We start from the raw sequence: 54,666 nt of genomic DNA, 5'->3' as shown, positions 1-54,666 counted from the left end.
TCGCCGTCGTGTTGCGGAAGAGATTCGGCTGCCACTGGCTCGTGTCGCCGCCGATGAAGCCGTAGAAGTAGTCAAAACCCATACCTGTAGGCCATTGATTGAACGGTCCCACCTGGCTGGCCTGATAGGTTGGCGTATTGTGGTCTTTACCGAACCAAGCAGTACGATAGCCGTTTTCCTCCAGAATGCGACCGATCGTGGCGGTCTCCCGTGGAATGAGACTGTTGTAGCCCGGATAACCCGTTGATTGCTCCGAGATCACCCCAAAACCCACCGAGTGATGATTTCGCCCTGTAATGAGGGCCGCTCGCGTCGGTGAGCACAGGGCCGTCGAGTGGAAATCCGTATAGCGCAGCCCTTCCGCCGCGATGTGGTCCATTGCCGGCGTGGGAATGACGCCGCCAAACGTGCTGGGCGCGCCAAAGCCAACATCGTCGGTCATGATGAGTAAAATGTTTGGAGCCCCCTTGGGGGGAACGACCCGCGCCGGCCAATAGGGAATCGATTGCGCGGCGTTGAGATTTATTTCGCCTTTGAAAGGCTGCGTCGGAGGCGGCAAATACCGCCCGTCTATAGTCGTTGTCGCCTGTGGAGAGCCGGGGGTTCCAGAAATTTGCTGTGCGGCAGCCCCATCAGCCAAAAAGGCAGTCATGACGGCTATGGAAGCATTTGCGAGCCAATAACTTGTCTTCATTGAGACGCCCTCTGACGTACAATGAACAAGAACAAATAGCTTTAGCCCCCGAAATCGCCGAGGAACGTTAACACCATCGAAGTTCCGCTACAATCGCACCCGCTTCCAGCAATATGTGTCCAGCGATGACGGGCGAGGTTATAGCGCCGCAAGAGCTTGGCGCAATATCTATAAACCCCTAGCCGGACCTGAATGATTGCGAAGCCGTCGAGAACTGCGCCTGTCGCGCCGGATTTTTTCGGCCAACGGCACGATGGCTTGACGTAAAGCAGCCCTTCCCGCTTCCGCGCCGGGCCGCATCGCGAAGATCCTCGTCAAACAGAACGCTGCCGCCGCCAGTTGCCCGATCTGACCGCTTCTGGCGCTTACGAATCCCTCGCAAAATCGATGAGAAGGCCAAGGTTTGGCGACGCCATTGTCGCGAGATGGCCCGCGCCGACAAGAAGGCGTGAGCAGACGATTAGAACAAACGGCTCAAGGCCGAAGGGAATTCCAGCGGCTCAAGCAAATCAAAATACAAGCCTACACGATCACAGGCCATTGAAAATAAACAGATTTTTTAGCTGGCAGGAGAGGAGGGGCTAACCTACCCGTGACTATTCAATAACTTAGACAGCAACAGCCCGTCTTTTCCTACCAAACCTTTTCAATGACTTGGGAACAGGTGTGTCCAATACTTCGACGCGATGACGCCTTTCGTCGGGCCGATGCCTTGATTTCACGCGGACACGCTTCCTGTGGACGATACGGCTGCTCAATGGACGGCTTGAGCGGGGCTTGTATAGTCTCAGCCTTGTTGTTCTACCCTCCCCTGCTCTATTGAGGGAAAGACCATGGCGAAGTCGGCTACAAAAAAGGCCGCGCGCAAGGCGCACCGAACTGTTTCCCGTAAGAAGACCGTAAAGAAAAAGTCACTGGTAAAGTCGTCGAAAAAGACGACGAAAAAGCTAGTTCGTAAGCTTGCCACTAAGAAGAAGACGGCCAAAAAAGTCGCTAAGAGGGCTGTCGCAAGACCTCGCAAATCGCGAGGAACCGGAGGCACGGGACCGCGTAAAATGAGTCCGTAGATGAAGCTGCCGGAATACAGGCAAACATTTTATGATTATTCAGGCAAAGTCAGTGACTTGAGCCGTCAGCTTGCCTTTGCGGGTATTGCGGTCATTTGGATTTTCAAAAAGGACGGCGCAACCGACAAGCTAACCATTCCCGGCGCACTGACTCTGCCATTGTTGCTCCTCGTTGCAAGCCTCGCTTGCGATGTCCTGCAATACTTCGCAGGGACGGTCGTTTGGTGGTTGTTTTATCGCATAAAGGAGATACGCGGCTTCACCGATGAACAAGAGCTTGGCGACCATTCTCCTTGGCTTGAGGCGCCGATCTGGATCTTCTTTTTGTTCAAATTCATTTTTCTTATAGTCGCTTATGCGTGCATCGCGAGGTATCTTTTCGCAAATCTCACGGGTCGCTGATGCGGTGAGCGGTCATGTGCGGCAGATTTACCCAACACTATAGCTGGCAAGAAATTCACGAATTTCTGAGCGTCGTTGGCGCTCCGCACAACTTGCAGCCGCGTTACAACATCGCGCCGACGACTCTAATCGACATGGTCCGCCATGACGCAGAGGGCCGCCGTGAGCTTGTTCGCGGCGTCCGGTGGGGATTGATACCAAACTGGTGGAAGAAGCCGCTGAAAGACCTCCCTGCGGCCTTTAACGCGCGCGTGGAGACGGTATCAGAGAAGCCAATGTTTCGCGGCGCCTATCGCAGCCGGCGTTGCATCGTGCCGGCGTCAGGCTTCTTTGAGTGGACGGGAAAGAAAGGCGAGAAACAGCCGCATATGTTCGTCGCGGCGGATGGCTCCCCTATCCTCGCCCTGGCCGGTCTCTGGGAGCGTTGGCGCAATCCTGAGACTGGCGAAGATATCCTCTCCTGCACTGTCATCGTGACGGAGCCAACGACGTGGATGCTGCCCTATCACGACCGCATGCCGGTCCTTTTGCAGCAAGCCGAGATAGACCGCTGGCTATCTGGGAAGATGCAGGCGAACGAACTGCATCCGATATCCGAGACCGGCTTGCGAGAATGGCCGATAGACCGGCGCATAAATCGCAGTGGAGAAGGTGACGATGACCCTATGGTGTTGGAGCCGCTAGAGTCAGATTTGCTTTAAGCGAGGGGAAGCGCGTCATGCCGAAGCCTTATAGCGTTCAACCCGTCCAAAGTGTCAGCTATGGCCCTTCGTCACGGGAACAGGGATATGGATTCAACATCGTCAACGCTAGCCATCGGCTGATAACCTCCTTTTCATTTGCGACAAAGGACGAAGCCGACAACGCGGCAGAACTAGTCTCCGCTGCGATAGAAAGCGCGGAACAGATTCGGTCGCAGGGCGAGGGTGTGGTTTGATGCTCGCGTCCATCTTTGGTTTTCTGTCCGCCGGCTTTTGGTTGTGGTCTTCCTTCGCGAATGTCCAAGCGTCTACTTGGGCTGATTTGGGGAAGCTAGACGGTCGGCTGAGGAAAGCCGCCCGGATTAATGCGGTCGCGGCTGGCTTCGCGGCGCTAACAGTCCTTGCATCGGCCTTGCACAAATAAGTAAGTCCTGGTCTTCGCCCCTCTCCTTCCCAGTCACATTGCGCGATGGAGGCGGGATGGAGGGATGATGAGCACCATTCTCATAACCGTTGCGTTTCTCTCTACATGGTTCGCCGTGATAATGCTGTATTGGATAATCGCTACCAAACCGCCGCGCCATGCAATCAGAAACGCCGTTCTGTTCTTAGCATTCGCTATTCTAGAAATGGTCGTCTTTATGCTGGCCACCCACTGGCTGAGAGGCGGACCAACGACTGTAGCATCGTTACTAATTGTCTTTGGAGCAGCCACCTACTTCGTGGCCTCAGCCCTCAATCAGATTTGAGCCCAACATTCATTTCGGCCACGGCTCTTCGTACGCGTTATCTCGCGAAGGAACGCGCTATGAGAGCGTCATTTATTCTTTTGATACAATTCGCCAACAAGTAGACGCGCAAGACTGCTGGGTACGAGCTTGCCTATGGCAGCTTTGTTGGTACCAAATTCGGACGATACGTAAACCCATCCGTCCTCTACGTAGAATCTCGCGATGTACGTGCGCTCATCGAAGGTACATTCCACGGACTCATAGTGACGCGGCTCTTTCCGTTTTGGTTTTCTACCTCTCAAGGGCGCCCATCTTTCGGCCAAGGCTCTTCGCCCTTCTCTATCGTGTCCCAGCGCCGCCAGTGTTCGCGCTCCTCATCGTGCGCGATGTGGCTGATATTGCCCCGCGTAAAATAGCTGCGCTCGCCGGTCAGCCATTCGGCAAGGTCGTCAATCTTCACAGCTATGGCGTCGAGAGCGCGATATATCGGACCTTGAATTGTCACCTGCTCTTTGACCTCCGCCAGCTTGTCGCGCATGGCTCAGAGCAGCCGTAGGATGGCGGCGGGTCGCGTGGTAGATCATGACGGCGAGATCCACAGGGGCGAGACATGGTTGTCTAATCGAATGGATTTAACCGCTGCGCCAAGTCCGCCATGTCAACACCAAGTTGGCCAAGGCCCTTTGCCTCCTCCAAACGTTGATCCCGAATGAGCGATGCCCAGTTGGCGAAGATAATGCCAAAGGCACTCGCCCCGCCTCCGGCGATGCTAAGCTGAGCCGCGCAGAGGTTGGCTCCTCGTGCGGCTTCAATACCTCCCCCTATCGCCAACGCTGCTGCAGTCAGCGGAAGCGCCCATGACAAAAGGTCGATAAGCCGGACTGACAGCCATGGCTTCTTTGGTGGAAATAATAGAGGGCTAAGGTCGGACATGCGGTCGGGCCTCCCTGTCACGCCCGGAGAACGTATCGCGAACATGTCCAGCCAGTCAACCCCGCGCGCTGCGGGGAAAACGCGGAAATTAGACTTGTCTGGGGAAGGTAGTTTTGGGGGGATTGGTCTTCGGGGGCGAATCAATCTTGGAAGGATGTTGCTATGCCGTCACGAAAGAGAATCATTCGCGCAAGCAATGGCGTCGTGTTGACCGAAGTGACACTACCCGGTCCCGGTGGGCCGTATGCGAGAGCCTATGCAATATCTAGCAAACGAACTCCAGAAGTCTGGACTAGCGGCAATTTGCCAGACGCTGAGAGGCTTTTCATGGAGGAACTAGCCCGCTGCCAGCAGTTGGTTCCCGGACCGCTGCAATGAAGCCGGCCTGAAACATTGCTCCGCCCATGGTCTGCGTAAGGCGGCAGCGACTCTGGCGGCAGAACGCGGCGCGACTGACCGTCAGCTTATGGCAATCTTTGGTTGGACGGACTCAAAGCAGGCAACCGGCCTACACTCGCGCGGCGGACCAAAACCGACTCGCCGGCGGCGCCATGGAAATGCTCGATAGGAACGACGTGGGAACGTCGAGTTCCAACTTCTTGGACAGGCTGTGTTCAACGCGAAGTAACTTATTGATATTGCTAATTATCCGGTGGCAGGAGAGGAGGGGCTCGAACCCCCAACCCCCGGTTTTGGAGACCGGTGCTCTACCAATTGAGCTACACTCCTAGCGCCCCCGTATTAGCCGCAGGCGGCCCGTTAAAGCAAGCGGCCGATGCGCGTGGGCGCCACCGTCTTCCCAAAGCGGACTGCCGGCCTATAATTGCATTCAGCTCGATCGACCGGAGGCTCTGATGGCAGAAAAGACCGTGGCGTTCGCCCTGACGTCTTTGCTGGGCGCCGTCGCGATTCTGGCTGCGCTGGGCGGCGCCATGGCGCAAAGCGCCGGCGCGGCGTCCGACGCTCAAACCTTGCAGGCGCGTAACGACGACATGGTCGATACGGTGCAAGACCCGCGCATCGCCAAGGCACGAAAGTCCGGCACCGGCATTTGGAAATGGGTCGTGCCGCCGGTGAAAATGAAGGGCGGTTTCGACGATCACGATCCGATCGGCCTCGTGGCCGGCAAGCTGATTCCGGCCGATTGTTCGATCAACTGGACCGACCCGGACACGCACAAGCTCTATTGCTTCACCAGCGCCACGTCGCTCGTCTATTTCTTGAACGCGCCGCATAGCTATTTGTCGCGGGCAGAAAAGAGCTGGCAAGCGCTGAAAGGGACGAGCTAGACCGGCTCGACCCAGACGGCTGTGCCGTAAGCCAAGACCTCGGTGATGCCATCGGTGATCTCATTGGCGTCATAGCGCATGCCGACGACGGCATTGGCGCCGCCCTGGCTCGCATGTTCGCACATATGGTCGAAGGCCTCCTGCCGCGCCGTCTCGGCAAGATGGACGAACGCGCTGATCTGGCCACCGAAGAGCGATTGCAAGCCGCCGACGAAATTGCCGACGACGCTGCGCGAACGCACGGTAATGCCGCGCACGAGACCGAGATGGCGGACAATCCGATAGCCTGCAATATCGTTGGTCGTCGCGACGATCATGCCCCCGCTCCTACGCTTGGAAAATCTGGAAGGATCAAATCTGGAAGGGTCAAAGGAGAGGACGCGCCGAGCGCGCCCTCCCGGATCGCAAATTGCAGCTCGCTCTGGCTTACCAGCAGCGCCGATGAACCCAGCAGCGTCCGTGTTCGCACCAACGATGGACGCGGCACCAATGCGCCTTGCTGATCGGCGCGCTGAAGTTGGATGCGCCGCTGATCGCCGCGCCGGCGGCCGGCGCCGCCAACACGTCAGAAGTTCCTGCCAAGCCGAGTACAATCGCAGCGGCCGCTGCCAGCAATGTGATTTTCATGGATCTCCCCAGACGAATGGAGCAAGCGAAACCGAACCGTCAGTGGACGGTTCTCGCCCTCGCAGCGATCTCAGATAACCGGGAAATTTGGTTCCGAACTGTCTGAAGATCCGCCTTTCTCCGGATAGCACTTTGCCAGGAAAATGTAACCACGCGGCCCGGTCTTCGATCACCCGGCGTGCGCGACCGCACCCGCACCGCTGGTTGTCCGCATGCCGCAAGACGCAATGACAAAGGCGCGACGGCGATGACTGCACGATCGCTGTTGAGACACGATCCGCGAAAGGCGCGCCTCCCGATTTGCTTGGCGAATCTTGGCAAAGCTCAGACGGTGCATTATTTCATCGTGCCTCACGCGCGTTCGATTGATGAAATCGTTTCCGCAAACTTATAAGACATCGCTCGAACCAGCCGACCGTCACCCATTCGCCAACGGCTTCACCAAGGCTTCGCAAATGTTCAAAGCGCACGGTTCCGCTCCCGCGTCGGCTCTCGCGATCGCCGGTTTCAGGTCCGGTTTGGCCGCGCTTTGTCTTTTCGCGTCTCTGCCCGCCTCTGCCGATGCGTTGCAGGACGGCGCCGCCGCCTATAGCCGTGGCGATTATGCCGAGGCGCTCAAATTTCTGAAGCCGCTGGCGGAGCGCGGCGATGCCTATGCCGAGATGACCTTGGGTCTCCTCTATGCCAAAGGCCAGGGCGTGCCGCAGGACGATGCGCAAGCCGCGGCCTGGTATCGCAAGGCGGCGGACAAGGGCAATTCCTTCGCGCAAGTCAATCTCGGACTTTTCTATGCCGAAGGCCGCGGCATGGGCCGGGATTATGCCGAAGCGGCCGAGTGGTATCGCAAGGCCGCCGACCAGGGCGTTGCCTTCGCCGCCGGCAGCCTCGGCCTGCTCTATGCCAAGGGCCAGGGCGTCAAGCAGGATTATGCCGAAGCAGCGAAATGGTACCGCGCGGCGGCCGAGAAAGGCGATGTCGCGGCGGCAGTCAATCTCGCCTCGCTCTATCTGAGCGGGACGGGCGTGGCAAAGAGCGATCAAGAGGCCGCCGTCTGGCTGCGCAAGGCGGCCGACAAGGGCAATGTTTATGCGCAATCGATGCTCGCCTCTCTGTTGAGCCAGGGCCGCGGCGTCAAACAGGATTATGCGGCAGCCGCGGCGCTCTTCCGCAAAGCGGCGGCACAAGGCGACGTGACGGCCGAAACCCGCCTCGCCGATCTGCTCGCGGCCGGCACCGGTGTTACGAAAGATGAAGCTGGCGCGCTGGCGCTCTATCGGAAGGCCGCGGCGCAAGGCAGTCTTTACGCGCAAAGTCTGCTCGGCGACATCTACGCCGAGGGCCGCGGCGTCGCGCCGGATGAAGCCGAAGCTGCCAATTGGTATCGCAAGGCTGCCGCGGGCGGCGATGCCGCCGCGCAAGTGCGTCTCGGGCTCCTCACACTTCAGGGCCGCGGCGTCGCGAAAGACGATGCGCAGGCGGCAGGCTGGTTCGAGAAGGCGGCGGCGCAAGGCGAGCGTGCCGCCGAGAGCCATCTCGCGCAGCTTTATGCCGAAGGCCGCGGCGTGCCGAGAGATCTTGCCAAGGCGGCCGATCTCGCTCGCAAGGCCGCCGATAAGGGCGACCTCGCCGCGCAAGTCAATCTCGCCATTCTGCTCGCACAAGGCGGCCCTGGACTGACCCAGGATTATGCGCAGGCGGCCGGGCTCTTCCGCAAGGCGGCAGAGCGCGGCGATACCGTCGCCGAAAGCAATCTCGGCCATCTTTATGCCGCCGGCCTCGGCGTGCCGAAGGATTTGGCGCAGGCGGCAGGCTGGTATCGCAAAGCCGCCGATCAGGGCGATCTTTTCGCGATGCTTGCCCTCGCGCGTGCTTATGAGACGGGGGCCGGCGTTGCCGAGGATTTGGCGCAGGCCGCGGCCTGGTATCGTAAGGCCGCCGACAAGGGCAATGCCGGCGCGCAAAGCAAGCTCGGCGCGCTTTATGCGCAAGGCCGCGGGGTGCCGCGGGATTTCACGCAGGCGGTCGCCTGGTATCGCAAGGCCGCTGAGCAGGGCGATGTGGTGGCAGAGGCCAACCTCGGCCTGCTGCTGGCGAAGGGCGAGGGCGTCAAACAGGATTATGCCGCGGCTGCGGATTGGTATCGCAAAGCCGCGGCGCAAGGCGACACCTTCGCCGCCTCGAGCCTCGGCCTGCTTTATCAGCGCGGCCTGGGCGTGACGCGGGACGATGCGCAAGCCGCCGAATGGTATCGCAAAGCGGCCGACAAGGGCGATGCAGCGGCCGCGCTCAACCTCGCCCTGCTCTACGCTAAGGGCCAAGGCGTCAAACAGGATTTCGTTGCCGCCGCCGCCTATTATCGCGAGGCCGCCGATCGCGGCCTCGTCACGGCGCAGGTGGCGCTCGGCCAGCTTTATGAGAAGGGCCGCGGCGTCAAGCAGGACTATGCGCAAGCGGCAGACTGGTATCGCAAAGCCGCGGCGCACGGGAACGTCTTCGCCCAGAGCCTGCTAGGCCTGTTCTATGCCAAGGGCCAAGGTGTGAAACAGGATTATGCCGCGGCTGCCGATTGGTATCGCAAGGCTGCGGATCAAGGCGATCTCTTTGCCGAGACCGGCCTTGCGCTGCTCTATGCCAAAGGCGAGGGCGTCAAACAGGATTTCAGCGAAGCGGCGAAATGGTACGCCAAGGCGGCGGCGCGCGGCGACGCCTTCGCGCAAAGCAACCTCGGCTTGCTTTACGCCAACGGCCTGGGCGTCAAGCAGGACTCCGTCGAGGCCTATAAATGGTTCGACCTTGCCGCCAACCATGGCCCGGCCGACAACCGCGCGACCGCTCGAAGCAATCGCGACATCATGGCGGATAAATTGACCGCAGCGCAGATCAAACAGGCGCGCGACCGCGCCGCCGCATGGAAACCGGCGCCTTAGCGGACCGGTTTCTACACGCGCGAGAGCGGCGGCTCAGGCGCTTCGCCGGACAAGCCGCCAAAGCGCGATCAGGATACAGGCGCCGATAAATCCTGCGATGAGATAGCCGAGCCAGCCCCCCAGCGCGACACCGAACAGTCCGAGCAACCAACTGGCCACCGCAGCGCCGACGATGCCGAGAATGATATTGGTGATGATGCCGGTGCCGGACCCCATAAACATTTCGGCGAACCAGCCCGCGAAACCCCCGATGATAATGGCGCCGATCCAGCCGATTTGTGCGTTATGCATCGAATGCTCCTGTCGTTAGACACGTCGAGAGGCTAATTCTACGAACGCAAGATGAGCGGTGAATGACTGAACTCGATTTGGTGCGTGCGCGTCACCGCTGACATAGACGCCGGCGGCTCCGGGGCGCGACTGGGATCGCTGAGCGTCACTTGCCCTTTGCCGAGCGAGGCTCATCTCAGCCCAATCACGAGCCCGCTCAAGTCGAGATTGGCCATCAGGCCGACTTGCAAACCTTCGAGCTGCAAAACGGCGCCCTTATCATTGGCGAGCTGAATGATCCGCGCCCCGACGCCAACCGTGGCGCCGGCACCCGCCGCCCCGTAGACGCCGGCGATATCGGAGGGGCGATAGATGTGCAGGACCCGCCCCTGCAGCGTCGTATGAGACAGACCGAAGACGAGGCCCGCATCGACGCCGCCGACCGAAAGCGGGTACCGCCGCCCATGAAAGAAAAGAGTGCCGCCGCCACCGTTGGCACCGATAAACCAGCCGCCCTTGACGATTGACAGGCGCACCCATCCGCTATCGGCGCGAGCTTGCACGGCGCTGCCGGCAGCAATCATGAAAATCAGCGTCGCCAGGGCTGCGCGAAGCTTGCGGGACAATGTCATTCAGAATCTCCGGTGAAGCGCGTCAATGGGCAATGCCCACGCCAATAACCGAAACGTGAGGTCAAAAATATCGTTTTTTTGGTGAAATGAGCTGGAGCGGGTGAAGGGAATCGAACCCTCGTATTCAGCTTGGAAGGCTGCTGCTCTACCATTGAGCTACACCCGCGCGCGGCGGACTATATGCTATGGCAGCAAAGCCATTGCAACCGCGCCGGAAAACCCCACGGCGGCTCAGGAGGACCATGCGCCACAGACCTTTTGCTTTTGGCCATTTGTGCATCGCACTTCTTGGCGCCGCGCTGGCCGGGACGCCGGCCGCGGCCCAGTCCGCGGACGCAAAGGATACGACGATCCGGACGACCATCCTCATCCGGCCGAAGGCCAGCGATTGCCCGCCGGGGTTCACGGTTTTTCAGATGGAATCCAACAAAAAACTTCCCCGCGCTGCGAAAATCTGCTTCGTCCGCGCACCGAAACCGGCAAAGCAATAGGTCCGTCCGGATAAAACCCGCCCGTCACGCAAGCTTCACGGTCGCAACCTAAGCAGGGTCAGCGGAGGTGCCTCATGTCCGATGTCGTTGCCGAACTCGATCAACTCCAGACCGCTTACAAAGCCGCCGTCGAAGCCTGGATCGCGGCCATCAGGGAAGAAGAAGCGCTCGTCTCGATTGCTCCGCAGTCGATCGAAGACCTAGACAAATGGGAAGGCGCGCATTTCAAGGAAGATGACGCCCGCAACAAGGTCATCGAGATCAAGCAGGACTACGAAGACGCCCTGCGCGAAAAATTCTTTAAGTTCTAAGTAGCTCCGGCCGCGATCGACACGGCGGCGTAAAGATCAGGCGTTGCGCATGCGTCTCGCGCGCGCCAAGGCGCTGAAAGCCAAAACCGCCAAAGACAGAGCGATTCCAACGCTGACAATCCCAGCCGGCGTGGTTCGCGCCGTCGCCTGGAGCGAGAAGACGCGGCCGATCCGCAATTCGACCGTGCTCTTCATCTCCTCGGGATGTGGCGCCAATTCCGATCGCGAAATCTCTTCCGAAAGAGTCTTGTTCATCGATCGCACCCATCGATCACACGGCGGAAACAAGCCGCAACAATAAGCCGAAATGCAACACCCTTTCGATAAAAACACGGAAGGCTTTTGATTGTTCTTTTGTGTGCATGCCTGCCGCCGTAACGTCGCCGGGCGGTTGGCTTTTGGGGAAGCTTGGTCGCTAACGGCGGCTCCTTTGCATGCGCAGCGAAGGAGCCGTTTTATGTGTAGGTCCCCACGGCCCATGACACAGGGCGGCGTCCGCGAACGCCCGTTCGACCCGCGCAGAGCGCCGAGCCCTCGGTCTCGCCTGCAGCGGTGGCGCCCACGCCGGCTCTATGGCTCAAGACCGCGATGGCGGCCCAAACGAATCGTGTACCTTCCCGGGATCGTCTCGGCAGCGTTTTCGCAGCGTCAGGCGTGAGGCTGCCGGCGCTCCAGAGACGCTTGCCGCGCTTCGGCGGAAGGAGGGGAGATGAGCAAGCTTTCGGTCGCCATGGTGCTGTTGGCGCGCGTATTCGGCCCCTGCCAGGATCCTTGCGTGGTCGAATATAACCGCGGCGGCCATGTCGCCTGGTTCGAACAGGCGGCGCATGCGGCCCGCGCCGCGCAAGTGCAGATCGTCATCAATGGCTTCTGCGGCTCCTCCTGCATGACGCTGGCGAGCGAGGTGCGGCCCTATGTCTGCATCACGCCGCGGGCCGAGTTCGCCTATCACCGGACGAATTACGGCGATCCCATCCCACTGGGACGCGACCTCGACCGATGGATCAGAGCGCGCGGCGGCTATCCGTCGTTCTATGGCGTGCCGGGCAAGATGAGCTATACCGCCGCGCTCGCCTTTTGGCCGGCCTGCGGCCCGCGCGCCGCGGAGGGATTGAACGAGCAATAAGCCGCCCAAACGGCTGAATCGGCTTGCGAGGCCTCTTTATTGCCTTCGCGTGGCTCAGATGCCGGAGCCCTCGGCCTCGGGCGGGTCAGGCAGCCGCGCGGCTAGTCCCGGTGTCTTGTATGGCGGGCTCCAGGAGGGCAGCGGCATCCAGTTCGCGACCTCCCAATCGTCGTACATGATGACGCAGTCCTGATCCGAATCCGTCGCCACCCAGCAGAATTCGCCGAACGACTTCGGCTTTGCCCAGCGCACCACGTCGACATCGGAGGCGCCCTGCTCTGTCGCGCGCGTGACGACGATGATCCGCCGTCCGTCCTTCGGCGCCGTCGCCATCGGTTGCCATTCTCCGGATTCAACAGAAGACATGAAAGGCTCCGCAAATGAGGCTCGGACGATAACGCTCATAACAGCCGTGCGGGTCGGACGGCAGCCAAAATTTCGCAGCGCCCCGCTCCGCGGACGCCGGATGGGCTTTTTGTCGGAAGCCAGAGGCAACGCCGCTGACAACGCGCCGCTGCGCCCGTGCCGAAATCACAAATACGAAGAAAATCAAAGTGGTGGGGGAGGTAGGACTCGAACCTACGAAGGCATAGCCAGCGGATTTACAGTCCGCCCCCTTTGCCGCTCGGGACACTCCCCCGCTTTCAAGCCGCGGACAAGCAATGGCTTGCGCGAGCGGTTGATCGCGCGCTTATGGAAAGTCGGCGGCGCTTCGTCAACCCCTCACCACCGCGCCCACCGGGACAAATCCTTGCACAAAAAGCCTCCTCCGCACGCCGGCCAGTATCGCGGCACCGAAAAGCGCCACGCCCATCCGCATACCCCGAAACCGCAGGGCGGCAGGGAGACCGTGCGGCCGGCGCCGCCGTTCCGGCGCGCCTCGGCGCAGGTGGCGGTGCTCTACGGCTTTCATGCCGTGCGCGAAGCCTTGACGGCGAAACGGCGCCGGCCGTTGAGCCTCTATGCGACGCCGGCGGCGGCGGCGCGCCTCGAAGCCGACTGTGCCGCGGCCGGGATCGTCGCGAAGATCGTCGAGCCGCACGATCTCGATCGCCGTCTTGGCGCCGAATCGGTCCATCAAGGCGTGCTGCTCGAGGCGGAGCCTCTCCCTGCCCTCAACCTCGATACGATCGAATCAAAAAGCGGCCTCGTCCTCGTGCTCGACCAGATCACCGACCCGCACAATGTCGGCGCGATCATCCGCACCGCCGCCGCCTTTGCCGTCGATGCGCTGGTGACGACCGAACGGCATGCGCCGGAATTGACCGGGACCTTGGCGAAGGCGGCCTCCGGCGGGCTGGAGCATGTCGGCATCGTCCCTGTCGTCAATCTCGCCCGGGCGCTCGAAGAATTGGGCGAACTCGGCTATTGGCGCGTCGGGCTCGATTCGGCGGCTCCGGCCGCACTCGAAACGGCCCCTTTGACGTCGCCCCTCGCGCTCGTGCTCGGCGCCGAAGATAAGGGCCTGCGGCGCCTCACCCGCGAAAAATGCGACCTGCTGGCCCGGCTCGACATGCCGGGCGCGATCAAAAGCCTCAATGTCTCAAATGCTTGCGCCGTTTCTCTCAGCCTGGTTCGCAGCCGCCTGCATTCCGGCGAACCCTGATGCGTTACTGGAATAAAGTCATTCAACTAGCGGAATTATAAATCTATTCCGGACAGTCGGCGGGGCTGGTCCCATAGATGACGCGCGGCAGGCGTCCGGCCGGCTTTTCCGCCGTGACATGAATCAGTAAAGGCCGGACGCACGGGCGCCGCGGCGGGGCATAATAAGCAGGGTAAAAATAGCCCGGCGGCGGATAGGGCGGCGGCAATGGCGGCGCATCCGATTCGTCGGGACCGGTCTGGAAAGCGCCGGTCTGCAGCGTGTCCAGAGCAACGGCGCCGTTCAAGAAATGCCGGCGGCCGCGGCCGAAAACCGGGGCACGCGGTGCATGCGCCATTCGCGCGCCGACGAAGCCGTGCGGCGCTGGCATGGCGACGAATCCGGAACCCGCCTGCGCCTGAACGCTCAGGCAAAATCCAGCAAGACCGGCGAGCAAAATCCCGACGCGCATGGCACGCTCCCTCGCAGCCGGCCATGGTTAAAAAACCATGAACAGCACAAGGACGTTAACGTGCCAAAATGCCCAGGTCCAGCGGCTGTGCCGCACCCGTGGATCGGAGCGGACAGTTCAGAGGATTATTGGCAGACGCGGACGCGCCGGACGATATATTCATAGCCGTCCCAAACCTGCTGCGGCTCATACCAGCAGCGCGGCGGCGGCGGATAATAAGCCGGCGCATAATAACCCGGCGGGGGCGGCGGAGGCGGCGGGGCAGCCGCGGAAGCGGCGGCGCTGCCGGCGATAAGGCCAAGAGCGGTGCCGCCAATAAGGCCGGCCGCAAAAGCGCCGCCATCGGCCTGTGCCGGGAGCGTCGCCGCAGCCACAAGGCCCGCAGCCAGCGCAAGCGCGACGCCCGACTTCAATGCAGACTTCACCTGACCCGACATGTGTCCCCTCCGTATGCGCGCCGCATCGACGACATCGATCCCAAACCTATCCCCGGTTGATCCAGAGACGGATTCCGTCGCGATACGCGAGACCCCTCCTGGCAGCCTATCCAACCGGCAGCTTCGGGCTCGCTTTAGGCCGCCATTACGGCAAGGATGCGGCCAAGCCCGCAAGGCAGCGGCAGTATTGCTACACCCCTGCAATTTTTCGCAAATAGGTAAAACCTTGCTTAAGGCTTTCGGCTGCCGCCACCATTGCCAGCGCGGCCGCACGCTGCTAGCTCCTGACGTGTGCATCGCGACGCAAGGCCGGTTTAGCTCAGTTGGTAGAGCAACTGATTTGTAATCAGTAGGTCGCGGGTTCGACTCCTGCAACCGGCACCAGCGATTTCAGCAGGTTAGCGAATCGAAGCGCTTCGCTTTAAGCCGATCAGCAACGACATAACAATGACGCCGCGATTCAATCGCGTCGCCTTGCGAGCATGACAAACCGCGGCATGCCGCGCGTCTTCCAAAGCGTGGGAATGATCAGGATTAAGGAGCCGGCTGCGACGAGAATGATGATGGCGTTGCCGACTTCGATGCGCGCCGATAGCACGCCACCCGCGAGCGGGAAACACGCTCCGAAAGCTCGGCCTACGTGATAAGTGAAATCGACACGGCGCGTTCTAGCCGCAAGCAATTGATTGAGAGTGCCGATAAGAGCCGGGTAGCAAGCTGCCGCGAAACAGCCAAGAGGCAATCCGAGCGCTTCACGCAACTGATCCCCCAGCGGCATTTTTATATATATGACCACCGTGACAGACGCCATCAGCGCGGATACTGCGAGCGTCCGCCATCGCCCGAATTGAATGCTGAACCATCCGCCGAACACATAACCGCATAAGCACCCGCCTGTTAGAGCAAGCAGGTAGGGTATCGAGCAGAGCACGGATATGTGCCTTTCGGTTCGAAGAAATTGCGGCAGCCACGTCATCAGCGCATAGAAACTGCCTTGAGCCGCGGCTGTCAGCAGGAAAGCCGCGACGGTCGCAGATGAATCCTGCAGGAAAACCTTTCGTCCCGAGCTAACCGTCGCGCTGCGCCGCGGCGAGACCGCTACTGCGAGCTCGGCGATATTTTGGCGGATAAAAAAGATTATCAATGCCGGCGTGACGCCCACCGCAAACATCAAGCGCCAAGCAATGTGTGGACGAAACAAGGAATAGGCCAGTGCCTGGACCGCCAAGGCGAGAATCCAGCCCGCGGCGTGGAATCCCTGATAAAATTCAGCCGCCCGTTCGCGATCTTTGCTGCCCAGTGCGTCACGCAGAGCGGCGGCGGCGACCACCGCATCGATTCCAAATCCGAACCCGAGAAGTGCTCGAAAAGCCAGCAATTGTATCGCATTTTGCGCGCATGCCGCGAGCAGGCTTCCCGCGGACAGAAGCAACAGCGCCAACTGCATGGTGCGGCGGCCGCCGAAACGCTCCGACGCATATCCAGCGAGCAAGCTACCCACGCTGCTGCACAGCAAGGTTGCACTTGTGATGCCCCCTGTTGTCGATGGCCGAAGCCTCCAAAGCGACACAAGCGTGCTCGCGACAAGAGGGAACAGCAGAAAATCCATGGCCTCAAGGGCGGCGCCCACCATGTATCCACAAAATATGAGTCGTACTTTGCTTCCAGAGGTTCCGCGGGAAGCAGGAAATCGAGTCATGAAGTATTCTTGTTTCCAGCGACGCCGATGAGAACGGGCCGCGCTGGCGCCGTGACTTCCGAAACGACGACCGATGTCGGCGATCAGGGCGTGAGCCAAATGGAGCCGGCCCTGGGTCCGCCCGTGATATCCAACGCTTCCTTCCAGGTTACGAAATTGGGGAAATTCAAAAAGAAGGCTATTGGTATCGGCATGCGATCTCGACGCTGCCCGATCCCATACTTTCGTGTGGTTCATCGCCATGGCATTGAGATGGGCTTTCTCAAAGTGCTTTCGCCACCCTGCCTTGAGAGTGTCGAAGCGAAGGAATTTTGACCCGAAACAAGGCGAGGCTCTGCGCCTTTGCCCGGATTTTGCGGGCGGGACCTTGCAGTCGGCGTCAGCCTTGCAATAACTGTGCGCCAACGAGCGGTTTTGACGGCTCGGCACCAAGCGCTAGCGGGGCCGTAATTTGGAAATGCACCAAATTCGATATTTCTTGGCTGTCAGCGAAACGCTGAATTTGACCAAGGCAGCGGAGCGGTGCAACGTCGCGCAACCGTCATTGACGCGCGCCATCAAAGCACTTGAAAACGAGCTCGGCGGCGAATTGCTTCGGCGCGAGCGCGCTCTATCGCATCTCACTGAGCTTGGCCGCCGAATGCTCCCGATGCTGCGTCAATGCTACGAGACAGCCCTCACGGCGAAGATGGTGGCTGCGTCGATAAAACGAGGCGAAGCCGCGCCGCTTACAATAGGATTTTCGCAAACCGTCGCGCTGGCGCTTTTCACGCCAAAGCTGCACGAGCTTTCGCAGGCCTTTCCTGGTTTGCAACTAAAGCTATGGCGAGGCTCTGCGAGCGAAATAACCGAACGCCTGAAATTGGGGACAACCGATATTGCCATCGCCGGCTCGCTTGATGAGGCCTGGTCGCGTCTCGATGTGTTCCCCTTATTCGAAGAACCGTTTGACCTCGTGGTCAGCCGCGATCATGGCCTTACGAACCGCGACAAAGTCACGTTCGAGGACCTTTCCTCGGAAACCTTTCTGATCAACAACGGATGCGAAATGGCTGCCGCAATTCGAGCTTGTCTCCGAGATAGGGGCATGGACGATCCGGTCTCTCATCAAGTAGCAACGCTAGAGGACATGCTGGTGCTCCTCAAGGCCAATTTGGGCGTTGCGATCATTCCCATCCGCGCGCTGGGAGATGACGAGCTTTGCCGCATTCGATTGCCGGGACTGGATCTCGTGCGAAGGGTTTCCGTATACGCGGTCGCCGGCAGGCAACGCACGATGGTTTGTACGACGCTCCTCAATCTGCTCCGGGCCAACGACTGGGAGGTTGACTTGCTGACTGAGGCATCGGGGAGAGCACATTAATGACGAAACCGGCATTGAGCGCCATTCTCGAAGAGGCGTTCGTTCGCTGTCGGGACCTCGAGGCCCCGCTCGCGGACCGTCTCCAAGCCTTTGCCGACGAGGTACGCCGCCTCGGCCCGCAATTTGCCGATTCTATTGACGTCCAAATCGGCCGGCTCCTGGAAGCCGGTGCGGGAGCCGGTGCGCCGCAGGTCGGTGAGGCAATGCCGCGATTTCTGCTTCCGAACGAAGCGGGCCGCCTGATGCGACTAGAGGAGCTCCTTAGCAAGGGCCCGACTGCGATCGCCTTTCACCGCGGCCAATGGTGTCCCTATTGCCGCATCAACATCGGCGCGCTGGCGCAGGTCAGCAAGCAGGTCGCGCGAGAAGATCGCTATATCACCGCTATCGTTCCCGATCGCCAAAGATTCGCTGTGTGGCTTAAGGCCGACGCTAAGGCGCCATTTCCAGTTCTCACCGATATCGACAATGGCTATGCGATGTCGCTCGGCCTTTCGTTTTATGTGGGCGACGAAGTGAAGCGGATAATGGTCAGCTCCGGGTGGGACCCGTCCATTACTCAGGGAACGGACAATTGGATACTTCCAATTCCTGCAACCTTTATTGTCGGCACCGACGGTATCGTGCGCGCACGCTTCGTCGACCCCGACTATCGCGTCCGTATGCCGCTCGATGATATGGTCAGCGCGCTACGCTCCGCTGACTAATCTTTCGGTCGTTCATTATGGCTTGATATAGCTGATCTCGAGAGCGAGAAAGTGAACGCCGCCCCATACCCTGTGCTCTCCTCCAGCCATATGCGTCCTCCGTGCGCAGCGATAATCTTACGGGAGATAGAAAGGCCAAGGCCGAGGCCCTCGCTCTTTGTCGTATAGAGCGCATCGAATAAATGCGGCACGTTCGCCGGATCCACGCCACTGCCGGTGTCGGCGACCGTTACGAAAACGCTGTCGTCGGCGACCTTCGTCGAGACTGTCAGGACGCGAGCGCTTCCATCCGCGCCGTCCATGGCATCGAGGGCATTGCGGATTAGATTCAGAACGACTTGTTGGAGCTGTATCCGATCCCCCATGATTTGCGGTGACGCCGGATCAAACTCAGTCTTGAGGACAACTCGGCCGCGCTCAAACTCCCTTTGTGAAAGATGAAGTATCTCCTCAACCATCTCATTAATCGGAACGAGCCCGCATTTCAGCGGCGCAGCACGCACCAAGACTCTGAGGCCCGCAACGACGTGGCTCACGCGGCGGCTGAGCTCGACGGCTCGCATCGCGGAGTTTTTCGCCTTTCCATTATCCGCAGGATGCTGTTCGAGCCAACGCACGCAGGCTTCCGCGCTCATAACGACGCCGGTGAGCGGCTGGTTGACCTCGTGAATGATCGATCCGGCAAGTTCTCCAAGCGACGCCAGTTGCGCAGTTCTTGCGAGTTCGGTCCGCGCATCGGTGAGAGCCCGCTCGGCGGCATTTTGCTCGGTCACGTCCGTGATAATTCCTTCCAACTCGACATCGCCCGACGGGCTAAGATCGAATTGTCCGACTGCCGCGACGTGCAGCGTCGTGCCATCTCTGTGAACAACCCTATATTCGTGATGGAATGGTGACTTGGTCCTGACGGCTTCGCTGACTGCCCGCTCAAAGGCGGGGAGATCGTCGGCGTGTATACGCGCCCGAAACACATCGAATGGAACCGGATTTATCTCAAGATCGATGTCGAAAATTCTATAACATTCCCGGGAAGCTCGCGAAAAGAATGTTCGCGTGTTCCATCGATAGCTGCCCATGCGGCCAATCTCCTGGCCTTTGATCATCCACCGATTGGTTTCACGAAGCGCCTCGAAAAGTTGCGCTGTCTCTACGGAAGCGGCGGTCTGTGAGGCTAGCATCTCCATCATCACGATGCACTCTTGCGTGAATGCGTTCTGGTCACGTCGGGATTCAAGATAGAGAACACCGATGGTCTGACTCTGATGAACCAACGGCAAGCAGAGAACGGATATATCGCCCTGCCCTGCATGGTCCGCCAAGCCAATTAAGGCGCTTGTTTTGCCGTCACCATGTCGAACGACCGGCTCTTGTCGGCTGAGAACCGCATCGCTCAGATCGCCTGGAAGAAGCAATTCGCCGGCAGGAGGGTGCGCAACGAGTACTTTCTCTTTCTCACGCGGAAAGCTCGCGTCAGCCTTGGCGAGAAGAGGGCCTTCCTCGCTGAGCAGCACGGCGCCGCGCGGAGCTTCCGAATATTCAAGCGCCACTGCAAGAAGGGCTCTTGCCAATCCCACATAGCTGACTTCTTTGGAAATCGCCCGGAACGCTCTGGCGATCAGCTCCAAGTCGCTTTTTTTTCCCTCGTGTGTCATCGTAAGACGCCTCTTGCCGACAACATGGCAGGAGGATCCCTTCTGCGGTCCGATCAGCCACGGGCGGCACCTGCCTTGACGCGCCGCCACGCTATGGCGCCCTCGGCGTCAGCAAAAATATTGATTGGCTAGCGATTCGATAGCTTGCCGCTATGGCGCCATCTGCTCCCGCCTGCGCCCTGACGCTCGCTGGAGCTGGAGCGCATGGGCCAATCGGATTGTCAGCCCGGCCGAAAGCTCATGATCAAACGGTCCGCAACATCACTCAACGTTTCACCGATAAACCGCGGTTGGGGTCCGACACCGAGAACGTCGTTGCCAGGACGCTTTACCAGAGCCGCCTCCCAGCCCGCGGCAACCGCGCCGAGAACGTCCCACGTATGGCACGCGATGAGTAAAAAACGCGAGGGCTCGAGACCAAGTTCTCTCTCGACATAAGCGTAAGCCTCTGGCGAGGGTTTATGATGTTTGACGCCGTCCGCACTAAACCGCCGCTCAAAGAAGCTGATCAGTCCGCCTGCTTCGAGCTGGCGCGTCTGCACCTCCAGCAGATTGTCGGTGAGAGTGAAGAGTCGAAAGCCCGCCGCGCGAAGCTTCGCCAGAGCATGCGGAACCTCCGGATAAGGAGGCATGGTCGAGAATTTCTCTTTGAGCTCGCGCGTGTCGGCCTCTGTGACTTCGATGCCTTGTGTATTGGCGAGCATTTTCATGACCGAAGCACCGATATCGGTGAATGGCACATATTGCTTCGCCACTGTCAGAGCAGCGGAATACAGAATTAGGTTGGAGAACCAAAGCCGCATTGCATCCGTTCGCCGAAATATTCGCTCGAAGATCGGCTCCATCGCGCTCAAATCCAGGAGCGTTTCGTTAACGTCGAAGACAATCAGGGGCAGCTTAGACATTGCGAGCGGCTCTCAGGATGTTCGTTTGAACGGCAGCGGATCGCTCGCGGCGTCGAGCGAGAGTCGACATCGACTCCTCCGCTCGCTAAGCTGATAGCTTGCCCAAGAAACCGCGGATTGCTCGCGCAATTTCCTCACAATGCGTCGCGATCGCAAAGTGACCGCTATCGACAAAACGCACGTCCGCGTCCGGGATATCCCGCTTGAATGCTCCAGCTCCCGCAGGAAGAAAGAACGGATCGTTCTTGCCCCAAATTGCGAGGAAGGCAGGCTTATGCTTTCGAAAATATTCTTGAAAGACCGGGTAAAGGGCAACGTTGGTTTTATAGTCTCCGAGCAAGTCTAGCTGCACTTCCGCGGCGTCAGGACGACTCAAATAGAAATTGTCCAGCGCGTAGCCGTCGGGAGAAATGATCGAGATGTCGCGAACGCCTTGCGTATATTGCCAGATCGTCGTCTCGGGCGACAAGAACGGGCGCAGCGCATCTCGATTGGCTTGCGACGGGTCCTGCCAATAATTGCGCATAGGCTTCCAACCGTCGCTCAAGCCTTCCTCGTAGGCGTTTCCGTTCTGGGAAATAATTGCAACCACTCGGTCGGGATGGGCAACCGCCAAGCGGAATCCGGTCGGCGCGCCGTAATCGAATACGTAGATCGAGAAGCGACGAAGGCCGATGGCATCGACAAACCGTCCGATGACCGAAGCGACATTCTCGAAGGTGTAGGAGAATTTGCCTCGGGGCGGCATATCGGTCTGCCCGAATCCCGGCAAATCCGGCGCGATGAGCCGGAAGCGATCCGAAAGCGCTGGAATCAGTTCGCGGAACATGTGGCTGGAGGTCGGAAACCCGTGCAAGAGGAGCAACGTTTGCCCGTCAACAGGACCGGCCTCTCGGTAGAACACCTTGAGACCGTCAATGTCGACCTTCCGATATTTAACCTCGGTCATTCCGCCTCCCTCCGCCGGCGGCACAGATAAACCGCGTGATCACCACATCGAACGTTAGTCGCGAACGGCCGCGTGCTTTCGCGTCCGTAGTGTTTATTCGCTCGTATGACGCCTTTGGTTACAGGCGGACATAAAAAAATCGACGGGGGCGTCCGCGCCGAACCCTATACAAACGTATGGGCGCACCACGGCTATTTGAGAGATTGCCGGGTGATGTCGCCGACGGCACTATTTCTCCGACCTTGCGCCGTCGCCGGCGCCGCGCTTTCCAAATGTTTCGGGGTGATGAGGGCATGGCTTTCGCAGCGCGGTCGGTACGCGAACCGGCTCTAAGCCGTGCGCGGGACTTTCATCCGAGACTTCGCGAAGGCGCTCTGCTTGGCACTTGCTCCAGAATTGATCCGCATTTCACGGAGCGATACCGAATGGACAGGCATCTAATCGCAGTAATCGACGACGATGATGACTTATGCAGTTCGATCGGAGATTTTCTGCGCGCGAATGAATATCGGGTTGAGCTCTTTCTTTCCGCCGAACCGTTTCTCGCTTGCCTCAATCGTTTCCATTTCGATTGCGTAATCGCCGACATACATATGCCTGGGACAAGCGGCCTGACGCTTGTCCAAGAGCTCCGTGCAAATGGGAGCACGATTCCGGTTATTTTAATTACGGGACTCTTAGAAAGTCATCTGGACGATGTCGCGATGTCGATCGGAGCGCAATGCCTTCTTCGAAAGCCGCTGGAGACAGCGACTCTCTTAAATCAGCTAGCCATGAGCTTACCCCATGAGCGGCGTTGAAGATCGTGCCTCGGTGGCCTTCATTGGCGCTTCTCAAAGAGAACGCCAAGAGAATTTCACTCCGCGCGCGACTCAATCGCAGCTCAAGAAGCCGCCATGGGATTATCGTTGCGAGCGTTGGGGCTTGTTGATGGCGGCGGCTCAAAACGGTGCCGCCGACGCTTACGACAGTCTTCTGCGTGAGTTGGATTCGTGGCTTCGTCGCTACTACGCGCGGCGGCTTCCACATTCCGCTGCCGAAGATGCCAGACAGGAGGCGCTTCTCGCTATTCACCTCGGCTTATACAGCTACAAGCCATCGAAGCCATTTGGTCCATGGGTCGTGACAATCGCACGCAATAAGTGGATTGATTACCTCAGAGCGGCATCCCGGCATGAAGAGGTGCCACTCGACGAAAGGATTTCGATCGAGGACCGCCAGGAGCTATTGGCAGCGGCCGGGTGCGTCGATAAACTTATCAGGCGCCTCAAGCCCGCCCAGGCAGACGTGATTCGTCTCGTCAAGCTTCAAGGTATCAGCATCCAAGATGCATCCGCATTGACCGGCCAAACGTCCGCGGTCGTTAAAGTCAACATTCATCGCGGTCTGAAGACACTTTCGGCTCTCGCCAACGGTAACGCGTCGACTATGGCGACGTGCGATGGAGGCACAGGCGGCTCCCGCGCCGCACGTCAACGCGTTCCACGATTTGCGAGTATCTATAAGGTCAGTTAGACCAATCGTCGCGAGCCGATACTTTTGTCTTGTGATGGGTATTTTATTTTTCGGCGGCCGCCGCGACTTTGACGTTACAAGATGAAACGCCATCGCCTTCCCCGCGGCGCATTTCTGCCAGGTTCTCGCGCGCCAAAGGCCGATAATCGAGACCTCGTCTCCACGGCGGCTGCACCGATTTATCAGGGTGGCCCCTCTTAGGATGTCACCTCGGCTGCTAACCGGATCAGCCGTGCTGAGGCGCGCTCGACGTCGCCTTGTTGGGATCCGTAGCCAGACCGGCAACGGCCTCAACAATGATTCCGGCCACCACGTTCGGCGCGGTGATCAGCGCCGCATGATCCACCTTTTCGGACCGAATCCGCGCGCCCATCCGATTTGCCAGAAATCGCTGTGTCGCTGGGTTAATCATCCTGTCGTCTTCGGCAACAAGGTACCATGAAGGCATTGCTCGCCAAGTCGGCTTCGGTGCCTTTTCTTGAATGCAGGCGACGGCAATCGGACGCTGCGCCGCGGCAAGAAGCGCTGCCTCTTCGGCCGAGGCGTTTTGACACCAAGCCGCGCCAAACGCTTCATTCGGCATCCAAAGAAGGCCGTATCGGTCCGGCGTGAGATTCGGTGCATGAGAGTCCGGCTTATCCCGGTAGAATACCTTCGCAACCGTTTCGCCCTCATCAGGTGCGAGAGCATTAGAGAAGACCAGAGACTGCACTCTTTCGTTGCGGCATGCTCCTATGACGGCGCCCGCATAGGCATGCGCAACAAGCACCACGGGTCCGGTGGTCCGTTCCAGTGCATGGTCCAGCGCGGCGATGTCGTCCGACAGTGACGTCAGCGGAATCGGGGCTGCCATCGTCTTCAGCCCTTCGGTCCGCAGCAAGGACATGACGCGGTCCCAGCCAGATCCGTCTGCCCATGCACCGTGGACGAGGACGACGCTGATCTCCGCCCGCCCCGGCAGCGCTGCTAGACGTTTGACGGCATTTCTTCCGCCACGAGGTTTCGCATCCGCGAAATCCGGAATGCCAAGCTGTACAGCGGCGATCGCAACCGCCGCCGTCGTAAAAATATGACGGCGGCCGCGATCGATTTCGTCAGATGGAGAATTCACGGCATCGCTCCTTAATGTCTTCCTGTGTCGCTCAGTCGCGTCGACATAGCCTTATTTCCATTCGGATCGGTGCCCAGACCGAGGCCGCTTCGAAGCGATTCTGCGCACAAATTCTCGAGCGACGATCGCAGCATGGCGCTGCCGCCGCTCATTATGTGGTCTTCCCGACTCGGCTTGTGTAACAAGGTGGCGCCTCGAGTGCGACCATCATGCGATCAGCAACTCACGGCATGCAATCTCTCAAATGTGCTAGCCGACCTAACACCTTTGTATGGGCTCTTTCACCTGCGGAAAGGTCTCGGAGCGGGCCGGCGCGACCGGCTTCCTCAAACCCGCGATGATTGGACAAGCAGATATAGGAGTATCAGGTGTCCACAGACTTGCGACTCGGTCCGGGTCGTCACGGCGTCGCTGTCCGGAAAACACAAAAGCGCTTCACAGCGTGTCCGCTGTGAAGCTGATTTGGTCGTATCAAGTCCCAGACAGGAACCCGAATGTCATGCGGCGGCGTAATGCCTATTAAGGCATAACCTTCAGAATCTGCTGATGCAGATAGTCCGGCAAATCATCGACAGGCACCATGATATACATTTTGCCGTTCATCTTGACGACATCAGCATGCATCGTACCGCCGTCCTTCATCACCAAATCGGCGTGCGTAATCATCTCGACCGTTTCTTGAATATTCACGGCATAGGACCTGCCGGCGATGGCCAACAGGCCTGCTGCCAGTATTGCTATACACAACCGTTTCATTTGCACTCCCTCCTCGTGTTTCAATCATATTGATCGCGGCGACCGGCCACGCTGCGACACGCCAATCTCATTCATGCAAGATTCGCGTGCGAGATCCTGCTTAAACAGGTGGATCGAAACGGCGCGCAGCGCGACGTCTTTCATTAGAAAGGAGACGTTGCCCGTCATTTTAGGGAAGCCGCCGGCCGACGGATTCCAGGACGAAGCAATGAGTCTTGGCCCTCCCGCACCTTGGGGTGCCAGGGGTGTTGGCGCAATCTCTCGGATGGGACTGGTAGATCCATACCTTCGTATAGGTCTCCAGATGAGGCGAAGTCGGTCGCAAAAGGGGCGCGGGCCTGATCGGCTTGGAGAGTGGCGCGTTCAACGCGACCAGCTCTGTTCGAGTCCCAGGGCCCTACAACGATTTCGCGCAATCACCCCTTGCAGCACTGACCAGCGCCGATCGAAACGTCCGGTCAAGGGATAATCGACCCGGTCCCCAAGCCATGACGCCCAGCGCCATGGCGAGCCATGTCATCTCGATTGGCCAGTCGCCCGGTGCCGAGAGCTCCGCAAGATACGCAATGAGAAGAAGGCCGGCCGCGGCAAAACGCGTCCCGAGGCCAAGGACGAGTAAGAGCGGGAATATGATTTCGATGCAGCGAAACAGAAGCACCATCGTCGCCGAGGCAGAAAAATTATAAGGTCCTCCCGGCAAATAGAACTTGATCTCGTCGGCAAACGCGTAGAGCGGCGTGCTATGCAATCGGAAAGCGTGGCCCCATTTCTCGGTAGCCGAGTCCCAGAACGGCACTGCCAGCGCTAGACGAAGAAGCAGCTGCGCCAACGACGGGCGCGCGACCCAGCGGATCCCTGCCACAGCGGAATCCATCGCCTTTATCAAGACGTGAACAGGGGCGCCTCTATCGCTCTTCACGTAGGTCAGCATGATCTCTCTGGAAACAAATCGCGGCGAGGACGTCGGCTTCATTCGCGCCGGCGATGTTTGCCGGCAGATAGAATGAAGGCGATCGAGATGGAGGTTCGCGGCGTCGCGCCCACGCCTCTATTTGGTAACCGGCGACATCGTCGCGGCTGCCGCCTCGACATCGTACCTCAGCAGAAGAATCGAGACGGCGAGCATCACCACGTCCTTCATCAAGAACGCAACCGGCAAATACATCGCCGGAAAACCGCCCGCCTCCCGCGCCCAGGCGTTCGGCAGGAATGGGATGATCGTTACTGTTCCAAGGAATGTGATGATCGATCCGATGGCACCGAGAACGCCAAGCTTGTGATTCCAGAATCCGAGAAGAATTAGCGTGCCGAAAATCATCTCGGTCGTGCCCAGAAAAAAGCCGGCACCTCGCACGCCAAACGCCGGAATCAACCAAAACACGAGTGGGCTGTGCGCAATAAACGGTGTGATCTGATGCGCTTCGAAACTATACCATTTTTGATAGCAGAAAATGTAGAACGTAAATACCATCGACGCTCGGAGTAAATGAAAGGCTAGATCGCCCTTCAGGAGCACACTCTCCGACAACTTGCTAATGAGAGAATTCAATTCTTTCCCCTACCGTCCCTATTCGGCGCAAGACCTGCTAATCATCGCGACGTCTAAGCATTCAGAATGGGCGACATGCGTGACGGCAAGCCTCTGGGCGTCTTTCCGTCTGTGGTCCGCGATCATCGCTGCGTCATCACTCTACCGCGGCGACCTTTTGGGTTACAATCTCGTAGAGAGAAGAGGATTCGCTATACCTTCGTATGGGTGATCAGATTGATTGAACACTCTGCGGCGACTCAGCTTCAGAGGCTCGAAAAAACGCCGCTCGGAGTGCTCTAACAACGCGGAACACGCGTGCCGATTTACGCGGAGAGCACGATCATGGCCCAGAGCCCGATTATTGAGCGACAGCGGGCTAAACCTACGCTCAAGCCACCAAGCTTAAATTATTGCACGGACGCAGGCGAGCATCGGCTTGCCGGCGACGCGAAGTCGGACGGTTGACCATAAATACTGTCCCAAGCCGCTTTCATAACTTGTCATGTACGCGTTTGATAATTAGTGTGCCACGGCCTGGATCTAGCATAGTTTCAGGTTCTTGCGGAGACGTGGATGACCGGCCGAGGGCAGAACGCAGGAAACAACGATCAACTCGGCCTTCCCGGGACGCCAATTCGTTCCCGCGACGGCGAGCAAACGCACATATCTTGTTCGCCCTGCGTCAATGTCGTCGATGACGACCTCTTCGTTCGCGAGGCTCTCGGAAATTTGCTCCAATCGATGGGTTACCGGGTCGCCCTCTATAAGTCAGCTTCGGATTTCCTCAACGCCGAGCTGCCCAATGTTCCGACATGTCTGGTATTGGATGTCCGGATGCCGGGAACGAGCGGGTTGGAGCTTCAAGAATATCTCAATCAACTTAACGTCGGCCTGCCAGTTATTTTGATGACTGCCTATGGCGACATTCCGATGACCGTAAAGGGCATGAAGGCCGGCGCCATTGACTTCCTTTCAAAGCCACCGAGAGACCAAGACCTCCTGGATGCTGTCGCGACGGCTGTTCGAATCGATCAAGGCCGTCGCGAAGAAGCTGCGCAGGCAGCTCAATTGCGGAAGCGGTGCGCATCGCTGACACCTCGCGAACGTCAAGTGGCGGCACTCGTAGCGGCGGGGCGCATGAACAAGCACATTGCGACCGAACTATCGATAAGCGAAGTGACGGTAAAAATGCACCGCGGCAACGCTATGCGAAAGCTTGGCCTCAAATCGGTAGCAAGTCTCGCTCGGATAGCACATATTTTAGACGGTCAGAGGTGAGGTCCGGACGTATCCTTTGCTCCTCTGCCCGTATGGGCCGGCACAATGCCTCGGCCACGTAAGCCCAACCAATTATATTAGAACGTTTGTTAGATCGGCGTAACGAACCTCGACGTCTGCCAGCAAGCATGTTTGCGCCTGTCTGCTCGCGGTGCCCAAAATCTCAAAATAGACTTCCATGATCAGGTCGACGCTTTCGACTTTATGCTTTGGGTCATGGAACAACCCTGCCCTCAACGTTCTTTGGCTGAATTGAGGGGTCCCCGGCGGCGAGCCTTTAATGACGAATCCGCTGAATTTTGCTTCGCGCATCGGGTCAAGCGTCCTCGAAGGCAGTTGCTCATCGTAAGGGATCGCAAAGCTGATGTGATCCGGGGAGACAACCCGAAGCGCCAACACCTCGATAGGCCTTCGATTTTGATTGATAATATCGATCTCGAATTCATGTTGCTGCTCAGGACGCGCGCGTCGCAATATAAAATCCGGAGCGAGATCGCCGATTGCTATCGACGTCTGATTGCGTATTTGCCAGAGCTGCAGCGAGAGCAGAAATGCCGCTACGCCAGCCGCGATGATGCTTCCCGCTCCCACGATAAGCGTTTGGTAGCGGTATAGCCAATAATCAGCGCAAGCCATCGAACCAATATGCTGCGCCGCGTCAACTATAGCGGGGGCGCTACAAAAGCCGGGAAGATCCACCATTTTCACCGCAGAAAAATAATGTCATGGGCGGCCGATTATCCATCGACCGCCCTGAGCTTCCCGTGCAATCGGATCGGTCAATGACCGTTCGACATGGAACCACTCGATTGCCCGTTCGACATCGAGTCGGAAGAATGGCTGCCCGTCATAGAATCGCTCGAGTGATCGCTCGACATCGAATCGGAAGAATGGCTGCCCGTCATCGACCCGCCGGACATCGAACCCGACGAATGGCTACCCGACATCGAATCCGTGCTTGAGGCCTGCGCGAATGCGGCGCCGGACAGACACGCGCTGAGGATTACAAAAGACGTGATTGCTTTGATGGAACGCAACATGTGGATTCTCCTTCAGAGCCCTGTGGCCCGGCTCAGGGGCATTTCCCTCAACGGGAATTCGAATCGGCCTTAGACTTCTGCCACGCTGGTGCCGGCATCGCGTTTAGATACCGGCGTACCACTCGTAGCCGCGGTCTTCCCAATAACCGCCGAAGCCTCCGGCGATATGCTTGAAGCTTTCGACAATCTCGATGCGCCGGATGTATTTGGCCTGCTTGTATCCAAGCTGGCGCTCGACGCGCAGACGAAGCGGTGCGCCATGCGGGACGCCGAGAGGCTTGCCGTTCAAATCGTAGGCGATCAGCGTCTGCGGATGGAACGCATCGACAAGGTCGACGCTCTCATAATATTGACCTGGACTTTGTTCGCCGCCCTTCGCTGGCTCGCCAGTCAGATTGTCGGCACAATGGAAAACGGCGTATCGCGCGTTCGCGGCGAGGCCGGCCGCCTTCAGGAGCATACCGAGTTGAACGCCCGTCCACTTGCCGATCGCCGTCCAGCCTTCGACGCAATCGTGTTTCGTGATCTGCGTCCTGGCCGGAAGCTTGCGCAAGTCCGCGAGCGACAGCGACAGCGGATGACCGACAAGGCCGTCAATCTGCAGCCGCCAATTGACGAAATTCTGCGCGACATGCGCATTGTATTCGGCGCCGCCGGGATCATAAGTCCCATTCGGTTTGAATGTTGGCGAGATATCGGCCTCGGTATATTCGGGCGCCAAACCACCCGTATGCTGCAATGCCCGCTGACTGATGCGCGTCCAGTCCTCGACCGTTTGATAGACACGCGTGAAACTCGGATTCAGCGTGATGTTGTTGACATTCCAAATCAACGCACCGGCGCCGCCGAAGCCGGCCAGAATGGCCGCGCGGCGCGTTAGAGTCCCCGCGCTCATTTCTCATGGTCCTTCGGTACGACATAAATGCCCGTGAGCATTGAGCGGACCTCGTTAATCGGCCCGGCCAAGACGACCTCAACGAGATGAATCGTAACGAACAGCACGATCGAGAATGCGCTGAGGAAGTGAATGCTGCGAGCCGACTGGCGGCCGCCGAAAAGCTCAAGCAACCACGGACATACGGCGTTGAAGCCCGGAGACATCGTCAGTCCGGTCAGCACCATCAGCGAAATGAGCAGAATGACGCCGAGGTAGGCGAGCCGCTGGAGCGGGTTATAGCGCTTGGCCGCCTCGCCGGTCGGATGCTTGAACTTGGCGTGCTCGATCACCGAATGGGGGATCGCTTTGATGTCCGAAACTGTCGGCAAGATATCTTTCTGAAAATGGCGCGAGAACAGACTCCAGCCGAGATAAGCGAGCCCATTGAACGCCAGCACCCACGCAAACAAAAAATGCCAGTGGCGCGCGTCGGCAAGATCCTGAAAGCTCGGGATCGTCAGCCAAGCCGGCCAGCCGCGGGCGACATAATGACCGTGCCATTTTGACCAGCCGAGAACGCCCGTCGTGTCGAAATGCCAAGGACCGAGCTGAGTTACCCCGTATGTGCCGCCGTTGCGGTCGACCGTGGCTATTGAGAAAACTGGCTTATCGGCATCGGCACCGTATTGACCCCAATAAAGCCGGGGATGCGCGTTAAAGATGTTGAGGCCACTTGCCAAGAGGACGAGAATGCAAAGGGCATTAGTCCAGTGCGTAATCCGTATCGGAAGTCTGTGCCGGTAAAACGCTTCGCCTTGGCCGGCCTTATCAAATTTTTTGCGTAGCGCGGCGAATATGCCGCGCCGCCCGATCGCACGATCGGACGGTACGGCAATGTCGCCAGCGACGGCGGCGTTTTTAAGCAGCGACATATCGCGGTTCCGTTGAGCCGGTCATCGCTGATTCTTTCGAGCGGGCGCGGCATTTGTTACACCGCGCTCTCTTCACAAAACCGTTATCGCGTCCGCTTTATCGGCCCAACTCGAACATCGCAGGCTCGCAACGGCTCGCGCGCAGCACAATTTGCGCCGGAGAGTCTGTCCAGCGGCGCAGCGTTCATTAGAAGCGTTTCTTCACAAGACCGTCAGCAATCGTGACGTTCGAAATCAGCGCGTTTTGCCAACAGCCTCCTCGCCGCCGCGGCTCGCTCACGCGCGCGGTCGGAGCAACACAACCGCGAAGAGGCTTATGACTGCCGCACAGCTTAGGTAGACACTGACAGCGGCGAGGCCGCCGCGCGCCAGAAGAAGCTGCGCGATATAGGGTGCGAGTGAAGCACCGAGAATGCCGCCCAGGTTATAGGTAGCGGAGGCGCCGGTATAGCGCACCGCTGCCGGAAACAGGCTTGGCAGATATGCACCCATAGGTGCGAAAAGAAAGCCCATCAACCCGAGTTCTATGCACAAAAAGGCCAAGGCGCCGGCCGTGCCGCCACCTCCGAGCAAGGGTTGCATGGAAAAGGCCGAAAGCGCAGCGAATGCCGAGCCGAGCATCAAAATCGGACGGCAGCCAAAACGATCCGACAAAAAGGCGGAGAGCGGCGTTACGATGGCCATCAAGGTGATCGCGACGCACAGAAGACCGAGAAACTTCTCTTGAGGAATATGGCCGATGCGCGTGCCGTAGCTGAGCGCAAAGACTGTCGAAACATAGAAAATGGCATAGCATACGACCATCGCGAGCGAACCCAGCACCAAATGGACTGAATGGTCGCGCAATAAGATGCCGAGCGGCACACGCACCCGCGCATTGCGCGCGGCGAGTTGCGCAAAGGCCGGCGTCTCCGACAGCTGAACCCGCACATAAAGCCCGAGTGCGACTAGAATCGCGCTCAGCAGAAACGGGATGCGCCAGCCCCATGCGGCAAACTGCCCGTCCGTTAGAAACCGGAACAGCAGAAGAAAGAGCCCATTCGCCATGAGAAAGCCAAGCGGCGGACCAAGCTGGGGGAACATGCCAAACCATGCCTGACGATCGTTTGGCGCATTTTCCACCGCAAGCAGCGCGGCGCCGCCCCATTCGCCGCCAAGACCGACGCCTTGGGTTAGGCGCAGAAGACAGAGCGCGACGGGTGCCCATAGACCTGCAGCGGAATAGTCCGGAAGCGCGCCAATCAGCGTGGTCGAGATGCCCATTAAGAGCAGAGAACCGACCAGCGTAGACTTTCGCCCGCGACGATCACCGAAATGGCCGAATAGAGCCGAGCCGATGGGACGCGCCAGGAAGGCAATGCCGAAGGTCGCAAATGCAGCCAGCGTTTGAGCATTCGGTGAGTGCGAGGGAAAGAAAATCTGTCCGAACGCGAGTGCCGCAGCCGTACCGAAGATGTAAAAATCGTAAAACTCGATCGCCGTGCCGATAAGGCTGGCCGTTATGATGCGAGCCACGCTCGGCGATATCCCTTGAGAGCGCACATGAATATCGGTCGTCATACTTGGAGAACGCTTTCTGAATTTTGAGGGGTCTTAGAACATTTGTTCGAGCCTAAGCGTCCCGCCAGCGGCAAAGCCGATGGCTCCGGATGATGAGATGGCTAGATTTCTCTAGATGATCACAATGCCATTTCATTGGGTGTTCCGCCCGGGACTCTGCAAGAAGATAATTTCGACTCTTCATTCAACTCGTTGCTTCATTTCGGGCGATCCGGAAGAGCAACGCAAATCGCACCCACACCAAAGTATGGCAACGCTAAGCCATTTGAGAGATTGCGAGTGGAGACCCGTTCGAGCACGCTCCCCGCATAGTGAGTATGTCGGGATGCCGCGGAATATGGCGGTGCTGCGCCAAGCCCTTAAACGACGTCCACGCACTGGTGGAAGGAGCGTCTCCGTGACGAGTGAAACAGTCAACCGCCGAGGGTTTTTGATCGGCGGAGCCATCGTCGGCGCAGCTGGCGCCGCCTCTGCGGCCCCGCAGCTCCATGACGGAGAGCTGGGAGCGCCGCCGGCAACATATCGCGGCGCCGTCCCTTGGCAAGAAGGTGCGGCGGATTCTCCGCCGGAGGTGGTCGGGACGGATTTCAAGTTCTTCACGGCGAAGGAGAAGGCCTTCATTGAGGCGGCGACCAATCGCCTGATACCAGCGGATTCAACCGGCCCAAGTGCGGTCGAGGCTAATGTTCCCTTCTTCATCGATCGCCAGCTTGCCGGCCCGTTTGGCCGCGGCGACCATTACTACCTTGGCGGCCCTTGGCCCAAGGGCGTGCCAACGCAAGGCTATCAAAGCCGCTTCAGCCCGGCGCAGCTCTATCGCGGCGCTATAGCAGCGATCGAACGCTACACTGGCGGACGCCATAATGGGGCGGCTTTCTCCGAGCTCGCGGCGACCGATCAGGATGTCGTGTTGAAGGGACTGGAGGACGGATCCATTGAACTCGACGGCGGCGTTGATGCCAAGAGTTTCTTCGCCATGCTGCTGCAAAACACCAAGGAAGGCTATTTTTCCGACCCCATCTATGGTGGCAACAAAGACATGGCCGCGTGGAAGATGATCGGTTTCCCCGGCGCGCATTACGACTATTCCGAGTGGGTTGGCCGGCACAATGAGCGGGTTCCCTATCCGCCGGTGAGTTTCAAAGGCCGGCCCGGCTGGACGGAGGGCTGAGCCGATGACCACGAGGCTTAAGCCTGTCGATGTCGTGCTCGTCGGATTCGGCTGGACCGGCGCGATCATGGCGCAGCAATTGGCGGATGAAGGTCTGGACGTGCTCGCGCTCGAACGCGGTCCGTGGCGCGATACGCCGACGGATTTTGCCACGGGCTTCGCCCAAGACGAGCTGCGCTACATGTGGCGCCATCATCTCTTCCAGAATGTGGCGGACGACACGCTCACCATCCGCAACAATACGCGCCAGCAAGCTCTGCCGATGCGCCATTTGGGTTCGTTTCTGCTTGGCACCGGCGTCGGCTCGGGTGGCGTTCATTGGAACGCTCAGATCTGGCGTTTCCTGCCCTCGGATCTGAAAGCCTACAGTCACAATCTCCAGCGCTACGGCAAGGCCGCGGTTACGGCCTACGACATGACCATCCAGGACTATCCGCACAGCTGGGAAGAGCTCGAACCCCATTACGATCAATTCGAAAAGCTGTGCGGTTGCTCCGGCAAAGCCGGCAATCTGAACGGCAAGATCCAGGACGGTGGCAACCCGTTCGAAGGCCCCCGGTCAAGCGAATATCCCAATCCACCGCTTGCCTGGCCGGCAAGCCCGGCCATGTTCGCAGAGGCAGCGAAGTCGCTTGGCTATAAACCGTTCCCCCACCCGACCGGCAACGTCTCACAAGCTTATGTAAATCCGCTGGGGGCGCAGCTCGGCAAGTGCACCTTTTGCGGCTTCTGCGAGAAATTCGGCTGCGGCAATTATTCCAAGGCGAGCCCGCAGACCACCATCCTGCCCTACCTTATGGCGAAGCCGAACTTTACGTTGAAGACGGAGTCGGAAGTTCTCAAGATCGAGACGACGGCCGACGGCAAGACCGCCACAGGCGTTACCTATGTCAACAGCGCCGGCGAGGAATTCTTCCAACCGGCAAGCATTGTGATCCTGTCCGCGTACGTTTTGCACGTTGTGCGGATTCTGCTGTTGTCGAAGATCGGCAAGCCCTACGACCCCAACACCGGCGAAGGAGTGGTCGGCAAGAACTACGCCTATCAATCCATGGGCTCCGTAAACGTCTTCTACAAAGACAAGATCATGAATCCCTTTATCGGGGCTGGCGCTCTGGCCTCGGTGATCGACGAGTATAACGGCGACAACTTCGACCACACAGGTCTCGGCTTCATCGGCGGCGGCTATATCGCCTCAATGACCACGGGGGGACGGCCGATCGAGATGATCTATACGCCCGAGGGAACGCCGGATTGGGGACTCGCGTGGAAGAAAGCCGCGGCGCAATATTACCTGCGCAGCTCCTACATCAGTTGCCACGGTTCCTGCATGAGCCATCGCGGCAACTATCTCGACCTCGACCCAAATTATCGCGACAAGTTTGGGCAGCCGATGCTGCGGATGACGTTCGATTTTACCGACAACGAGCGGAAGATGGCGAACTACCTTGTGGATAGGGCAGCTGAGGTTGGGCTGCGCATGGACGGGGCGATCGGCGTCAAGAAGAACTATCGCAAGGGCCCTTGGAGCGTCGTCCCCTATCAGACCACGCACAATACCGGCGGCGCCATTACCGGCGACAATCCCAAGACCAGCGTCGTCAACAAATACCTACAGAGCTGGGACGTCCCCAACCTGTTCGTCATGGGTGCGGGCGCCTTTCCGCAGAACGCCGGCTACAACCCCACCAATACGGTCGCGGCGCTCGCCTATTTCTCGGCTGCGAAAATCAAGTCGGACTATCTGAAGCATCCGGGCGCATTGGTGCAGGGCTAGAGTCATGAACCGTTTTGCGGGCGTAGGTAGAACCGTCTCGATCAGTGCGGCCACCGTTGCCGTCGTTGCCCTCACCGGCGTGGCGTCGGGCCAAATTGCCGCGCCGCCGCCTCGCGCGGCTATGACGGCGACCGCAAGCGGACTCCTGACGCAGCCGATCGCCGACACAGCCCCCAATGCGGCGCAATTGCGTCGCGGTCAGTATTTGGTCGCGGTCGGCGACTGCATGTCTTGCCACTTGCGCGAGGGGGGAGCTCCGCTGGCCGGCGGCCTTGGCTTAAGGACGCCATTCGGAGTGATCTATTCCTCAAATATCACCCCGGATCGTGACACCGGCATCGGCGCCTGGAGTGCCGATCAATTCTATCGCGCCATGCACGACGGCATTGGTGCGAAGGGCGAGAATCTCTATCCCGCCTTTCCCTATCCCTGGTTTCGGAAGGCGAGCCGGGAGGACGACGACGCCATTTTCGCCTATCTGAAGACGGTTCCCGCGGTGCGCTATAGGCCGCCGCCAAATCGCCTGCCGTTTCCGCTGAATGTGCGATTCCTGGTGAAGGAATGGAACCTGTTGTTCTTGCACGCCAAGGCCTTCGAACAGGACCCAAACCAATCCGCGGAATGGAACCGCGGCGCCTATCTCGTTACCGGACTCGCTCATTGCGGCGGGTGTCACACGCCGAAGAACTCTCTTGGCGCCGACCAATCGGGGCGCGACTTCGTCGGCGGCAAGCTCGAAAATTGGGTCGCGCCGGACCTGACGTCTAACGGTCGGACTGGTCTCGGAAGCTGGTCGATAACCGATATAACCGAATATCTCCGGACGGGGCGCAATGCCCGGGCTGGAGCCGGCGGCTCGATGGCGGATGTCATCACCTATTCGACGTCGCTGATGAGCGACCAGGACCGCCGTGCCATCGCGGTCTATCTCAAGTCTTTGCCCGAGAGCTCGACACCCGACGCTCAGCAGGCCGACGCCGAAACGATGAAGCGCGGCGCGGCGATTTATTCGGATGCCTGCACCGCATGCCACTTGGAGAGCGGCGTTGGTCAACCCCGTTTCTTTCCACCGCTCGGCCGAAACGCCGTGGTTCAGCAGAATGATCCGTCGAGCGTCCTGCACCTCATTCTCGCCGGCGGCAGGATCGGTGTCAGTCCGTCGCGGCCGAGCCCACTCAGCATGCCGAGCTTCGCTTGGAAGCTGACCGACAGCGAAACAGCGGACGTCGCGACCTACATTCGCAACAGCTTTGGGAACCAAGCGCCGCCCGTATCGGCGGGGCAAGTCGCCGACATGCGCAAGGCTCTGCATCTGGATACGCTCCGTTACACGGCAAATTCCGGCGACCAGGACTGACCGTCGCTTCCGGACGGTTGCGGCGCCGGGGCGGCCGGATAACGAGGATTTATGGGCTGCTCCGGCGTTTTGAGTGAGGCACGCCCTGACCGATGCTCAAGACCAAGGAGGTCGTGCTTATGTCGCGCAACCCCGTTCTTCGCGAAAAGGACAGATGGCCGGCCCAAAAGCCATCCGTGCTTATTTTCGATGTCAATGAGACCTTGCTCGATTTCGAAGCGATGAACCCGCTGTTCGAAAGAGTCTTTGGCGACAAAAAGGTGATGCGCGAGTGGCTCGGTCATCTGTTCATGTATTCGATGACCATCACTCTGTCCGGCCTTTACGCGGATTTTTGGGCGATCGGCGCCGGATGCTTCGAGATGGTTGGCACAATTCACGGAATTGACGTCACACCCCAGGACACCAAGGCACTGCGTCAAGCGATGAGGACCATGCCAGCGCACGGGGATTGTGAGGAAGGACTGCAATTGCTGAAGGACGCGGGCTTCCGCATGGTGACGCTAACCAATTCACCCATGACGCCCGGGGAAAAAACGCCGCTGCAGAACGCCGGCCTCGATCGCTTCTTCGTGAAACAATACAGTATTGAAAACTGTCGCGCCTACAAGCCGGCGGGATCGACCTACCATTTCGTTGCCCAGGACCTGGAAGTCGCGCCGGCCGATTGCTGCATGGTTGCCGCACACGTCTGGGACACCATCGGTGGCCGAGCGGCAGGCATGGCGGGTGGCCTCATCACGCGGCTCGGCAACGCCGTCCTGCCCATCCCAGGTCTGCCGCAGCCCAACGCGATCGGCGCCACCCTGCCCGACCTGGCACGGGACATCATTGGCCAGTGGCGATGACCGAAATTTCGCCTGATGTTTAGGCCGGACGAACGCTAGGGAGAATGGTCATGCTTCGACACCTTCGCCATCTCATCCTTCCAGTGGTGTTCGTGACTAGGCTCGGCGCGGGCCCTGCACTGTCGGCGCCGCTCCCCACCCAGCCGATTCTTACGCTCGACGCGGCGCGTGCGATTGTGGCGGCTGCAGAAGCAAAGGCAAAGGCCGAGAATTGGCCCTGTGTCATCTCCGTGGTCGACAGCGAGGGCCTGGCGATCATTCTCGAGCGCATGGACAATGCCGCCATCCTCGCCGGCCTCGAACTTGCGCCGGGCAAAGCGCGCACAGCAGCCCTCTTTCGGAAACCGAGCGGCGCGCTTGAGGATGCCATAAACCGATCGCGGCCGGCAGCGCTGTCCGCCCGCGGCTTTGTACTCATGCGCGGCGGCATGCCGATCATAGTGAACGGGCAGATCGTCGGCGCCATTGGCGTCTCCGGCGATCGGCCCGACCATGATGAACTCATCGCGAAAGCGGGCATCGCCGCGCTGAGCCAATAACGCTCGTGGTTCGGACCCAACTCAAGTCGACGCTCGCCAACGCATTTAAGTCATCCTGGAACATCGCCCGAAACGGCACTATAGTGACTTGCAATCACTAGACCGGGTTCGACTCCTGCAACCGGCATCGGCGATTTCACGAGAAGCGACGCTTTCGTCTCGATTCGTCGCCAGCGAGGGGACCATAACGCGGTGATCCCGTACATGCCGATTGCCGCGCCGTCGAAAGAGGCTGGGAACGGTGACCGGATGGATACAAAAATCACAGCCAGACGGTGCGCAGCGGCCTTAATCGCCTTGTCGTTCGTCTTCTTCATCGCGCCGGAGGCTTTCGCCATGAAAGTTTCGTTCTCCTGGGCCGGCATTCCGGCCTGCAAAAAAATCTCCCCCGCCTTCACCATTTCAGATGCGCCGCCGGAAACGAAGACCCTGCGCTTCACGATGCACGATCAGGACGCGCCGCACTTCCATCACGGCGGCAGCACGGTCGCCTACGAAGGGCGGAGCGTGCCGCAGGGCGCGATCGGCTACATCGGCCCCTGCCCGCCAGAAGGCGAAGTGCATCATTATGTCTGGACGATCGAAGCGCTCGACGCCCATGGTCATGTACTCGACCGCACGACGGCGGCCGGCAAATTCCCTATGCGATGATTATCGGACAAAACGCTTTTCTCTCATTCGTTGAGATCAGGTCATGCCCTACGCCAGCAACGATGATCTTCCCGCATCGGTGCGCGATCATCTCCCGCCGCACGCCCAGGATGTTTTTCGCGCAGCCTTCGACGCCGCATTTACCGAGCACGAGGGCGATCCGCGCCAAGAAGAGGCAGCGTTCCGAATCGCCTGGGGAGCGGTCAAGAAACGCTATCGCAAGGCCGGCTCGACATGGGTCCCGAAGGAGATGTTTTAGCCGTCTTGGTGCACGGCCTTAAGCGTATCGCCATTACGCATGGGCGGAACGGCGGACGAAAACGGTCAATGCAGCGACGCATAATAGTCCGCGACGGAATTGATTTCAGCCGGGGTCAATTGGCCTGCGACATTGCGCATCTGTTCGTCGATGTCGTTATGTCGCGTGCCTGACGCAAAGGCTTGCAGTTGCGCCTTGATATAGGCGGCGGATTGTCCGTCGAGCCGCGGCGCGCCGATCTTCTCCGCGATGTCGCCGTGACAGGCATCGCACGGCGCGATACCGCGCATGGGAACGCCTTCCACGACGATTTTTGGCTTTGGCAGTGGGCTAACAGGAGCCGCGGCGGGCGCGAGATGCGAATAATAGGCAGCGAGCTTGACGATTTCCGTCTGGCTGATGAGACCGGCGAAGGGCGTCATGACGCCGTTGACGCGTGCGCCCGATTTGAAATCATTCAACTGCTTATAAATGACGATGGCGGGCTGCCCTGCCAGATTGGGTGCATTGGCGCCGCTGATCCCTTCGGCCCCATGGCAAATCGCACACCGCTGAGCCAGCGTCGCGCCTTCACCGATCGCCGACGCGCTCGGGTGATCCAAAATTGATGTTGTCACGACGACCTGCGACGTCTTGAAGGCTGGTGGGACCGGCGAGGCGCTTGAGGCGACGCGCGGGACCCCGGCAGCGCTGCAGATTGCGTCCCAGATGCCGGCGAATTTTGCGTTCGGCTGTACCAGCGGAAACCAGATGAGACCCGCGAAAGCCGCAACGAGGGCCACGCCGACCGTCGCCCCGACGCTCGCCGTAAACCATTTGTTGCTCAACGAGAAAAGGGGCGCTTCGCTCATTGCGTCACTCCCACATAGACGGCGGGCACGGACGTGTTTTTGAGAGCCATGAGTTGCGCAATCGGGAAGCCGTAATTCACCACGGTCAGGCCGATCATCAGAGCGACCCAGAGCGAAAAGGTGTTGAGCGCGAGAGGCAAGGACGTCGGCGGGTGAACCGCAACCGCGAAACGATACGGGCCCGGATCGCGCTTTCTCTCAGTCGCCCCACGAATGAGAATAGCGAGGAAAAGGAAACCCGATGTGACGAGAATCGCAGCGCCGACGGCAGAGATCGAAACCCAAAGCGCTTCCGGCGCCAGGGCTAGATTGGAATAATCGAAAAACGCCATGCGCCTGGGCATGCCGAGGATACCGACATAATGCCAAGGGAATGTCGTCACCAGCATGCCGATGAACCACAGCCACAATTGCGCGCGCATCAAGCCTTGATCCTCGAAGGCGCGTCCCGTCAGGTGGGGCCAAAGGTCATAAGCGATCGCAAAATACATGATGACCACCGCGCCGCCGAAGATGAGATGGAAATGGCCGGTGACCCATTGGGTATTATGGATGCTCGCATTGAGCTGGTAGGTCATGTTGATGAGGCCGCCGGCGCCGCCGAACCCGAGCATCACAAGCGATAAAGCCGTCGCCAGCATGATCGGATTCGACCAGGGCAGCGCCGCGAGCCAGCCGAAGGCACCTTTTCCGCCGCGAAGCCGGCCGGCGATTTCCGCCGACGCGCAAATCGTAAAAATCGTGATGAGCGTCGGGACCGAAACCAGCGCCGTAAATACCGAATGCATGAACTTGAAACCGGCGCCGACCTGCGGATCGGCGAAGAGATGATGCACGCCGATCGGCATTGCGATGACGAGGAAGGTGATGAACGAGATCCGCGCCATCGGATCGCTATAGATGCGGCCACCGATCGCCCGCGGGAATATCGTGTAATAGGCGATGTAGGCGGGGATCAGCCAGAAATAGACGATCGCATGCAACGTCCACGAGAAGAAAACCCGCGCCAGCCCGGCATCGATTGTTGATCGCCACCCGAATGCGACCGGCAGAATCATGAAGAGAAGCTCGATCGCGGCGCCGACGGCGGTCCAGCCCCAAAGCAGCGCGCCGGCGACATTGGCATACATCGCGAGCGGGACCGGCTTGCCAGGGTTGGCACGCTTCCAAACCGCGAGATTGACGCCCATCAGCGCGACCCAGATCCATGAGCCGACCACGACGAGAACCACGCCAACATAGTAGAAAGGATTGCCGATCATCGGCGGATAGAATGTGTAGAGCACGGAGGCGCGGCCCAGCGAGACCGGAACCATGGCCGTCACAGCGCCGATGACGACGAGAACAAACCCGACCCAGGCCCATCGTAGACCGACCAGCGGTTTTTCGAATTCGACTTCCGTGATCGCGTAGCCAAACGCCATCGCAACGAGCGTCGGGAACACATAGCCCATGATCGAGCCATGCGCGGTCAATGAACGATAATAAAGTTCGGGGTTGATATTCCAGATGTCTAAGGGACTCCTGACAAACATTTGCCAGGCGCCGAGCAGAAGGGCGAAACCAAAGAGCGCAAACGCCAAGGCAAAATGCGCCAGAATGAGTCGCTTATTGGTTAACACAGGTCACCCTCTTGCGCGTCCTCGCCAAATCGAGAAAGGCGCCTTTATCGACCACCTTCACCTTGCCCCACATGCCTTGGTGCCCGACCCCGCAAAATTCCTGGCATGGCATTGCGTGCTCGCCGGGTTTGTCGAAGCGCGTCTGGATGACGGATACATAGCCCGGCACCAGCATGGTGTTGACGTTGGTTCCCTCGACGAGGAGACCGTGTACGACGTCGGCACTCGTCGCACGAAGCGTAATCAGCGTATCGGCCGGGACCACGATGCACTCGGGCGTGAATGAAAACTGTTGGCCGACGGCCCGGACCGTGACCGATCCATTAGGCTCGAAAACGCTGCCGAGATTGCTTTCGATGAACTCGCCGGAAAGACTCAAGGTGGTGGGGTCGACGGTTTCCACGCGCGCTTGCGGCATCACCTCGTAATGAAGTCCAGAAAATGCCGCGATGCAGATCATCAGCGCGACGAGGCCGACGGAGAGCGCCGCCCACCGGCGCTCGACACGCTCGGCGGTCGTCGCGTTGGCGTTATGATCGGGGCCCGACGCCAATGTCATTGAACAGCCCCACGCGGTACGAAGACGAAGAAGTAGAATGCGAGCCAGAGCGCTGCGACGACGACCGTCGCGATTCCGGCGACGACCAAGGCCCCGCTCGGTCCAGAGCTTAGAATCTCTTCGACCCGGGAATTTTCCGGTGTGGGCGGGTTTTCGGCGGTGGGCTCTGCATTGATCATGGCAAGAACTCAGTTGAGCGGCGCTGAGCGCAATTCATCCGCCTGCTGCGGAGAGATCGGCGTGCCGCGATTGCCCCAAGCCTGGCGGATATAGCTTACGACGGCGGCGACCTCGTCATCGGACAAAAGCTGCGCGAACGGCGGCATGCCGTAAGGAAACGGATTACCGCTGGTGCCGGGCGGGAAACCGCCATTGAGCACCATGCGGGTCGGATTGACGGCCGATTCCATTTCGATCGACTGATTGCCGGCAAGCGGCGGATATTTCGGCGGCTTGCCGGCGCCATCGCTGCCATGACACGATGCGCAACGCGCGTCGTAAACGGTCTTGCCGAGACTCATGAGAAGGCTGCTTTCATCGGTCGGCAGCGTCGGTGCAGCGGCTTGCGGCGGCCCTCCTTCGCCGAGGCTCTTGAGATAGATGGCCATCGCACGAATGTCGTCGGCGGACAGATATTGCAGGCTATTGTAGACAACTTCCGCCATCGGCCCATAGACGGCGCCGCGGCGGGAAATCCCGGTTCGCAGCAAGTCGGAAATATCGGCGATGCTCCAATCGCCAAGGCCTGCTTCCTTGTTCGAAGTGAGCGAGGGCGCATACCATTTCTGCATCGGGATCAGACCGCCTTGGAAGGCTTCCGATTCCGAACTGCCGCCGAGCGCGTTGATGGCCGTGTGACACATCGCGCAATGGCCAAGCCCTTCGACAAGATAGGCGCCGCGATTCCAGTCCGCCGATTTCGACGGATCCGGTTGATACGTCCCCTCATTGAAATAAAGCGTACGCCAGCCAAGGATCAGCGAGCGATTATTATAGGGAAAGTCCAAGTCGTGCGGGCGATTGACGCGGTGCACCGGAGGGATCGTCCGCAAATAAGCGAAGATGGCGTCGCTGTCGGCGCGCGTGACTTTCGTATAAGACCCGAAAGGCATGGCCGGATACATCAAGCCGCCATCGGGGAACCGGCCGGTGTGCATCGCGCCGTAGAATTGATCGGAGGTCCATTTGCCGATCCCGGTCTCGGGATCCGGCGTGATATTCGACGTATAGAGCGTCCCGAACGGCGTCAGCATCGCTCGGCCGCCGGCAAAGAGCTTATCCCCGGGCGTGGTATGGCAGGCGATACAATCTCCGGCGCGCGCGAGATATTCGCCTTTTGCGACAAGCGACATGGCTGGCGACGGCGAAGACTCGGCAAGGCTCACCTGGGGCTGGCCAATCAGAAGCGCCGCCCATAGACAGCTCCCGCCCAGTTTGATCACAAAACGCAGTCTATCCACGTTCGGTCCTTAGTTCGGTTCGCTTCCGCATTTCAGCGGCATTGCCAAACTGCCCTGCGGCAGCGGTAACGCATTGGCAGGCGCAGACAGCGATGACAGCCACGCCGCGACAGCCGTCACGTCAGCCTCCGTCAAGTGCCCGGCGACGATCTGCATGCAGTCGGGCGCGATCGCCGTCCGGGTTCCGTACCGCCAGGCGCCCAATTGCGCCGCAATATACCGGGCGCGTAACCCCAGAAGGCCCGGAATGGCGGGCTCCATCCCGGTGAAGGACGGCCCATGACACCGCGCGCAGGCGGGAACCCCGCGCTGCGGATCGCCCTGCGTGACTAAGGTCTTACCTTTTTCGAGGACATCATGGCTGACGACCGGAATCGCGGCTGGGGGCAGCGGCGGATGTTGCGAAGCAAAATAATCCGCCATCTGCTGCAAGGACGCATCAGGCTGAAACTCCAGCAGATAGTTCATCGGCGGATATTTGCGCCGCTTGTCCCGGAACGCGACGAGTTGATGGTAGAGATAGCCGGCGGGCTTGCCCGCCAGCCGCGGGAAGTACACATCGTTTGTGCCCTGCCCTTGCGCGCCATGGCACGATGCGCATGCGAGAACCCGCTCGGCGACAGGGGACGCACTCTCCGCCTGCGCCGGAGACAGCATTGCGCAGGCAAAGCTCACAATCAGAGCGAAAAGCAACCCCCGCCTCGTCATGGCATCAAACCTACCACTTACGCCCCCATTGTGAAGTGGACATTATGCCAGAGATGCCTGCGGCCAGGGAGGCCGATAGGCGACCGCTTCAATAAGCAAGGAAAGTGACAGACAAATCTCACCGCTTTCTAATCGGGTCGGCCGGTATTTAATTTGCGCTGGAACAAACCGCATCGCGGAACTCAACGTGAAAGCAGCGCCTTTTCCTCTGAGTTGTATTGATTTGCATCAAAGCGCGCGGTGGGACGCATGAGATCATAGGCACGACGACGATGCGCCGATGACGGAGCTTCCGATCTCATTGATCTGATGTTCCGCGGCGATAACGAAACCGGCCATCCAACCGGCTGGAACACGGCAATCGTCCCGATTTCTCAGGGAGCGGATGCCAGACGATCTGGCGGTCGGCGTCGTCGGGGCGAGGCGGGTTGACGGTCTACCAGCATCTGCTTCGAGCGAACGCGCTTCACTCACCTCGGGCCGGGCGTTCGCTCGCATTGTCGGCGCATCATTCAGCCTCCGCCGGCAGATCCGGGATCAGGCGACGCCGCTGCGACCTGATCGATGCTCTGCTGATGGGAGGCGAGCATCGCCACGAGATCGGCATGGATAGCCGCATCGCGGATCTTCGGCAGCAGCGCATGGAGTTTTTCCACCGCCTCACGCCGGGCATCGTTGAGGAAGCCAAGCCGTGCCGCGACGTCGGCCAGCGCCATCGCCTTGTCATGGGCCGCGCTGGTCTTTGACGACGGCGTGCCGTGAAGACGATAGATCGCCTGAGTGAGAACATTGCACCACCGCGCCGCGTCCCGGTGGATCGCTATCACCGGCGGCTTCAGGTCCTGCGGCACCTCGGCCACTGTGCGTAGCGCCACCCGCGCAGCGGCACGCTCGGATTCGAGCACGCCGTTCAAGGCAAGCAAAAGCTCGTCCTGCGCGGCGAAACCCATGTAAGCCTCGTCCACCTCGCCGGCGAAGCAGGCCGGCGAGGCCAGTCCGATAGTCTCTGCCGCGACCGCTTTTGTGTCGAGGAGGCTCATGGCTTCCGCGGCGATGGCGCGCACACGCTCCGCCGCGCCGGTAATGGCGGCCACGTGCCCCACTCCTGTGCCGGCATAAAGCGCCATGGCTTCGAAGTCGCCGGTCATCGAACGCAGCGGCGAGTCGGTGCTGAACAGATAGATCGGCCGCGCGCCCTCGGCTCCGATCTCGATGCGGACTTCGCAAAACGGATCGCCGCGTGCGCCGCGCGTCACGCTATTGGCGAGGACCCGGACCTTGGCACCGCGGGGCCAATTGACATGGAAAACGTCGGTCAGAACCGTATCATCGCCGCTCGCCGCGACGAGACATTGCTTGTGATAATCATGCGCGAAGGATTCAACGGTCGCGATCAGCGCCGTGCCGAACACCGCGCCTTCAGCGCCGAGCGACAGGACGGCCGCAAGATCGGCGCCATCGGCCAGTCCGCCGGCCGCAAGAACCGGCAGTGCGGTCCGTGCAGCGATCTCGGGAAGCAGATCAAAGAGCGGGCAGTCACCGCGGACATGGCCGCCTGCTTCGATGCCCTGGGCGATGAGCACCTGCGCACCGGCTTCTTCGGCGGCCTGCGCTTCCGCCGCCGAGCCGACCTGGCAGACGACGATGATGCCGGCGGCGCGCAAGCGGGCAACCAGCTTCAGGGAAAGGTCCCAGAACAGGCTGATGACGGGGACGCCGAGTTCAATGCAAGCGGCAACCTGCGCCTCGAGCAAGGTGGCGTCGGTTGACGCCGGAATCAGGTTGACGCCGAAGCGCTCGATCTTGCGCGCCCGCAAAGCCGCCACTTCCGACCGGATCAATGGGACCGGCTCGCGCACCATGCCGAGGAAACCAAACCCGCCTGCCTCCGTGACGGCAGCGACCAATTCCGACCGTGCGACCCCGCCCATTCCGGCGAGCACGATGGGATCGGTGCAGCCCAGCAAATCACAGACAGGTCTATGGAGCGCGGTCGACATGATTGTCCTTTAGCCGATCAAGCAGACAAACCGCCAGCACGGGGCCGCGGCCCGGTAAGGATCGTTTGCGGCCGGCACCCGGATTTCCTCGTAACCTTGCAAACCATTGGAACGCTCCCAGCTTGCAAAAATTATATCGCGATGCGATATGATTTAGCCCGACGCGCCGCCTTGCTCGTCGCGCCGCGTCGGTTCCGCTGGTCCTTGTCCCGGATCCGCCGCGTTCCGACAAAGCTCTAACTACAAGATATTCGAATGAAACCTGCAAAAAGCAGCATCCATAGTCTTGGCGATTTTACAACGGATTCCCGCGTCCTGGTGATCGCGGCGATTGCGGTCATCGTCGCGAGCGCCGGCGTGGCCGCCGGCGTCATCCTGTTGAAGCTCATCCGGCTGGTGACGAATCTCGCATATTTCGGCCGCTTCAGCCTCGCCGACTTGAAGCTTGAACACTCCCCATTCGGCCTTTGGACCGTCCTTATCCCGGTTGTCGGCTCGCTCATCGTCGGCCTGATGGCGCGCTATGGGAGCGAGAAGATCCGCGGCCACGGTATTCCCGAGGCGATCGAGGCGATTCTGCTCGGCCGCTCCCGTCTCGATGTCAAGGTCGCAATCCTGAAGCCGCTGTCCTCCGCGATCGCCATCGGCACCGGCGGCCCCTTCGGCGCGGAAGGCCCGATCATCATGACCGGCGGCGCAATCGGCTCGCTCTTCGCCCAGATGCTCCCGGTCAGCGACAACGAGCGCAAAACCTTGCTGGTCGCCGGCGCCGCGGCCGGCATGACGACCGTCTTCGGCACCCCGATCGCCGCCATCATGCTGGCGGTCGAGCTTTTGCTTTTCGAGTGGACGCCGCGCAGCTTCATCCCCGTCGCCGTGGCGGCAATCGTCGCGGCGATCGAGCGCAGCTACCTGCACATGCCGAGCCCGCTCTTTCCCTTCGCCGGAATCGTGAACGTGACGCTGATCGGGCTCGGCGGTTGGGTTCTGATCGGCCTGCTGAGTGGCCTGCTCTCGACGCTGTTGACGCAACTCGTCTACGCCTGCGAAGACGGCTTTTTGAAATTGCCGATCCATTGGATGTGGTGGCCGATGCTCGGCGGCCTGGTCGTCGGTCTCGGCGGCCTGATCGAGCCGCAGGCGCTTAGCGTCGGTTACGACAATATTTCCGCGATGCTCCAGGGCCATGTGGTCCTCACCGCGGCGCTGCTGCTGCTGCTCGTCAAGGCCATTATCTGGTCCGTCGCGCTCGGTTCGGGAACCTCCGGCGGCGTGCTGGCGCCTTTGCTGATCATGGGTGGCGCGATGGGCGCGGCGCTTGCCGGCGTCCTCCCCGGCGGCAGTCCGGGATTTTGGGCGCTGCTCGGCATGGCTGCGACCATGGGCGGAACTATGCGTTCGCCGCTCACCGCGACCTTCTTCGCCGTCGAACTCACCGGCAATACCCATGTCCTGCTGCCGCTCATCGCGGCCTGCGGCACGGCCCATGCCGTAACGGTGCTCTTGATGCGTCGCTCGATCCTGACCGAAAAGGTGGCGCGGCGCGGGCATCACCTCGTGCGCGAATATCGCGTCGATCCGTTCGCCCTAGTGCGCGTTCAGGAGGTGATGACCACCAAAGTCGAAACGCTTCCCGCGACGATGACTTTGCATGGCGCTGCGGCCTTTCTCACCGACCCGGCGACCCAACATCCGAGCTTCCCGGTCGTCGACACGGACAATCAGGTCATCGGCGTCATCGATCCACCGGCGGTGATGCGTTGGCGGCGGACGGGCAAGCATCGGACGGCGACGCTCGGCGAACTGCTCGCTGGATATAAGGTCACCGTCGCCTATCCCGACGAATATCTCGCCAGTGTCGCCGACCGGTTGTCGACGGCGAACATCGCCCACCTGCCGGTCGTCTCGCGCCAGGACGGACGTCTCGTCGGCTACGTCGGCTGGAAGGATCTGATGCGCGTACGCCTCAAGCGCGAGGCCGAAGAGAAGCACCGGACGGTCTTCTTCCCGGCGCGACGCAGCACGCCCAAGAGCCCGGAAACGAGCTGGTTTTCCTCTTGAAAACTGTCACTTCTCGGTCCCGCTCGAGATGAATGCTCAGAACGGCGGCACGCTAGGCCGGCGCCGCCGGCGCCAATGATGACTTCGATGGCCGGAACTCCGACCGCGCTCCGACGGATTAGCGAGCGCGGTTCGGGGAGCCGAAGATCAGCTTCAGCCAAGGCGACACATGAAACAAGGCCATCAATAGATACATCATCGTCATTCCGCCCATTGGCGATGGGCCCCGCGTCGCCGTGCAGAACATGTCGGTGTGCCCCGGAAAAAATGTGGTCCACAAGGCCATGAGCGCGAAGGTCGGCGCGGCGGCGAGGGCGAGCCACCGGATCAATCGGAAAAGGGCGGCGCCGCGCCTCCCCATGCCCCGAGGCGCGGCCAGCGAAATTGATAGGTCAGACATCGCTGTAGCGATCGTGATGGCGCCACCAGACGCCGCTCTCGTTGCGGCCTTTCGGTGCCCGGTCGAGCCATTGATACATGCCCCACAGGCCGTCGAGACCGCGCGCGTAAGTCGAATAGGTGTGATAGACGACGCCGTCCTGCAAGACGAAGGCACTCATGCCCGGCCGTTCGCGCACGTAGGCGATCGGTTCGGCGCCGGCCATGGCGGCGTGCTCTGCTACGATCGGCGGAACGGCTTTGGCATCCATCGCATGCGTGCCTGACGCATAATTATATTCATAACCGCCTTGGCGCTGCTGCTGTTCGGTGATCGAGACGTTGAAATCGTAGTTGAAATCGCCGCCGATCGCAGATGCCCAGGGGAATGTCCAATCCATTCGCTGCTTGAAGGCCTGAAGCTTCGCGAGCGGCGCCCGCGATATGGCGGTGAAGGCGACATCGTGATTTTGCAGATGCACGAAGATGCCGTTGAAGCCGTCGGCGATCGCCGAGCAGGACGGGCAGCCCGCCTTATAGTCGGGCCCGAACATGAAATGATAGACCATGAGTTGCGAGCGGCCGCCGAATAGATCTTTCAGCGTCTTGCTTCCGCCGTCGGTATCGAACCGATAAGTCTTGTCGACCGCCACCCAAGGCAATCCTTGGCGCAGCCGGGTGACCTCGTCGCTCCGCCGCGTCAAATCCTTCTCGGCGGCGAGCAGATCGAGGCGCGCCTCCAACCATTTCTCCCGTGTTGCGATAATATGTGCCGTCATCTTCTCTCTCCTTGCTGCGCAGGCGCAGGCTTTTGCCATCGCTTGCGGGACATTGACCATGAGATAAATTTACCGCGACCATCGCAGGGCTGAGAGTGACAAGTGTGTCGGGATTAAATGGACTCGCTGGTTATTGCCGCGGCGCGCGCGCTCGCATCGGGTGATGCGCTCGGCGCCCTGAACCACGTCGCTTTGCGCGACGATCCGCCGGCGCTGGCGCTTCGCGGCATCGCCATGGCGCAGCTCGGCGATCTTGTTCGCGCCAAGACATTGCTCCGTCGTGCCGCCCATGGCTTCGGTACGCGGGAGCCCGCCGCCCGTGCGCGCTGCACCGTCGCCGAGGCCGAAATCGCGCTCGTCTCGCGCGAACTCAACTGGCCGGTGAAGGCGCTCCATGCCGCGCATGAGGCGCTTGAACGGCATGGCGACCGCGCCAATGCGGCGCATGCGCGCTATCTTGCGATCCGGCGCCTGCTCCTGATCGGTCACCTCGACGAGGCCGAGCGGTTGATGGCGGCATTCGATCCCGCACCGTTGCCGATCGCCTCGCGCGCTGCCTATGAATTGGTCATCGCCGGGACAGCCATCCGGCGCCTGAGGACGGGCCTTGCCCGCGCCGCGCTGGTGCGGGCCGGAGATGCCGCAAGCGCCGCCGGCATCGCTTCGCTTTCGGCTGAAGTCGAAGGCGTCGCGCATATCCTCGATATGCCCGCGGCACGCCTGCTCGCCCAAGACAAGGTGCGCGATCTTCGGCTCGACGAGATCGAAGCGTTGTTGGCGTCGAAGGTATTTGTCGTCGACGCCTGCCGCCATGTCATCTGCCATGCCGGAAAAGTGATTTCGCTTGAATCGCGCCCGGTCTTGTTTGCCCTCGCGTACGCGCTTGCCGAAGCCTGGCCCGGTGACGCGCCGCGGACCGCGCTCCTTGCCCGCGCGTTTCGCGCCAAACACGTCGACGAATCGCATCGCGCAAGGCTGCGCGTCGAGATCGGCCGCCTCCGTCGAGCGCTCGGCTCGCTCGCGCATATCGATGCGACCAAGCACGGTTTTGTCCTTGCGCCACGCCGCGCCCGCGACGTCGCGGTGCTTATCCCGTTGACGGACGAAGCGCGCGCCGCGGTACTCGCATTGCTCGCCGACGGCGAGGCATGGTCGAGCTCGGCGCTGGCACTGGCGCTCGGCTCCAGCCAGCGCACCGTACAGCGCGCGCTCGACAATCTGGCGAGGGATGGCAAGGTTCGGACGCTCGGCCATGGCCGGGCACGCCGCTGGATGGCGCCGCCGGTGCCGGGCTTCCCGACAAGCTTGTTACTCCCGGCCGCGCTGCCCCGAGGACTAGAATGAATGCACCAATGAAAATCGACCGGGAATGAGCCCCATGAAACGAGCAGCAGCGAAAATAGTCCGCGAGTACGGCCCCTTTCCGGATGTCACGCATGTGCATGGGGTCAGCTATGACGGTACCAACGTCTGGATCGCAACTGGCGATTTGCTGAACGCGATCGATCCGGAAAGCGGGAACATCGTCGCTGCACTCGACGTGCCCGCGCACGCGGGGACTGCCTTCGACGGCCAGCATCTGTATCAGATTTCCGGAGATCGCATTCAGAAGATCGATCCGATGACCGGCCGCGTGGTCACGACCATCCCCGCGCCCGACGGTGCTTCCGGAATGGCGTGGGCGGAGGGAACGCTCTGGGTCGGGCAATATCGCAGCCGCAAGATCCATCAGGTCGATCCGCAGACCGGCGCGATCCATCGCACCATCGAGTCGAACCGCTTCGTAACCGGCGTCACCTGGGTCGACGGCGAACTCTGGCACGCGACTTCGGAAGCCGAGGAGAGCGAATTGCGGAGAATCGATCCGCAGAGCGGCGAGGTCTTGGAGCAGTTGACCATGCCGCCCGGTGTGGCCGTATCCGGACTCGAATCGAACGGCGGCGATACCTTCTTTTGCGGTGGTGGCAGCAGCGGGAAATTGCGAGCCGTCCGCCGCCCGACATGAGGCACGAAGGCATGACGCGCGCCATACCGTGCGCCGAACAATGAAGACGCGCCGCGCGGGCTTAGGCGAGCTAAACGTCCCGCCAATGATTGAACGTTGCGGCCTGGCCGTGGATCGCCCCGTGATCGTCGATCAATTGCCAGACGATGCCGTTCTCGATCCAAAATCGGCGCCCCGACTTCGCCACGCGCACTCCCGTATATCCTGCTGCGAACCCGTTTCTTGCGACGCTATCCAACAGGCGTTGACGTTCCAGCCGCTCCGGAGCCTCCGCCGATAATCGTGATGGAAGCACGAGAAATTCCTCGAGGCTGTATTCGAAACAGCGTTGCGCCGCTTCGTTGGCATAAATGAACAGCGGATCGGAATCGTTGTTGTGGGCAAGGACGCAGAACGGCGCGTTCTCATAGAGCCATTTATCCTGCTCAGCCTCGGGAACGTCTTGCGGAAGCAAGGCGGCCCCGACGACGCGCCGGTAGCTCGAGATGATGAGATCGGATAACGCGCAATCGATTGGCCGTGCTCGCTCTTGCATCGCGGATTTCACACTTGTTTACAGGGTTCAGTTCGGTCGGACACAAGGAAATTAAATGACTGTGGTGCAAACGCGACTATATTGATCTGCATCAGTGCGACGCGGAACCGGCAGCGGCGCAGAGGTAGGATGGCGCGGGATAGAATAATGAATGTCAGATTCTTGGCCGTTTTCGTCTTGGCTTCCATCCTGGCGCTTGCCGCCGGCGCAGCGACCTCCCCCGCACAAGCCCAATATTGGGAGGGCGCCTGTGGCGGCGCGATGCGCGGCTATGACGGGCGCGAATATCCCTGCCAACAGGACCGCAAGCCAGTTTGCGACCAGACGTCGGGCCGTTGCGTGTGCCTCGAACGCCGCGAATGCGGCGGCCACCACGACCAGGGCTGGTATCAGGAACAATAGGCTCGGCGATACGCTATGGCTGCGAACGCCGCACGTAGCGGACGTGGCGGTAATGATGGTGGTGATGCAGGCCCCAGCTCGATGAGATTGCCGGCCCCGCGGTCACGCCTACGACAGCGCCCGTGACAAGGCCAAGCGGACCGAAGACAACCGCGCCGGCCACGGCGCCGAGCGTCCCATCGACCGCACGCTCTTGCGCGGCGAGCGCGGTCGGCCCGGCGATCATGATGATTGATGCTATCGCGAATAGAATTTTGCGCATGCCCCTCGACCCGATCGGTTCCGAATCATCGTACTGAACCGCGCAATTGCGGCCTGCCCGCGGCGGCGGAAGCTTAAGGGCTGGAGGTGAAATCGCTCAGCACACGCACGATCGCCTCGGGCGATTCCCGGATTCCGCCGGTGAACGGGCGGTCGAGCGCCACGGCGATCAGCAGTTCCGAGAAGATCAGCAGCGTCAGCAGGCCGGTCATCAGGGTCTGCGCACGCAAGTTCCTCGTGCCGAAAAAGAAGGTGAAGGCGATGGTCACGACCGCCCCGCCGAAGAGGACGATCCAGAGCGGGCCCGGCACGTCGCCCTCAGCGGCAAGCAGCCGGGTCCGGCGCGCCTGGGTGAGCTGATTGAGCTGATTGAAAATCTCCGCCTCGACCGCGACGTCGCCGTTATGGGCCGCGACTTGCGCGCCGAGCAGCGCCGTATAGATCCCGCCAAGCGCCTGCCGGGTCGTCGGGCTTGCTCCCCCCTGCGCCATCGCCGGCCATTCATCCGCCACGACGGACCTGAGATAAGCGGTCAAAGCTTGGCGCGCGGCATCGGCCTGGCTCGGGCCGAGGCTCGGCGCCAAATGATAGATGGTCGCCGCAGCGGCTGCCTCGCGCTGCACGGTCGCTTCGGCATCATTGAATTTCTCCCAGACGACGATGATCGAAAAGGCGAGAAGCACCGCATAGAGAACGCCGACTGTCGCAAATTTGAATCCGGCGACTTCATTATTGGTCGAAAGCTGATCGAGCGCTACGAAGCGCCGGACGACAAGCGGCCCGAGCATGGCGATGCCCGTCGGCAAAACGAGAATGAGAAGCGTCTGTAACCAAAGCGGCGAGGAAGTGATAAATCCGATCATGCGCCCTGCCCCCGGCGGCGCGGGCTCGCACCCCGCCGCCCTCTCGATCTGACGGTTGCGACTCTTGCGCTTAGCCGTTGCGGCAGCTTGCGGCAGCCGGGCTCAGGTTTCAATCCTCGGTGCCGTCGCCGAGACAACGCGCGTATGTCTCCGATGCGAATGAGCCTCACGAGCGATTCGTGAGGCTCATAGGCACATCGCAGCGGCCGCGAATCCGGCAAAGTTCGCGTGGCCCGCGACATCTCGAGATTTTCCGCCGTCTCGAGATGGTTGTTTCAAGTCGGCGTTGTTGCCGCGCTTCGCATCGCGCTTGATAAAGTCGACTGCGTCCTCGTGCCCTTGAACTTGGTCGGCGTGATAGTGCTTCTCGAAATCCGCGCCGTTGAGGGATTTGAGGTCGTCGACTGAATTTCGAACATGCCGGTCAGGCCTCCTCGCTTAGGTCGCGGCGGCAATGGGAGGCCAAGGTCCGGCGCGGCCGCACCGCAGTGCGGCATTGTTTTCGCAACGCGGCAATCGATTGGCGCGCCGGCGCATCGCAGGCGCCATGTTTTCTTGCTGGCGTCAATTTGAGCAGATGTTTGAGATCTATCTGGGCATTTGCACTGCAACTAGGCAGCCTTGCGCTTGTAACGATGCGAAGGCCGAGCGGGACGCGAGAGCAAAAAGCGGCACATTATTTGATTTGAGGAAAAACTGTTTCTTTACGGGAACGACTTTTCGAAGCATTCTCAGGATGCAGAGGAAGCTTAACAATAGCCGGCCTTGAGAGGCCTTCCAATTTGGCAGCGATAAGAAATAGCATCGCCGCATCTGGCCGAGGGACACCCGCGAGGGTTGCTCAGAGCCTGTTCAACCCGCGTTGGGCAGCTGCGGTGAACAAGAACATCTGCCATCTCGGCGCCGGCAACCAGGGAGCGCGAGACCAATGACAACACAAACCAATCAAAGCATAAGCGGATCCCACGCCACGGACCATCTTGGTTATACGTCTGGCGGGCTGAAGCGCG

The 54,666-nt window shown here is 60.1% G+C and carries 60 protein-coding genes, 4 tRNA genes and 1 pseudogene (1 of these 65 only partly in view); 26 read left to right on the top strand and 39 right to left on the bottom strand.

Annotated elements, in window-relative coordinates:
- Nucleotides 1-694, bottom strand: the 5' portion of a protein-coding gene (locus Q0025_RS04970; protein ID WP_297296610.1) for a sulfatase-like hydrolase/transferase. 1,817 nt of this gene lie to the left of the window's left edge; the window shows 694 of its 2,511 coding nt (coding positions 1-694); the start codon lies at nt 692-694; its stop codon lies beyond the left edge, outside the window.
- Between the two features lie 1,067 nt (nt 695-1,761).
- Here Q0025_RS04970 and Q0025_RS04965 point away from each other — a divergent pair.
- The 3 genes from Q0025_RS04965 to Q0025_RS04955 all read left to right on the top strand — a co-directional run bounded on the left by Q0025_RS04965 (nt 1,762) and on the right by Q0025_RS04955 (nt 3,613).
- Nucleotides 1,762-2,163, top strand: coding sequence for a hypothetical protein (locus tag Q0025_RS04965; protein ID WP_297296608.1), 402 nt, complete (start codon nt 1,762-1,764; stop codon nt 2,161-2,163).
- Between the two features lie 14 nt (nt 2,164-2,177).
- A complete protein-coding gene (locus tag Q0025_RS04960; RefSeq protein WP_297296606.1) occupies nt 2,178-2,864 on the top strand; it encodes an SOS response-associated peptidase in 687 nt (228 codons plus the stop codon).
- Nucleotides 2,865-3,355: 491 nt separating this feature from the next.
- Entirely contained in the window at nt 3,356-3,613 is a 258-nt protein-coding gene (locus Q0025_RS04955) for a hypothetical protein (protein WP_297296604.1), read from the top strand.
- 280 nt (nt 3,614-3,893) lie between these two features.
- Here the strand turns inward: Q0025_RS04955 and Q0025_RS04950 are convergent, their stop codons facing one another.
- Complete coding sequence (locus tag Q0025_RS04950; RefSeq protein ID WP_297296602.1) at nt 3,894-4,133, bottom strand: hypothetical protein; 240 nt, start codon at nt 4,131-4,133, stop codon at nt 3,894-3,896.
- Between the two features lie 1,048 nt (nt 4,134-5,181).
- Nucleotides 5,182-5,257: transfer RNA gene (locus Q0025_RS04945), tRNA-Trp, on the bottom strand.
- A gap of 125 nt (nt 5,258-5,382) precedes the next feature.
- Here Q0025_RS04945 and Q0025_RS04940 point away from each other — a divergent pair.
- Nucleotides 5,383-5,817, top strand: coding sequence for a hypothetical protein (locus Q0025_RS04940; RefSeq protein WP_297296600.1), 435 nt, complete (start codon nt 5,383-5,385; stop codon nt 5,815-5,817).
- On the opposite strand, the gene Q0025_RS04935 is transcribed toward Q0025_RS04940, so the two are convergent.
- Nucleotides 5,814-6,134, bottom strand: a complete 321-nt coding sequence (locus tag Q0025_RS04935) for a heavy metal-binding domain-containing protein (RefSeq protein WP_297296598.1) — start codon at nt 6,132-6,134, stop codon at nt 5,814-5,816. The genes Q0025_RS04940 and Q0025_RS04935 overlap by 4 nt on opposite strands.
- A 179-nt stretch (nt 6,135-6,313) precedes the next feature.
- Between Q0025_RS04935 and Q0025_RS04930 the strand changes: the two genes are divergently transcribed.
- A complete protein-coding gene (locus Q0025_RS04930; RefSeq protein WP_297296596.1) occupies nt 6,314-6,550 on the top strand; it encodes a hypothetical protein in 237 nt (78 codons plus the stop codon).
- Nucleotides 6,551-6,812: 262 nt separating this feature from the next.
- Nucleotides 6,813-9,371 carry an SEL1-like repeat protein gene (locus Q0025_RS04925; protein ID WP_297296594.1) on the top strand — a complete coding sequence of 853 codons (2,559 nt, stop codon included), beginning with the start codon at nt 6,813-6,815 and terminating at the stop codon, nt 9,369-9,371.
- A gap of 33 nt (nt 9,372-9,404) precedes the next feature.
- Here the strand turns inward: Q0025_RS04925 and Q0025_RS04920 are convergent, their stop codons facing one another.
- From Q0025_RS04920 to Q0025_RS04910, 3 genes are all read right to left on the bottom strand, one after another.
- Nucleotides 9,405-9,662: a GlsB/YeaQ/YmgE family stress response membrane protein gene (locus tag Q0025_RS04920; protein ID WP_297296592.1), complete on the bottom strand. Its 258-nt coding sequence runs from the start codon at nt 9,660-9,662 to the stop codon at nt 9,405-9,407.
- 170 nt (nt 9,663-9,832) lie between these two features.
- Complete coding sequence (locus tag Q0025_RS04915; RefSeq protein WP_297296590.1) at nt 9,833-10,273, bottom strand: hypothetical protein; 441 nt, start codon at nt 10,271-10,273, stop codon at nt 9,833-9,835.
- A gap of 92 nt (nt 10,274-10,365) precedes the next feature.
- Nucleotides 10,366-10,439, bottom strand: a tRNA-Gly gene (locus Q0025_RS04910).
- Nucleotides 10,440-10,838: 399 nt separating this feature from the next.
- Between Q0025_RS04910 and Q0025_RS04905 the strand changes: the two genes are divergently transcribed.
- Nucleotides 10,839-11,075 carry a hypothetical protein gene (locus tag Q0025_RS04905; RefSeq protein WP_297296588.1) on the top strand — a complete coding sequence of 79 codons (237 nt, stop codon included), beginning with the start codon at nt 10,839-10,841 and terminating at the stop codon, nt 11,073-11,075.
- A gap of 36 nt (nt 11,076-11,111) precedes the next feature.
- On the opposite strand, the gene Q0025_RS04900 is transcribed toward Q0025_RS04905, so the two are convergent.
- Nucleotides 11,112-11,330, bottom strand: a complete 219-nt coding sequence (locus Q0025_RS04900; protein WP_297296586.1) for an MYXO-CTERM sorting domain-containing protein — start codon at nt 11,328-11,330, stop codon at nt 11,112-11,114.
- Between the two features lie 454 nt (nt 11,331-11,784).
- On the opposite strand from Q0025_RS04900, the gene Q0025_RS04895 reads away from it, so the two are divergent.
- Nucleotides 11,785-12,201, top strand: a complete 417-nt coding sequence (locus tag Q0025_RS04895) for a hypothetical protein (RefSeq protein WP_297296584.1) — start codon at nt 11,785-11,787, stop codon at nt 12,199-12,201.
- A gap of 54 nt (nt 12,202-12,255) precedes the next feature.
- Here the strand turns inward: Q0025_RS04895 and Q0025_RS04890 are convergent, their stop codons facing one another.
- Complete coding sequence (locus tag Q0025_RS04890; protein ID WP_297296582.1) at nt 12,256-12,567, bottom strand: hypothetical protein; 312 nt, start codon at nt 12,565-12,567, stop codon at nt 12,256-12,258.
- A 189-nt stretch (nt 12,568-12,756) separates the two neighbouring features.
- Nucleotides 12,757-12,841: transfer RNA gene (locus Q0025_RS04885), tRNA-Tyr, on the bottom strand.
- A 210-nt stretch (nt 12,842-13,051) separates the two neighbouring features.
- Here Q0025_RS04885 and rlmB point away from each other — a divergent pair.
- Nucleotides 13,052-13,807: a 23S rRNA (guanosine(2251)-2'-O)-methyltransferase RlmB gene (gene rlmB, locus Q0025_RS04880; RefSeq protein WP_297296653.1), complete on the top strand. Its 756-nt coding sequence runs from the start codon at nt 13,052-13,054 to the stop codon at nt 13,805-13,807.
- 43 nt (nt 13,808-13,850) lie between these two features.
- On the opposite strand, the gene Q0025_RS04875 is transcribed toward rlmB, so the two are convergent.
- On the bottom strand, nt 13,851-14,258 hold the full coding sequence (locus Q0025_RS04875) for a hypothetical protein (protein ID WP_297296580.1): 408 nt from the start codon (nt 14,256-14,258) through the stop codon (nt 13,851-13,853).
- A 125-nt stretch (nt 14,259-14,383) separates the two neighbouring features.
- A complete protein-coding gene (locus tag Q0025_RS04870; RefSeq protein WP_297296578.1) occupies nt 14,384-14,695 on the bottom strand; it encodes a hypothetical protein in 312 nt (103 codons plus the stop codon).
- A 308-nt stretch (nt 14,696-15,003) separates the two neighbouring features.
- On the opposite strand from Q0025_RS04870, the gene Q0025_RS04865 reads away from it, so the two are divergent.
- Nucleotides 15,004-15,079: transfer RNA gene (locus Q0025_RS04865), tRNA-Thr, on the top strand.
- Nucleotides 15,080-15,155: 76 nt separating this feature from the next.
- Here the strand turns inward: Q0025_RS04865 and Q0025_RS04860 are convergent.
- The gene (locus tag Q0025_RS04860; RefSeq protein ID WP_297296576.1) at nt 15,156-16,631 is read right to left on the bottom strand and encodes an MFS transporter; all 1,476 of its coding nucleotides are present in this window, start codon (nt 16,629-16,631) and stop codon (nt 15,156-15,158) included.
- A 220-nt stretch (nt 16,632-16,851) separates the two neighbouring features.
- Between Q0025_RS04860 and Q0025_RS04855 the strand changes: the two genes are divergently transcribed.
- Nucleotides 16,852-17,757: a LysR family transcriptional regulator gene (locus Q0025_RS04855; RefSeq protein WP_297296651.1), complete on the top strand. Its 906-nt coding sequence runs from the start codon at nt 16,852-16,854 to the stop codon at nt 17,755-17,757.
- On the top strand, nt 17,757-18,464 hold the full coding sequence (locus Q0025_RS04850) for a peroxiredoxin-like family protein (RefSeq protein ID WP_297296574.1): 708 nt from the start codon (nt 17,757-17,759) through the stop codon (nt 18,462-18,464). Before Q0025_RS04855 ends, Q0025_RS04850 begins: the two co-directional genes overlap by 1 nt.
- Here Q0025_RS04850 and Q0025_RS04845 read toward each other — a convergent pair.
- From Q0025_RS04845 to Q0025_RS04835, 3 genes are all read right to left on the bottom strand, one after another.
- Nucleotides 18,461-20,116: an ATP-binding protein gene (locus Q0025_RS04845; protein ID WP_297296572.1), complete on the bottom strand. Its 1,656-nt coding sequence runs from the start codon at nt 20,114-20,116 to the stop codon at nt 18,461-18,463. The two genes, Q0025_RS04850 and Q0025_RS04845, sit on opposite strands and share 4 nt — an antisense overlap.
- 221 nt (nt 20,117-20,337) lie before the next feature.
- Complete coding sequence (locus Q0025_RS04840) at nt 20,338-21,021, bottom strand: haloacid dehalogenase type II (RefSeq protein WP_297296570.1); 684 nt, start codon at nt 21,019-21,021, stop codon at nt 20,338-20,340.
- Nucleotides 21,022-21,106: 85 nt separating this feature from the next.
- Nucleotides 21,107-21,970, bottom strand: coding sequence for an alpha/beta hydrolase (locus Q0025_RS04835; protein WP_297296568.1), 864 nt, complete (start codon nt 21,968-21,970; stop codon nt 21,107-21,109).
- Nucleotides 21,971-22,146: 176 nt separating this feature from the next.
- On the opposite strand from Q0025_RS04835, the gene Q0025_RS14915 reads away from it, so the two are divergent.
- Nucleotides 22,147-22,770 carry a response regulator gene (locus Q0025_RS14915; RefSeq protein WP_366939401.1) on the top strand — a complete coding sequence of 208 codons (624 nt, stop codon included), beginning with the start codon at nt 22,147-22,149 and terminating at the stop codon, nt 22,768-22,770.
- A complete protein-coding gene (locus tag Q0025_RS04825) occupies nt 22,757-23,485 on the top strand; it encodes a sigma-70 family RNA polymerase sigma factor (protein ID WP_297296564.1) in 729 nt (242 codons plus the stop codon). The genes Q0025_RS14915 and Q0025_RS04825 overlap by 14 nt, the downstream gene beginning before the upstream one ends.
- Before the next feature lie 226 nt (nt 23,486-23,711).
- Here the strand turns inward: Q0025_RS04825 and Q0025_RS04820 are convergent, their stop codons facing one another.
- From Q0025_RS04820 to Q0025_RS04800, 5 genes are all read right to left on the bottom strand, one after another.
- Nucleotides 23,712-24,596, bottom strand: coding sequence for an alpha/beta hydrolase (locus tag Q0025_RS04820; RefSeq protein WP_366939399.1), 885 nt, complete (start codon nt 24,594-24,596; stop codon nt 23,712-23,714).
- 519 nt (nt 24,597-25,115) lie between these two features.
- Nucleotides 25,116-25,352: a hypothetical protein gene (locus tag Q0025_RS04815; RefSeq protein WP_297296562.1), complete on the bottom strand. Its 237-nt coding sequence runs from the start codon at nt 25,350-25,352 to the stop codon at nt 25,116-25,118.
- A gap of 24 nt (nt 25,353-25,376) precedes the next feature.
- Complete coding sequence (locus tag Q0025_RS04810; RefSeq protein WP_297296647.1) at nt 25,377-25,562, bottom strand: DUF417 family protein; 186 nt, start codon at nt 25,560-25,562, stop codon at nt 25,377-25,379.
- A gap of 187 nt (nt 25,563-25,749) precedes the next feature.
- Entirely contained in the window at nt 25,750-26,283 is a 534-nt protein-coding gene (locus Q0025_RS04805; RefSeq protein WP_297296560.1) for a DoxX family protein, read from the bottom strand.
- A 117-nt stretch (nt 26,284-26,400) separates the two neighbouring features.
- Nucleotides 26,401-26,901 carry a DUF417 family protein gene (locus Q0025_RS04800; protein ID WP_297296558.1) on the bottom strand — a complete coding sequence of 167 codons (501 nt, stop codon included), beginning with the start codon at nt 26,899-26,901 and terminating at the stop codon, nt 26,401-26,403.
- Between the two features lie 555 nt (nt 26,902-27,456).
- On the opposite strand from Q0025_RS04800, the gene Q0025_RS04795 reads away from it, so the two are divergent.
- A complete protein-coding gene (locus Q0025_RS04795) occupies nt 27,457-28,161 on the top strand; it encodes a response regulator transcription factor (RefSeq protein ID WP_297296556.1) in 705 nt (234 codons plus the stop codon).
- A gap of 72 nt (nt 28,162-28,233) precedes the next feature.
- On the opposite strand, the gene Q0025_RS04790 is transcribed toward Q0025_RS04795, so the two are convergent.
- The 5 genes from Q0025_RS04790 to Q0025_RS04770 all read right to left on the bottom strand — a co-directional run bounded on the left by Q0025_RS04790 (nt 28,234) and on the right by Q0025_RS04770 (nt 32,570).
- On the bottom strand, nt 28,234-28,863 hold the full coding sequence (locus Q0025_RS04790) for a hypothetical protein (protein ID WP_297296554.1): 630 nt from the start codon (nt 28,861-28,863) through the stop codon (nt 28,234-28,236).
- Nucleotides 28,864-28,940: 77 nt separating this feature from the next.
- Entirely contained in the window at nt 28,941-29,201 is a 261-nt protein-coding gene (locus tag Q0025_RS04785; RefSeq protein WP_297296552.1) for a hypothetical protein, read from the bottom strand.
- A gap of 103 nt (nt 29,202-29,304) precedes the next feature.
- A complete protein-coding gene (locus Q0025_RS04780; RefSeq protein ID WP_297296550.1) occupies nt 29,305-30,096 on the bottom strand; it encodes a molybdopterin-dependent oxidoreductase in 792 nt (263 codons plus the stop codon).
- Entirely contained in the window at nt 30,093-31,010 is a 918-nt protein-coding gene (locus Q0025_RS04775) for a cytochrome b/b6 domain-containing protein (RefSeq protein ID WP_297296548.1), read from the bottom strand. The genes Q0025_RS04780 and Q0025_RS04775 overlap by 4 nt, the downstream gene beginning before the upstream one ends.
- A 276-nt stretch (nt 31,011-31,286) precedes the next feature.
- Nucleotides 31,287-32,570 carry an MFS transporter gene (locus Q0025_RS04770; protein WP_297296546.1) on the bottom strand — a complete coding sequence of 428 codons (1,284 nt, stop codon included), beginning with the start codon at nt 32,568-32,570 and terminating at the stop codon, nt 31,287-31,289.
- Between the two features lie 337 nt (nt 32,571-32,907).
- Here Q0025_RS04770 and Q0025_RS04765 point away from each other — a divergent pair, with 337 nt between their 5' ends.
- The 5 genes from Q0025_RS04765 to Q0025_RS04745 all read left to right on the top strand — a co-directional run bounded on the left by Q0025_RS04765 (nt 32,908) and on the right by Q0025_RS04745 (nt 38,262).
- Entirely contained in the window at nt 32,908-33,741 is an 834-nt protein-coding gene (locus Q0025_RS04765) for a gluconate 2-dehydrogenase subunit 3 family protein (protein WP_297296545.1), read from the top strand.
- Nucleotides 33,742-33,808: 67 nt separating this feature from the next.
- Entirely contained in the window at nt 33,809-35,518 is a 1,710-nt protein-coding gene (locus Q0025_RS04760) for a GMC family oxidoreductase (RefSeq protein ID WP_366939398.1), read from the top strand.
- A 4-nt stretch (nt 35,519-35,522) separates the two neighbouring features.
- Entirely contained in the window at nt 35,523-36,875 is a 1,353-nt protein-coding gene (locus Q0025_RS04755; RefSeq protein ID WP_297296541.1) for a cytochrome c, read from the top strand.
- Nucleotides 36,876-36,967: 92 nt separating this feature from the next.
- Nucleotides 36,968-37,723, top strand: coding sequence for a haloacid dehalogenase type II (locus Q0025_RS04750; RefSeq protein WP_297296540.1), 756 nt, complete (start codon nt 36,968-36,970; stop codon nt 37,721-37,723).
- Between the two features lie 50 nt (nt 37,724-37,773).
- Nucleotides 37,774-38,262 carry a heme-binding protein gene (locus tag Q0025_RS04745; RefSeq protein WP_297296538.1) on the top strand — a complete coding sequence of 163 codons (489 nt, stop codon included), beginning with the start codon at nt 37,774-37,776 and terminating at the stop codon, nt 38,260-38,262.
- 50 nt (nt 38,263-38,312) lie between these two features.
- Here Q0025_RS04745 and Q0025_RS04740 read toward each other — a convergent pair whose 3' ends face one another.
- Complete coding sequence (locus tag Q0025_RS04740) at nt 38,313-38,600, bottom strand: hypothetical protein (RefSeq protein WP_297296536.1); 288 nt, start codon at nt 38,598-38,600, stop codon at nt 38,313-38,315.
- Between Q0025_RS04740 and Q0025_RS04735 the strand changes: the two genes are divergently transcribed.
- Complete coding sequence (locus tag Q0025_RS04735) at nt 38,599-38,913, top strand: phospholipid-binding protein (protein ID WP_297296534.1); 315 nt, start codon at nt 38,599-38,601, stop codon at nt 38,911-38,913. The genes Q0025_RS04740 and Q0025_RS04735 overlap by 2 nt on opposite strands.
- 43 nt (nt 38,914-38,956) lie before the next feature.
- Nucleotides 38,957-39,172, top strand: a complete 216-nt coding sequence (locus Q0025_RS04730) for a ChaB family protein (RefSeq protein WP_297296532.1) — start codon at nt 38,957-38,959, stop codon at nt 39,170-39,172.
- 65 nt (nt 39,173-39,237) lie between these two features.
- Here Q0025_RS04730 and Q0025_RS04725 read toward each other — a convergent pair whose 3' ends face one another.
- The 7 genes from Q0025_RS04725 to Q0025_RS04695 form a co-directional block, all read right to left on the bottom strand.
- Nucleotides 39,238-40,023 (bottom strand): c-type cytochrome, encoded by a 786-nt coding sequence (locus Q0025_RS04725; RefSeq protein WP_297296530.1) that lies wholly within the window; start codon nt 40,021-40,023, stop codon nt 39,238-39,240.
- Complete coding sequence (locus Q0025_RS04720; protein WP_297296528.1) at nt 40,020-41,645, bottom strand: cbb3-type cytochrome c oxidase subunit I; 1,626 nt, start codon at nt 41,643-41,645, stop codon at nt 40,020-40,022. The genes Q0025_RS04725 and Q0025_RS04720 overlap by 4 nt, the downstream gene beginning before the upstream one ends.
- A complete protein-coding gene (locus tag Q0025_RS04715) occupies nt 41,632-42,204 on the bottom strand; it encodes a cytochrome C oxidase subunit II (RefSeq protein ID WP_297296526.1) in 573 nt (190 codons plus the stop codon). Before Q0025_RS04715 ends, Q0025_RS04720 begins: the two co-directional genes overlap by 14 nt.
- Complete coding sequence (locus tag Q0025_RS04710) at nt 42,201-42,383, bottom strand: hypothetical protein (protein WP_297296524.1); 183 nt, start codon at nt 42,381-42,383, stop codon at nt 42,201-42,203. The genes Q0025_RS04715 and Q0025_RS04710 overlap by 4 nt, the downstream gene beginning before the upstream one ends.
- Before the next feature lie 9 nt (nt 42,384-42,392).
- Nucleotides 42,393-43,607: a c-type cytochrome gene (locus tag Q0025_RS04705; protein WP_297296645.1), complete on the bottom strand. Its 1,215-nt coding sequence runs from the start codon at nt 43,605-43,607 to the stop codon at nt 42,393-42,395.
- Between the two features lie 66 nt (nt 43,608-43,673).
- Nucleotides 43,674-44,321: a c-type cytochrome gene (locus Q0025_RS04700; protein ID WP_297296643.1), complete on the bottom strand. Its 648-nt coding sequence runs from the start codon at nt 44,319-44,321 to the stop codon at nt 43,674-43,676.
- Between the two features lie 563 nt (nt 44,322-44,884).
- Nucleotides 44,885-46,372, bottom strand: a complete 1,488-nt coding sequence (locus tag Q0025_RS04695; RefSeq protein ID WP_297296522.1) for a nitronate monooxygenase — start codon at nt 46,370-46,372, stop codon at nt 44,885-44,887.
- A gap of 255 nt (nt 46,373-46,627) precedes the next feature.
- Here Q0025_RS04695 and Q0025_RS04690 point away from each other — a divergent pair, with 255 nt between their 5' ends.
- On the top strand, nt 46,628-48,433 hold the full coding sequence (locus Q0025_RS04690) for a chloride channel protein (RefSeq protein ID WP_297296520.1): 1,806 nt from the start codon (nt 46,628-46,630) through the stop codon (nt 48,431-48,433).
- A gap of 392 nt (nt 48,434-48,825) precedes the next feature.
- On the opposite strand, the gene Q0025_RS04685 is transcribed toward Q0025_RS04690, so the two are convergent.
- On the bottom strand, nt 48,826-49,590 hold the full coding sequence (locus Q0025_RS04685) for a DUF899 domain-containing protein (RefSeq protein ID WP_297296518.1): 765 nt from the start codon (nt 49,588-49,590) through the stop codon (nt 48,826-48,828).
- A 117-nt stretch (nt 49,591-49,707) separates the two neighbouring features.
- Here Q0025_RS04685 and Q0025_RS04680 point away from each other — a divergent pair, with 117 nt between their 5' ends.
- Both Q0025_RS04680 and Q0025_RS04675 read left to right on the top strand, forming a co-directional pair.
- Nucleotides 49,708-50,934: a helix-turn-helix domain-containing protein gene (locus Q0025_RS04680; protein ID WP_297296516.1), complete on the top strand. Its 1,227-nt coding sequence runs from the start codon at nt 49,708-49,710 to the stop codon at nt 50,932-50,934.
- 34 nt (nt 50,935-50,968) lie between these two features.
- Nucleotides 50,969-51,595 (top strand): DUF5074 domain-containing protein, encoded by a 627-nt coding sequence (locus Q0025_RS04675; protein ID WP_297296514.1) that lies wholly within the window; start codon nt 50,969-50,971, stop codon nt 51,593-51,595.
- Nucleotides 51,596-51,665: 70 nt separating this feature from the next.
- Here the strand turns inward: Q0025_RS04675 and Q0025_RS04670 are convergent, their stop codons facing one another.
- Nucleotides 51,666-52,130, bottom strand: a complete 465-nt coding sequence (locus Q0025_RS04670; RefSeq protein WP_297296512.1) for an MEKHLA domain-containing protein — start codon at nt 52,128-52,130, stop codon at nt 51,666-51,668.
- A 147-nt stretch (nt 52,131-52,277) separates the two neighbouring features.
- Between Q0025_RS04670 and Q0025_RS04665 the strand changes: the two genes are divergently transcribed.
- Nucleotides 52,278-52,532, top strand: coding sequence for a hypothetical protein (locus Q0025_RS04665; protein WP_297296510.1), 255 nt, complete (start codon nt 52,278-52,280; stop codon nt 52,530-52,532).
- 13 nt (nt 52,533-52,545) lie between these two features.
- Here the strand turns inward: Q0025_RS04665 and Q0025_RS04660 are convergent, their stop codons facing one another.
- From Q0025_RS04660 to Q0025_RS14910, 3 genes and pseudogenes are all read right to left on the bottom strand, one after another.
- Nucleotides 52,546-52,758: a hypothetical protein gene (locus Q0025_RS04660; protein ID WP_297296508.1), complete on the bottom strand. Its 213-nt coding sequence runs from the start codon at nt 52,756-52,758 to the stop codon at nt 52,546-52,548.
- Nucleotides 52,759-52,867: 109 nt separating this feature from the next.
- Nucleotides 52,868-53,656 carry a DUF4239 domain-containing protein gene (locus Q0025_RS04655; RefSeq protein ID WP_297296506.1) on the bottom strand — a complete coding sequence of 263 codons (789 nt, stop codon included), beginning with the start codon at nt 53,654-53,656 and terminating at the stop codon, nt 52,868-52,870.
- A 186-nt stretch (nt 53,657-53,842) separates the two neighbouring features.
- A pseudogene (locus Q0025_RS14910) lies at nt 53,843-54,073 on the bottom strand (DUF4142 domain-containing protein); the annotation flags it as partial.
- Nucleotides 54,074-54,666: the final 593 nt, after the last annotated feature.

The organism is uncultured Methylovirgula sp., from assembly GCF_947646745.1.
Taxonomy (GTDB): domain Bacteria; phylum Pseudomonadota; class Alphaproteobacteria; order Rhizobiales; family Beijerinckiaceae; genus Methylovirgula.
Note: the sequence above shows the minus strand (reverse complement) of the source record. Positions and strands in the feature narration are given on the sequence as shown.

Coding starts and splice junctions, on each gene's coding strand:
- Q0025_RS04965 (WP_297296608.1), top strand. CDS start 1,762: ATGAAGCTGCCGGAATACAGGCAAACATTTTATGATTATTCAGGCAAA.
- Q0025_RS04960 (WP_297296606.1), top strand. CDS start 2,178: ATGTGCGGCAGATTTACCCAACACTATAGCTGGCAAGAAATTCACGAA.
- Q0025_RS04955 (WP_297296604.1), top strand. CDS start 3,356: ATGAGCACCATTCTCATAACCGTTGCGTTTCTCTCTACATGGTTCGCC.
- Q0025_RS04950 (WP_297296602.1), bottom strand. CDS start 4,133: ATGCGCGACAAGCTGGCGGAGGTCAAAGAGCAGGTGACAATTCAAGGT.
- Q0025_RS04940 (WP_297296600.1), top strand. CDS start 5,383: ATGGCAGAAAAGACCGTGGCGTTCGCCCTGACGTCTTTGCTGGGCGCC.
- Q0025_RS04935 (WP_297296598.1), bottom strand. CDS start 6,134: ATGATCGTCGCGACGACCAACGATATTGCAGGCTATCGGATTGTCCGC.
- Q0025_RS04925 (WP_297296594.1), top strand. CDS start 6,813: ATGAAATCGTTTCCGCAAACTTATAAGACATCGCTCGAACCAGCCGAC.
- Q0025_RS04920 (WP_297296592.1), bottom strand. CDS start 9,662: ATGCATAACGCACAAATCGGCTGGATCGGCGCCATTATCATCGGGGGT.
- Q0025_RS04915 (WP_297296590.1), bottom strand. CDS start 10,273: ATGACATTGTCCCGCAAGCTTCGCGCAGCCCTGGCGACGCTGATTTTC.
- Q0025_RS04905 (WP_297296588.1), top strand. CDS start 10,839: ATGTCCGATGTCGTTGCCGAACTCGATCAACTCCAGACCGCTTACAAA.
- Q0025_RS04900 (WP_297296586.1), bottom strand. CDS start 11,330: ATGAACAAGACTCTTTCGGAAGAGATTTCGCGATCGGAATTGGCGCCA.
- Q0025_RS04895 (WP_297296584.1), top strand. CDS start 11,785: ATGAGCAAGCTTTCGGTCGCCATGGTGCTGTTGGCGCGCGTATTCGGC.
- Q0025_RS04890 (WP_297296582.1), bottom strand. CDS start 12,567: ATGTCTTCTGTTGAATCCGGAGAATGGCAACCGATGGCGACGGCGCCG.
- Q0025_RS04875 (WP_297296580.1), bottom strand. CDS start 14,258: ATGCGCGTCGGGATTTTGCTCGCCGGTCTTGCTGGATTTTGCCTGAGC.
- Q0025_RS04870 (WP_297296578.1), bottom strand. CDS start 14,695: ATGTCGGGTCAGGTGAAGTCTGCATTGAAGTCGGGCGTCGCGCTTGCG.
- Q0025_RS04860 (WP_297296576.1), bottom strand. CDS start 16,631: ATGAACCACACGAAAGTATGGGATCGGGCAGCGTCGAGATCGCATGCC.
- Q0025_RS04855 (WP_297296651.1), top strand. CDS start 16,852: ATGCACCAAATTCGATATTTCTTGGCTGTCAGCGAAACGCTGAATTTG.
- Q0025_RS04850 (WP_297296574.1), top strand. CDS start 17,757: ATGACGAAACCGGCATTGAGCGCCATTCTCGAAGAGGCGTTCGTTCGC.
- Q0025_RS04845 (WP_297296572.1), bottom strand. CDS start 20,116: ATGACACACGAGGGAAAAAAAAGCGACTTGGAGCTGATCGCCAGAGCG.
- Q0025_RS04840 (WP_297296570.1), bottom strand. CDS start 21,021: ATGTCTAAGCTGCCCCTGATTGTCTTCGACGTTAACGAAACGCTCCTG.
- Q0025_RS04835 (WP_297296568.1), bottom strand. CDS start 21,970: ATGACCGAGGTTAAATATCGGAAGGTCGACATTGACGGTCTCAAGGTG.
- Q0025_RS14915 (WP_366939401.1), top strand. CDS start 22,147: ATGGGCGCACCACGGCTATTTGAGAGATTGCCGGGTGATGTCGCCGAC.
- Q0025_RS04825 (WP_297296564.1), top strand. CDS start 22,757: ATGAGCGGCGTTGAAGATCGTGCCTCGGTGGCCTTCATTGGCGCTTCT.
- Q0025_RS04815 (WP_297296562.1), bottom strand. CDS start 25,352: ATGAAACGGTTGTGTATAGCAATACTGGCAGCAGGCCTGTTGGCCATC.
- Q0025_RS04805 (WP_297296560.1), bottom strand. CDS start 26,283: ATGCTGACCTACGTGAAGAGCGATAGAGGCGCCCCTGTTCACGTCTTG.
- Q0025_RS04795 (WP_297296556.1), top strand. CDS start 27,457: ATGACCGGCCGAGGGCAGAACGCAGGAAACAACGATCAACTCGGCCTT.
- Q0025_RS04790 (WP_297296554.1), bottom strand. CDS start 28,863: ATGGTGGATCTTCCCGGCTTTTGTAGCGCCCCCGCTATAGTTGACGCG.
- Q0025_RS04785 (WP_297296552.1), bottom strand. CDS start 29,201: ATGTTGCGTTCCATCAAAGCAATCACGTCTTTTGTAATCCTCAGCGCG.
- Q0025_RS04780 (WP_297296550.1), bottom strand. CDS start 30,096: ATGAGCGCGGGGACTCTAACGCGCCGCGCGGCCATTCTGGCCGGCTTC.
- Q0025_RS04775 (WP_297296548.1), bottom strand. CDS start 31,010: ATGTCGCTGCTTAAAAACGCCGCCGTCGCTGGCGACATTGCCGTACCG.
- Q0025_RS04770 (WP_297296546.1), bottom strand. CDS start 32,570: ATGACGACCGATATTCATGTGCGCTCTCAAGGGATATCGCCGAGCGTG.
- Q0025_RS04765 (WP_297296545.1), top strand. CDS start 32,908: ATGGCGGTGCTGCGCCAAGCCCTTAAACGACGTCCACGCACTGGTGGA.
- Q0025_RS04760 (WP_366939398.1), top strand. CDS start 33,809: ATGGCGCAGCAATTGGCGGATGAAGGTCTGGACGTGCTCGCGCTCGAA.
- Q0025_RS04755 (WP_297296541.1), top strand. CDS start 35,523: ATGAACCGTTTTGCGGGCGTAGGTAGAACCGTCTCGATCAGTGCGGCC.
- Q0025_RS04750 (WP_297296540.1), top strand. CDS start 36,968: ATGCTCAAGACCAAGGAGGTCGTGCTTATGTCGCGCAACCCCGTTCTT.
- Q0025_RS04745 (WP_297296538.1), top strand. CDS start 37,774: ATGCTTCGACACCTTCGCCATCTCATCCTTCCAGTGGTGTTCGTGACT.
- Q0025_RS04735 (WP_297296534.1), top strand. CDS start 38,599: ATGAAAGTTTCGTTCTCCTGGGCCGGCATTCCGGCCTGCAAAAAAATC.
- Q0025_RS04740 (WP_297296536.1), bottom strand. CDS start 38,600: ATGGCGAAAGCCTCCGGCGCGATGAAGAAGACGAACGACAAGGCGATT.
- Q0025_RS04730 (WP_297296532.1), top strand. CDS start 38,957: ATGCCCTACGCCAGCAACGATGATCTTCCCGCATCGGTGCGCGATCAT.
- Q0025_RS04725 (WP_297296530.1), bottom strand. CDS start 40,023: ATGAGCGAAGCGCCCCTTTTCTCGTTGAGCAACAAATGGTTTACGGCG.
- Q0025_RS04715 (WP_297296526.1), bottom strand. CDS start 42,204: ATGACATTGGCGTCGGGCCCCGATCATAACGCCAACGCGACGACCGCC.
- Q0025_RS04710 (WP_297296524.1), bottom strand. CDS start 42,383: ATGATCAATGCAGAGCCCACCGCCGAAAACCCGCCCACACCGGAAAAT.
- Q0025_RS04700 (WP_297296643.1), bottom strand. CDS start 44,321: ATGCTGTCTCCGGCGCAGGCGGAGAGTGCGTCCCCTGTCGCCGAGCGG.
- Q0025_RS04695 (WP_297296522.1), bottom strand. CDS start 46,372: ATGTCGACCGCGCTCCATAGACCTGTCTGTGATTTGCTGGGCTGCACC.
- Q0025_RS04690 (WP_297296520.1), top strand. CDS start 46,628: ATGAAACCTGCAAAAAGCAGCATCCATAGTCTTGGCGATTTTACAACG.
- Q0025_RS04685 (WP_297296518.1), bottom strand. CDS start 49,590: ATGACGGCACATATTATCGCAACACGGGAGAAATGGTTGGAGGCGCGC.
- Q0025_RS04680 (WP_297296516.1), top strand. CDS start 49,708: ATGGACTCGCTGGTTATTGCCGCGGCGCGCGCGCTCGCATCGGGTGAT.
- Q0025_RS04675 (WP_297296514.1), top strand. CDS start 50,969: ATGAAACGAGCAGCAGCGAAAATAGTCCGCGAGTACGGCCCCTTTCCG.
- Q0025_RS04670 (WP_297296512.1), bottom strand. CDS start 52,130: ATGCAAGAGCGAGCACGGCCAATCGATTGCGCGTTATCCGATCTCATC.
- Q0025_RS04665 (WP_297296510.1), top strand. CDS start 52,278: ATGAATGTCAGATTCTTGGCCGTTTTCGTCTTGGCTTCCATCCTGGCG.
- Q0025_RS04660 (WP_297296508.1), bottom strand. CDS start 52,758: ATGATCGCCGGGCCGACCGCGCTCGCCGCGCAAGAGCGTGCGGTCGAT.
- Q0025_RS04655 (WP_297296506.1), bottom strand. CDS start 53,656: ATGATCGGATTTATCACTTCCTCGCCGCTTTGGTTACAGACGCTTCTC.